The organism is Collinsella sp. AF33-16, assembly GCF_003475325.1.
In the GTDB taxonomy this organism is placed as follows: Bacteria; Actinomycetota; Coriobacteriia; order Coriobacteriales; family Coriobacteriaceae; genus Collinsella.
In genome coordinates, this window is sequence record NZ_QRQC01000014.1 from 1 (window position 1) to 57,143 (window position 57,143).

Below are 57,143 nucleotides of genomic sequence, written 5' to 3' on the forward strand. Positions count from 1 at the left end.
TCGCAATATTCAGCGGTGCTCATGCGGGCAAATACTCAGAAGTTTGATTCCATCAAATGCAACGAATATAGCCACGGTCACAATCATCCAGTTGAAGCTTGGGTCAGATCTTTCAAGTCCAAAATATGCGCTCACAATATCGATGATAAAGAATGAGATGCCTGCTGTTTTGATAAACCAAGCTTCTTGCCTATTCAATAACGGGTTAACACGCTTGACGAAATATCCCATGCAAAAGAATGTGAAATACGTTCCTCCGAGAAGCGATTGCGGAATAATGCGTTGAAGCATGCTTATGGCCGCCGCAAAAGTGACATGCTGAGAGTTGATGAGCAAAGAGTTTGCAGCGGATGACAGACCACCCCATGCATAGATTCCTAAGGTCACAAACAGGGCAATTTTGCAGGTACGATCATCGAGGGCGTCGAACATTTTGGACAGTACCGGTGCTACTAAAATGAACGGAATGAGTGCCGGGACAAACCACCAGCCGCCTTGAACAAGGCTGCTGGTGTATCGGATGTAGTTGGTATCTTGAAGCTGGCCAGTCGCCGCTTTGTAAGCGTACAAAAGCGTTGCATAGATAAAGATGGGAAGAAGTAGCGATAGGGCTTTCCCGAAGAGGTAATCCTTGTAACTCTTCTTTAATGGCTTCAGTGCGAAATAGCCCGACAGACAGAAGAATATCGGGTCACAGATAATCGCAGCCGTGCTAGCTATTGCGCTAGCGTTGATATTTCGAAAACTGCCAAGTTGCGGTGCGATGTGAACTACAACAACTAGAAACATTGAGAGGGCTCTTAGAAGATCCCAGTTTGTAAGACGCTTGCTTGTGCTCATTAGAGTTTACTCACCTTTTGAATTGCGCGTTTTGTATACCTGAAGCTCCCATTGTTTCTTTTCTACCTTGGCGACCGAGTCGAGGATGAAGCCCGTCGCCAGACTGAGGCCGCACAGGAACATGAAGCATGCGGCGAGCATGGCAGTAGGGAAGCGGGGAACCAACCCAGTGCGGAAGTACTCAACAATGATGGGGATGCCGAGCGCGAGGCCGATAACGGCGAAGAGCAGCGCGATGAGGCTGAAGAACTTGAGCGGGCGGTAGTCCTTGAAGAGCGTGCCGATCATGGCGATGACCTTGATGCCGTCGCCGACCGTGTCGAGCTTAGACTCCGATCCCGCGGGGCGGTCCCTGTACTCCACCGGGACGTCCTTGATGCGCCAGCGGTGGTCGACGGCGTGGATGGAGAGCTCGGTCTCGATCTGGAAGCCCTCGCTCAGAACGGGGAACGTCTTGACGAACGGCTGGCTCATGGCGCGGTAGCCCGTCATGACGTCCTCAAAGCTGTAGCCGTAGATCCACTTGATCATAGAGCGGACCAGGTCGTTGCCGAATCCGTGGAAGGCGCGCTTGTTCTCCTCGGCGTAGGTGCCGTTGGACAGGCGATCGCCCACGGTCATGTCCGCCTCGCCCGCGATGACAGGGTCGCAGAGCGCGCGGGCCGATTCGGCGGGGTAGGTGTCGTCGCCGTCGACCATGAGGTAGCAGGCAGCGTCGATGTCGCGGAACATCTGGCGGCAGACGTTGCCCTTGCCCTGGCGCGGCTCGAGGCGCACGGTGGCGCCATGCTCGCGCGCGATTCGGGACGTGCCGTCGGTCGAGTTGTTGTCGTAGACGTAGACCGTGGCCCCGGGGAGTTCGCGGTGGAAGTCGTCGATGACCTTGCCGATGGTGACGGCCTCGTTGTAGCAGGGAATGATGACCGCTGTGTCTGTATAGTCCAAGATGAATGCCCCCATAAGTTATTAGCAGGTTGCTAGTATACCTGTCGGCTGGTGCCTGTAATTACTATGGGGTACTTTTCCAGATTTGGATCGCTGAGTTAGTTGCCGCGTTTGAAGGCTATACTTTCCACTGTTATGTATTACGAGACAAGGAGTTGGTCCGTGACTGACAGCGTAGATAGTCAGAAAGCGGTGGCTAAGCCGGCCTCTCACACTAAAAATGATTTCGAAAAAGACAAATACATCCTGAGGCAGCTTGTCACTAAGGATTTTAAGATTAAGTATCGTCGCAGCGTTTTGGGTGTTGCGTGGTCGGTGCTCAATCCGCTTCTTATGATGGTCGTCATGTCCATTGTGTTTTCGACCATTTTTGGTCAGAGCCGCAATGGCTCCATTACGCCTGAGATGTATCCGCTGTACCTAATCGTCGGTAACATTACGTTCTCGGTTATGTCCGAGTCGACGAACCAGGCGCTCATGTCCATCATCGCGGCGTCGTCCTTGCTTAAAAAGGTTAAGGTGCACCGCTGGGTGTTCCCGGTTCAGAAGGTGCTATTCTCGCTCGTTAACTTTGCCTTCTCTCTGGTTGCCGTCGCGCTGGTTATGCTGTGGTTCCATGTTCTTCCTACCTGGCATTTAATCTTGCTGCCGGTTTGCCTGTTTTTGCTTATGTGCTTTTGCATGGGCTTGGGCATGATGCTCTCGGCGCTTGCCGTATTCTTCCGCGATGTTATGCACCTCTGGACCGTCGTTATCACCGCATGGATGTACCTGACGCCTATCTTCTGGACCACCGATTACATTAGCCAGATGGCCCATTGGATTCAGGTGCTGGTTGTTGTGAATCCCATGTACAACTACCTGCAGTTCATGCGCGATATCTTCCTGTTTAACACGACGCCCTCCATGCTTACGCTCGGACTTTGCGTTATCTGGTCAGTTATCGCTTTGGTTGTCGGTTACGCCGTGTTCCATAAGACCGAGCACAAGTTTATTCTCTACATTTAAGGAGCGCTGTAATGACTGAATCTGCTATTGATTACAGCAAGCAGCCCCTTGCTGTTGAGGTTAAAGACGTCACCATGATCTTCAATATGGCGTCTGAGTCTTTAACGAACCTTAAGGAATACTTTATTAAGCTTGCTAAGCACGAGCTCTTCTTTGAGGAGTTCCGCGCGCTTAAGCACATCTCTTTTGATGTTCACCGCGGCGAGGTTGTCGGTCTGGTTGGTACTAACGGTTCTGGCAAGTCTACGATGCTTAAGATCATCGCTGGCGTTCTGGAGCCCAGTGAGGGCGAGGTTAAGGTTCACGGCAACATCGCCCCGCTCATCGAGCTGGGCGCCGGCTTTGATCCCGAGCTTACAGCACGCGAGAATATCTACCTTAACGGCGCACTGCTCGGTTATACCAAGGAATTTATCGATGCGAGCTTTGACGATATTATCGAGTTCGCTGAGCTTAAAGACTTTGTCGACATGCCGCTTAAGAATTTCTCGTCGGGCATGGTCGCGCGCATCGCCTTTGCTATCGCCACCATTACCGAGCCCGATATCCTTATTGTTGATGAGACGCTTTCTGTTGGCGATGTGTTCTTCCAGCAGAAGTGTGAGCGTCGCATTCAGCATTTTATTGAGAGCGGCGACGTTACGGTACTGTTTGTTTCTCATTCCATGGAGCAGGTTGAACGCATTTGCCAGCGAGCGGTTTGGATCGAGAAGGGCGACCTGCGCATGGATGGTCCTGTCGATGAGGTATGTAAGGCGTACCACGACCAGTTTAAGTAGGGTATAATTTATGCGTTGTGCAAACACGCTTTTGGCGTATTTGCATGACTCTACGCTCCATTAGCTCAGTTGGATAGAGCAGGGGACTTCTAATCCCAAGGTCGACGGTTCGAATCCGCCATGGAGCACCTGTATTTATCGAGCCGTCAAATCGACGGCTCTTCTTTTATGGAGTAGCTGATGGGCACATTTTCGTCTGTTCGGATTGAGGCCAATTCCGATCTTCTGGAGAACGGTTTATCGGGTGCGGACGATCGCCATTCCTTAAAACGAGTACTTACGTACGGAACGTTTGATTTGCTTCATTATGGTCACATTCGCCTTCTTCAGCAGGCATCTAAGCTCGGCGACTATCTCATCGTTGGGCTCTCAACCGATGAATTCAATGCTCTAAAAGGGAAAAGGAGCTTCTATTCCTATGATGTGCGGCGTGAGATGCTTGAAGCGCTGCGTTATGTTGACTTGGTAATTCCGGAAGACAATTGGGATCAAAAGCCTCGAGACATAAAGATGTATCACGCTGATGTTGTGTGCATGGGAGGCGATTGGGCTGGCGACCCTCGCTTTGAATCATTGAAAGATATTTGCGATGTTGTCTACTTGAATCGAACTCCTGGTATTTCGACTACTGAGGTAAAGGGCAGGCTTGCTCAATAAAATTGCCCCGTGTATTGCATGGTAAGCACGGGGCAATTTTTAACCATTAATCAAGCAGGCGTTTCATGGCAAGATTTGAGGACCCACTTTCCAGCTCGTTATGATTGACGTGTTGGAAGTGACTGTTAATGTCATTTGGAAGCTCGTAGATATCCCCATAGCGGCTCCAGAGGAATAAATCGGGGTTATTCGGCTCCTCGAGTTGTGTGCCCTCAAACGCTATAGCTTTAGTGGGGAAGAGGTCTGCAATGGGGTAGACCCATTGTTTCTGTTTTCCATCATCAAGGTTGTCGATAGCCCACATGATGCCCTTGGCATGCTCCTTATCGCATATGATTCCGGCCGCTTTGGACTTTTCGAGGCATCGATCGTAATGCTTCTGAATCAGGCTATTGTTCTCGCCCGAGTAATAAGGCTCGTCATGCCAGAATGTCAGCGCTCTGTCTGACTCCATTTCTTCGACCATTTGAACACGGAGTTTTCGCTGCTCTTCGGCGAATTTGTTGTCAGTTGAAGGAGCCCAGTCATAAATGAACAAATCCAGAAAACAGGGTATGTTTTCGTCGTTGTAAAGAAATCTAACTTGTCGACAGTGGACAAAACGGTCGTAAACAATTGATATTTTATATCGGTTGTCGTCTTCAACGATGTCGCATAGCTTTTCTAGATCATCGCGCATGATTCCAAGGTCGGTATCATCGTCCCAGGGAATGAATCCTTGATGCCTAATGGCTCCGATAAGTGTTCCGAAGTTAATCCAATAATTGATGTCGTTCTCTTTGCAGAGAGTGTCGAATTCCCCCAACAGTTTTCCGCATCCAAGCTGCAAAAGCCTTAATCCGCCAGTTGCTTTTGGGAGCTCTTTAAAGAAACGCTCCTTTGCTTCCTGGATAGTTTCTTCTGGTCGCTTGTACTCTTCCCACGCAAACATTTTCATGTGCTCATCATGGGCATCGAGGTTCTGAGCAATCGACTCAATAATTGGAATTGCCATATTGTCGAACTTGTAGTTGATGTTCATGTTGATGCCGTTATCGGCGACTTCAATGCGATGATAAATTCTTTCTAGCTCTTCATGTAGCCTGTTTATATCGTCATGCATGGCGTGAAGCGACCTAGATGATGCTGGTAGAAGTTGTTTAATTTTGTTGAGCATTCAATACTTCTTTCTATTTATTTAGCATTACAAGCAATCAAATCCATTCTTTTGCAAATTCTAGTTGGTTAAGAATGAATGACTGGAATGATTGCTTTAAACATCATTTACATTTTATCAATTTGAGGCGAATGTACATTTTACCCTTGGAAATAGACCGGCGGAAGCGTAACCACTTCGCCGGCCTATTGATTCATTTAGTAGGGACTGTGAATCGCTCGTCTCTTACGCCTCCGTGGGCTCCACGCCCAGCTCGTTGCGGACGAGCTCGAAGGCGGCGGCGATGGCCTTGTCCATGTCGTAGTACTTGTAGCCGCCCAGGCGACCGGCGAAGATCACGTCGCCCTCCTGCGCCGCCAGCTCCTCGTACTGCTTGTAGAGGGCCTCGTTCTTGGCGTCGTTGATGGGGTAGTAGGGCTCGTCGCCGGGCTTCCAGTCGGCCGGGTACTCGCGCGTGATGACGGTCCTGTCCTGCGTGCCGAACTCGAAGTGCTTGTGCTCGATGACGCGCGTGTAGGGGACCTCGCGCTCGGTGTAGTTGACCACGGCCACGCCCTGGTGGTCGGCCTCGTCGAGGGTCTCGGTCTCGAAACGCAGGCTGCGGTACTCGAGCGTGCCCAGCTTGAAGTCGTAGAACGCGTCGATGGGGCCGCAGTAGATCGTCCTGGCGGCGATATCGGGCTCGGCGGCGGCCAGCTCCTTGTACTCCACGCCGCAGCGTACCTCGACGCCCTCGAGCATGTTGGCGACCATCTTGGTGTAGCCGCCCATGGGGATGCCCTGGTAGCGGTCGTTGAAGTAGTTGTTGTCGTAGGTGAAGCGGCAGGGGAGGCGCTTGATGATGCTTGCGGGCAGGTCCTTGCAGTCGCGGCCCCACTGCTTCTCGGTGTAGCCCTTCACGAGCGTCTCGAAGATGTCGCGGCCGACGAGCGACAGCGCCTGCTCCTCGAGGTTGGCCGGCTCTCCGATGTTCTCGGCGGCCACCTGCTCTGCGATCTTGGCCTTGGCGTCCGCCGGCGTGACGACGTCCGGCCACATCTTGGCGAAGGTGTTCATGTTGAAGGGCATGTTGTACATGTTGCCATGGAAGTTGGCTACCGGCGAGTTGACGTAGTTGTTGAACTCGGCGAAGCGGTTGACGTAGTCCCAGACGTCCCTCATGGAGGTGTGGAAGATGTGCGCGCCGTAGCGGTGGACCTGGATGCCCTCGACGTCCTCGGTGTAGACGTTGCCGGCGATGTGGTCGCGGCGATCGATGACCAGGACCGACTTGCCGGCGCGCCTGGCGGCATTGGCAAAGACGGCGCCCGAAAGGCCGGCACCGACGACGAGGTAATCGTACTGGGACATTGATGTGCTCCTTTGTATGTAATCAAACAGTTACTTAAGATTTGGGACAAATAAACCTGATAATTCTGTTCTAAGGATTAGTGTACCAGGCGTGTTGTAGGCTTTCTTTCAGCAGCTTCAGCTCATGTGCATAGCCCCGGTTTCTAGATGATTTAAAGAATCTGCTAATTCGTCTTCAAACACTCCGGTAAGACTTTCGATACGGCATTCATTGCCTGCGGCTTTAGGTACTGCTCGTTGAGTCGTGCCTTTTTGTAAGCGTAGCGAGTGTCTGCTGAGTATTTGACCAGCACATCGGTGAAGAACCGCTCCCAGCTTAAATAATCGCGACTTTCGATATAGCTTGAGGGGTCCTCGAGGATCTTGGGAATGTCGCTGCTGGGTATGAGCCCGGAGCGCAGAAGTGTCCACTCGAATGATTCCGGGAGGAACAAGCGAACGTTTTTGTAAACGCGCTGTCCCAGTACCTTTTCAATGTAGGGGCCAAACGCTGCGCCGTCTCCTATGGCAAGGATGTTTTTCTCGGGACATTCGTGAATCATTCGTTTTAGATTCGCTACGCCGGTAGCGGTATGGCAGGGGATTCCCAGTCGGTTGCAAAGGGCGCTGTAGAATTGATAGCCAGACTTGCTATCCTCGACAACTATGGCGTCGGGTACCTCGAATCCAACATTTAGATCCTGGTAAAGCATGTTTGCCGTGTGGCTGTATATCGGTTTTGTTACCGAGTAGAAGCGTTTATCGCTCTTTCGGCCATTGATTGTTTTACTCGTGGTGTTTACCAGCTTTAGGATTTCGTTGACACTGTAGGGGAGTTCGCTGGCGTCTCGACGAGATATCAGGACAAAATAGTTGGACGACCCGTTAACGGCTTTTGCGAAGTCTTTTGAGTAGATAAATTCGTTACCCTCATCTAAAAAGATTATTGAGTCCTCGATAATCGAAAGCTCGCGTTCCCAACGCCTGCCAGATAGCGTTTCACAGGGAACGTCACAACTGAGCGTGACGCCGCTCTCCGGTCCACGATCGTTGTAGTCGCGAATCATCGAGATGAGTGTCGTTTTGCCCGTGCCGCTGTTGCCGCGGATGAAGGAAATATTGCGTTTAAAGGTGAGCGTGTATTTGACTTTTGCGCGCTCCACGACAACGGTGTGTGTTCCCTTCATTATTCATCAACATCCAAAAAGTCATTCGTGGCGCCGACAAGCTCCTGCATGTTCCTGACGATGCGGCCATCGTTATTAATGCGAATCTCAAAATGCTTCCAGGGGAATTTCATGATGTGGTAAAGGGTTACCAGCACATCCTGCTCTTTGCCAATTTTGAGCAGCCAGCGGGCGCAGTTATCTCCGCAAGTGGATGCATTAAACACCATGTTTGGTAGATTGCGCACCAGCAGCAGCGTCTTAACGCCGCCGGAAAGCTCGAGGGGCGTAATCGAACCGAGCTGTTTGCTGATGATGTTGTGGGGGCCGATGAGCTCTGAACCGTCAATACTTTTAATCATCTGCGCTGCCATAGGGTCCTCGAACCAGGAATCCAGGTACGAGTTCCTAAAATAGGTTTCGGTATCGTAGATGGAACCGGGGTAATCCCCCAGGTGAATGCTCAGCATGTGGGTCTCCAGACGTTGTGTGACTGCAACGATTATATGCCAGTAATAAAATGCCGGCAGCAGCGAGGTGCTGCTGCCGGCGCTGGAGTTCTGTTCGTGTGAATCGTTGCTAATAAATGGATTCGCGAGGCTACTTTTCGAGACGCTCTTTCAGCAGCTCCAACGCGTGGGCGTAGCCCTGGAGGCCCTCGCCGGTGATGGTGGCGAAGCAGGCCAGGCGGGCGTAGCTTACTTGTCGGAATTCCTCGCGGGTCTCGACAGCGCTGATGTGGACCTCCACAGCCGGGATGGCGACGGCCTTGAGGGCATCGAGGATCGCCACGCTCGTATGCGTATAAGCGGCCGGGTTGATGACGATGCCGTCGACCTTGCCGTAGGCCTCCTGGATCTTGTCGACGATGCTGCCCTCGTGGTTGGACTGGAAGACCTCGATCTCGTCGAAGCCCTGTGCGGCACCTGCCTCCTGGCAGATCTGCACTAAGCGGTCGTAGTTGTCGCTGCCATAGATGCCCGGCTCGCGAATGCCGAGCATGTTGAGGTTGGGGCCGTTGATGACGAGTGCTTTCATGGTTGCTTCCTTTGCGATTGGAAAACCACCACAAAGGCGCCTGTCCCCTTTGTGGTGGTTTTGGTTAGAGGCGGGTGGGAGGGTGTCGAGGAGGGCTTGGGCGGTGTTGGCGGCGCAGTCGCGTGAGTCGATGATGTAGTCGGCCCAGGAGCGGTAGCGCGGCATGCGCTGCTCGGCGAGCTTGTCGATGCCATCGCGCGCCGTGATGGGGCGGCCCTTGTGGGCGAGCTCGTCGAGCTTGCGATTGAGCATCACAATCTGGCTGTTCTGGTGCAGCAGCGGGTAGTTCTCGTCGCGCGTGACCACGCCGCCGCCGGTGGAAAGCACCAGGCCGCTGCGCTTGGAGATGTCGGCCAGCGCCGCCGTCTCCTGTTCGCGGAACGCCGCCTCGCCGCGCTCGACGATAAAGTCGGCGCAGGGCATGCCCAGGCGCTCCTCGAGGGCGCGATCCAGATCGATGTGCTCTCGCCCCGTGAGCAGGGCAATCTGCTCGCCCACACGGGTCTTGCCCGAGCCCGGCATGCCGATCAGCGCGATGTTCTGTTCGCGGCGTGACAGGCGCTCCGTTACGTCCAGAATGCGCTCGCGCGGAGTGACCTGGCCGGTGTAGCGCTCAACGGCTTGCGCCGCCTGGGCCACGAGCATGAGCAGACCGCCGATGCAGGGGATGTCGCGGCGCTCGGCCTCGAGCATGAGTCCCGTGCGAGCGGGGTTGTAGACAATGTCGATAACGCCCTCGAGCGCATTGAGCCCCTCGAGTGTGCAGGGGGCGTCGGGACAGTGGGGGAACATGCCGGCGGGCGTGCAGTTGACGAGCAGGGCAGCGTCGGACTGCTGCGAGATATTGTCGTAGTTGACCTGGCTCGTGCGGCCCACGGGCACGACGGTGGCGCCCAGATCGCCGAGCACCATACTGGCCGTAGTACCCGCGCCGCCGGTGGCTCCGAGCACGAGGACCTTCTTGCCGGCAACCTCTACGCCCAACTCCTCGACCAGACACTGAAAACCAAAGTAGTCGGTGTTGTCGCCGCGCAAACAACCGTCAGGCAGGCGTGTGATGGTGTTGACGTTGCCCATGCGCTCGGCGAGCGGACTCAGCTCGTCCAGATACTCCATGACGGCGCGCTTGTAGGGGATGGTCACGTTGGTGCCCTCCCATTCGTCGCCCGTCATAAAGGCCTGGAGGTCCTCGGGCTCGCGCTCAAAACGCACGTATTCGAGCCCCGCGAGCTCCTTGTAGATGGTCGGCGTGTAGCTGTGGCCAAGCACGCGGCCCAGCACGCCGTAGGGGCGGGTTGCGGCGACATCGGTCATCTAGAGCACCTCCGTGTAGCTGCCAAAGTAGGTAAAGCTCTCGCACACGTCGTCGATGGAATCGAGCAGGTCGTCGAGGGCCCTGCTGCCAAAGGGGCAGTCCAGGTCAAAGTAGAACATAAACTCAAAGTCGCGGCCGGGGATGGGGCGGCTCTCGAGCTTGATGAGGTTGATGTTGAGGGCGTAGAAGCGCTCGAGCACCCGGTAGAGGGCGCCCGGCTCGTTGGTCGTGGTGATCATGAGCGAGGTGCGGTTGGCACCGGGGTAGACGCGCGGCTCGCGGCTGATGACGACAAAGCGCGTGTAGTTGTTGTCCGAGTCCTGGATGTTGGATTCCAGTATCTCCAGGCCATACAGTGCGGCACAGCTGCGCGAGGCGATGGCGGCAACGTCGGTGCGGTCGGAGTTAGCGACCATCTCGGCCGACATGGCCGTGTTGGGGTACTTGGTGGCGTGCAGGTCGTGGGCTTCGATAAAGCCGGCGCACTGGGCAATGGCTTGGCCGTGGCTGTAGACCTCACGCACGTCTGCGAGCTTGGTGCCGGGTTTGACGAGCAGGTTATGGTCGATCTTGAGGCGCAGCGAGCGCACGATATGGAAATCGAACTGTGCGAGCAGGTCGTAGACGGCGTTGACGGAACCCGCGGTGGAGTTTTCGATGGGCAGCACGCCAAACTCGCAGAAGCCGTCACGTACGGCGCGCATGACGCCCTCGAAGGTCTCGAAAAACGCGATGTCGGGCACGTCGAAGAGCTTGCACGCGGCGATTTGGCTGTAAGCGCCCTCGACGCCCTGGCAGGCGACGGTGGCCGTTTGAGGGAAGGGCGTGTCGGAGGCTGTAGCCGTGGCGTGGGCCTTTTGCGAGACGGTGATGCCCTTGAGCTCGTTGATGTAGCGCTGCTGCTCGGCCTTGCTCATGCTCATGAGCAAGCGGAACAGGGTGATGGTCTGTGCCTCATAGCGCTCGGGCGCGCGGCTGGCGAGGTTGTTGAGCTTGGAGCGCTCACGGGCGGGGTCGAAGACGGCCTTGCCCATCTCGATTTTTGACTTGGCGACCTCGGTGGCAATGTCCATGCGCTCGACAAAGCTGTTGAGGAGCGTGGCGTCGATGCCATCGATGGCCTGGCGGATGTCAGCAAGGTCCATGGAGACCCCTTTCACGTGTCGGGGGATGTTGAGGGGTGGGTAGTTAGCGCTGGGCGGCGTCTTCGAGGAGGGCGTCCCAGATGGCAAGGGCGGCGGCTGCCTCGGCTACGGGGACAGCTCGGGGGACGATGCAGGGATCGTGGCGGCCGTGGACCGAGAGCTCGGCATTTTCCATAGCGTCCATGTCCACCGTCTGCTGCTCGCGGCCAATGGAGGGCGTCGGCTTTACGGCCATGCGCCACATGACGGGCGCGCCGGTCGAAATACCGCCCAGGATGCCGCCGGCGTTGTTGGACTCGACCTCGATCTCGCCGGTCTCGGCATCGATGCGATACGGATCATTGTTCTCGCTGCCGCGCATGGCGGCCACGGCAAAGCCCATGCCAAACTCCACGCCCTTTACGGCGGGAATGCCAAACGCGATCTGCGCGATGCGGTTCTCGATGCCGTCGAACATGGGGTCGCCGATGCCTGCGGGAAGCCCGTAAATGCCGCACTCCACGATGCCGCCGATGCTGTCGAGTTCGTCACGCGTGGCTAGGATTTCCTCGCGCATGCGGCCGGCTGCGGCGGCGTCAATGCACGGCAGATCGTTCGTAAGGATCGCCTTGCGGTCGGCCTCGCGATAGACTATGTCGTCCATCGGCAGATCGGAGATGCCGCCGATCTGCGCCACATGCGCCATCACTTTAATGCCGCGGGCCTCGAGTGCCTGCAGCGCAATGCCGCCGGCGATGCACAGGGGTGCCGTTAGGCGGCCGGAGAAATGCCCGCCACCGGCGACATCGTGCATGTTGTGATACTTCACGCGCGCAGGGAAGTCCGCATGTCCGGGGCGGGGCTTGCGGCGCAGCTCGGAGTAATCCTTGGAGCGCGTGTTGGTGTTCTCGATAATCGCGGCAATGGGCGCGCCGGTGGTGTGCCCATCGACCACGCCGGCGATGATTTGGGCGGCGTCGGCCTCGCGGCGCTTGGTCGCGGTCTCGTCGCGACCGGGGGCGCGACGGTCGAGGAAGGCCTGCAGCTGCTCCTGGTCCACGGCGATACCTGCCGGAATGCCATCGAGGGAGCAGCCGATGGCGGGGGAGTGCGACTGGCCGAAGATGCTTAAGTGCAAGACGTTGCCAAAGGTCGAGGACATGCTATTCCTCCTCGAGTGTGACCTTGCCGCCCAGCAGGCGGTAGTGGTCGAAGAAATCGGGATAGGACTTGTTGACGGCCTCGGCGCCGTGGATCACGACCTCGCCGGTGGCGCGGCTCGCGGCGATAGCGGCCATCATGGCGATGCGATGGTCGTTGTGCGAATCGACCTCGCCGCCGGTGAAGGCATCGACACCCTTGATGATGAGGTCATCGCCGGCAATGCGCACCTGCGCGCCCAGCGCGGTGAGCTCGCGGGTGGTGGTGACCAGACGGTCGGATTCCTTGATGCGTAGACGGGCGCAATCGCGGATAAAGGTGCGGCCCTGTGCCAGCGAGGCCACGGCCGAGATGACGGGCACCAGGTCCGGAATGTCGTGGGCACTCATCTCAAAGCCGGCGAGCTTGTCGGACTGCACGGTGGCGGCGTTGGTGGAGCGCACGATGCGGGCGCCAAAGCGCGAAAGCGCGGCAAGCACGTTACGGTCGCCCTGTGCGGAGCTCAGTGACACGCCCTCGACGGTGATTGGGTCGGTGCCGATGGCACCGGCGCACAGCCAAAAGGCGGCGTTGGACCAGTCGCCCTCGACGGCTACGCTGCCGGGCGTGCGGTACGAGCCGCTGCTCACGCGGAAGTTCGTGACCTCGGGCTGGCCGTCCTTGGCCGGAATGCGCTCGACGTTGACCTCGACGCCAAAGGCCTTCATGGCCTGTATCGTCAGGTTGATGTAGGGGCGGCTCTCGATGAGGCCGGTTACCTGCACGCAGGAGGGCTGGGCCAGCAGCGGGGCTGCCAGCAGCAGGCCCGAGATGTACTGCGAGCTCACGTTGCCCGGAAGCACAAAGGTGCCCGGGCGCATGCGGCCGCTCGTCTTGAGCGGAAAACCGCCCAGACCCTGTAGGTCGCAGCCGGCGGCGATGATCTCGTCCGAGAGCGGGGAGAGCGGGCGGGCGCCCAGGCGGCCCTGGCCTACGAAGGTGGCATCCGCACCCAGCGCGCAGGCGACAGGCAGCATAAAGCGCAGCGTGGAGCCACTTTCACCGCAGTCAAGCGTGCCGCCGGCAAGGGCCTTGAGCAGGCCAAACTCAACACTCTTCATGGTGGGGTGGACCTGGAAGCCGTCCTCGACGGTCTCGATGCGAGCACCCAGTGCCGTAAGGCAGCGCACCGTGGCCTCGATGTCGGCGCAGGTGGTGTTGCAGGTGACGTGCGTCTCGCCGTTGGCAAGCGCAGCGCAGATGATGAGGCGATGCGCCATCGACTTGGACGCGATGGCGGGAACGGTGCCCTTGAGCGGGGACGGGGTGATGCGGGCTAGCATGCGGATGCGTCTCCCTTCTGGCCGAGGCCCTCGGCAATGAGTTCGTGGAAAGTGGAAAGCGGTGTGCGGTCGATGCTGCAGCGGCCAATGCCGTGCGGAATCACCAGGTCTATGGTGTCGCCCGCGCGCTTCTTGTCGTGGAGCGCCTCGGCAAAGACGGTATCGGCATCTAGGTCACAGCGGGTCGTGAGGCCATGACGGGCGCAGAGTTCCTCAATACGACCGGGCAGTGCGGCATCGCAGACGCCGTGCAGGGCCGCGGCGCGCGTGATGATGCCCATGCCGATCGACACGCAGTTGCCGTGTCCCAGCTCAAAGTGCTCGCAGGCCTCGACGGCGTGTCCGGCGCTGTGTCCAAAGTTGAGGAGCTTGCGCTGGTTGGTTTCGCGCTCGTCGGCGACGACCACGGCGCGCTTGATGTCGATATTGCGGGCGATGATGAGCGCTACGCGGGCCACATCGCGGTTGAGCAGCTCCAGCGTGAGCGGGGTCTTCTCCAGCTCGGCGAAAAGCTCCAGGTCGGCGATCACGGCGTGCTTGACGACCTCGCCGCAGCCGTCGGCGAACTGCTCGGGCGTGAGGGTGGCCAGGCACCCCACGTCGGCGATAACCACGCTCGGCTGCCAAAAGGCGCCGGCCAAGTTCTTGCCGGCAGCCAGGTCGATGGCGGTCTTTCCTCCCACCGATGAATCCACCATGGCGAGCAGGCTCGTCGGGATCTGCACAAACTTGCAGCCGCGCATGTAGGTGGCGGCCACAAAGCCCGCCACGTCGCCCACGACGCCGCCGCCGAGTGCCACGATCACGTCGGAGCGCGAAAGCTCGTGCTCGGCCACAAATTCCAAAATGGCAACGTAGGTCTCGGCGCGCTTATGGGCCTCGCCGGCCTCGAAGGTGCAGATGCTCACCTCGTAGCCTGACGCCTCCAGGCTCTGCTTAACGGGCATCTGGTAGAGCGGGCCCACGTTGGTGTCCGTCACGATGACGGCCTTGGTGCCGCCGGCGGTGGCGCGCACGAGCGGCCCCGCCTGCTCCAGCAAAAACGTGCCAACATGCACCTGGTAGGGGCGTGCAGTGTCGATATCGATGGTAATCGCCATAAGCTTCGGTCCTTTCGACCTGGCGTGATGGGTTGTCTAGTGGGAGGCCTCGTCGTCGAGCGCGCGCTTAATGCGGTCGCCCTCGGCAAGGAGGTTCTCCAGATAGCGCTGGTCGCGGTCTTTGAGCGCTCTGCTGTAGGCTCCGAGTGCCTCGATTAGATGGTCAATCTCGAAGGCGAGCGCGTCGGCGTCGTCGATCATGAGCTCGGACCACATCTGGGGGTTGAGGTGCGCCACGCGGGTGAGATCGCGGTAGCTACCGGCCGAAAAGCCGTGGTGGACCTGGGCAGTGGGGCTTTTGACGTAGGCGTTGGATACCACGTGCGCAAGCTGGCTCGTGAAGGCGATGACACGGTCGTGCTCGGCGGCGCTGGTCACGCTGAACTTGCCAAAGCCCAAGGGGCGCACCATCTCGCGCACCTGGCCCAAAAGCTCCAGCTTGAGCGCATCGTCCACCGCGGGCGGTACGAGCACCAGCGGGGCGCCCTGGAACAGGTCGGCGCGGGAGTGTGCATAGCCCGAGTACTGCGTGCCCGCCATGGGGTGCGCGCCCACAAAGTAAAAGCCGTGCTCGCGGGCAAGCTCAAAGGCGCGCTCGCACACGATACCCTTGACGCCCACCGTGTCAATTACCACGGGGCCCATGATGGCCTCGGTTTCGGTGGCGTCGGCGAGTGCCTGGGCGTGTGCCTCGAGCCACTCGATGCAGGCTTCGGGGTAGCAAGCCAGGACGATGATGTCGCATTCGCCGAGCGTCTTGTCGTTGAGCTCTCCGGCGACGGTGCCCATGCTGGCGGCCGTCATGACATCGTCATCGGGGTCCCAGGCCAGCACACGGACGCCCGCCTGCGCATAGCCGCGGGCAAAGCTGCCGCCGATCAGGCCAAGGCCGACGATGCCGGCGCACTTGGGGCCGCCCTGGTTAACGCGCGCGTTTCTCACTGTACCCATGGGCTACTCCATGGTCTCTTGGCAGACAACCTCGCGGATGGCTCGGATGCGGCGCATGGTGTCGTCGAACTGATCGGGGGTGAGGGCCTGGGCGCCGTCGGACCATGCGCGGCTGGGCTCGTCGTGGACCTCGATCTCCAGGCCGTTGGCACCGCAGGCGGTCGCGGCGAGCGCCATGGGCTCAACGTAGCGGGTGTAGCCGGTGGCGTGGCTGGGGTCGGCGACGACGGGCAGGTGCGACAGGTGGTGCAGCACCGGCACGGCGTTGAGGTCGAAGGTGTTGCGAGTACGGGTCTCGAAGGTGCGGATGCCGCGCTCGCACAGGATGACGTTGTCGTTGCCCTCGCTCATGATGTACTCGGCGGCCATGAGCAGCTCATCGATCGTGCCGGACATACCGCGCTTAAGCAAGATCGGAGTCTTGGTCTTGCCGACCTCTTTGAGCAGGGGGAAGTTCTGGGCGTTGCGGGCGCCGATCTGCATGACGTCGATCTTCTTGTCCAGGAAGACCTGCACGTCGCGCGGGTCCATGATCTCGGTGACGATCGGCATGTCGAGCTCGGCAGACGCCTCGCACAGCAGGTCCAGACCGGCGGGGCCCATGCCCTGGTAGGCGTACGGGGAAGTGCGGGGCTTGTAGGCGCCACCGCGCAGCATCGTGGCACCGGCGGCCTTCACGCGGCGGGCGATGCGGATGAGGTTCTCGCCCTCGACGGAGCACGGGCCGGCGATGACCTGGAACTGATCGCCGCCGATCTTGACGCCGTGGCCGCAGTCGATGACGGAGTCCTCGGGGTGGAACTTGCGGTTGGCGCGCTTGAACGGCTCGGAGACGCGCTGCACGCGCTCGACGACGTCCATGGACTCGAGCAGGAATGGGTCGATCTTGGTCGTATCGCCCACCAGGCCGATGATCGTCTCGTTCTCGCCGCGCGAGACGTCGGTCTTGAGTCCCTTTTTCTCGATCCAGCTGACGATGTGGCTGACGGCCTCGTCGCTGGCGCTCTGCTTTAAAATTGCAATCATGGTGTGCCTCTCACCTCGATGGATAGTCCTTGCAAAAACGGCCCGCATTGCGAGCCGTGTATATATGGTGCATGAGAGTTTATACTATCTGACTTGCTTTTGCCTTCTAAAGTGGGCCGTTGCACCGCGTCTTCCTCGGAATTGCAAAGCTTTTTCTTTTATTTTGATAGCCCGTGGTGCACTTGGGTATAATGCCAAACGTTGGCCCTATTAGCTCAGGGGATTAGAGCGTCTGCCTCCGGAGCAGAAGGCCGTTGGTTCGAATCCAACATGGGGCACCATCGAACGTAAGACCGTCCGAACCTCGCATGGTCCGGGCGGTTTTTCTTATACCGACGCGACGTGATGGGACGTGGTATGGCAGCAACGGATATCGAGCGCGGACTCTCGACCGCCGAGGTCGAGGAGCGCATCGCCGCCGGTAAGATCAACCGCAACATGGAGCTCAAGACCAAGTCGGTCAAAGAGCTCATCATCGAGAACCTCTGCACGCTGTTCAATTTGATCAACGTGATCTTGGCGTTCCTGGTCATTTTGACCGGTTCGTTTAAGAATCTGACGTTCCTGTTCGTGGTGTTCCTCAATACCGCTATTGGCGTCATTCAGTCCATGCGTTCCAAGAAGATGGTCGATAAGCTCACGCTGCTGACCTCCAAGAAGGCCATCGCGGTGCGCGACGGCTCCGAGGTGGAGCTCGACCTGGACCAGATCGTGCTCGACGACATCATCCGCCTGGGGCGTGGCGACCAGATTCCCGCTGACGCCGTGGTGGTTTCGGGCGAGGCGCTCGTGAACGAGAGCCTGCTGACGGGCGAGAGCGACCTTATTAAGAAACAGCCCGGTTCCGAGCTCATGAGCGGCAGCTTTATCGACTCGGGCCTGCTGCGCGCCCGCGTGATCCATGTCGGCGCCGACAACTACGTGGCCAAAATTAATAACGAGGCCAAGTACGTCAAAAAGGTCAATTCCGAGATCATGAACGCGCTTAACGCCATCGTGCGCTTTGCGAGCATCATCATGATCCCGCTCGGTTTGGCGTTGTTTGCCTCGAGTGTGAGCGAGCTGTGGGATGCCGCGGGAACCCCGGGCGATAGCGCGCTTTCGTGGTGCTTCTCCGAGCTGTTGGCTGGTCATGTGCCTTCGTCGGCGCTGCTGTCCACGGTGGGCGCCCTGCTGGGCATGATCCCGCAAGGCCTGGTGCTTCTGACCTCGTCGGTGCTCGCCATCGCCACGGTGCGCCTGGCCCGCCGCAAGGTGCTGGCGCAGCAGCTTTACTGCATCGAGACGCTCGCTCGCGTCGACGTGCTGTGCCTGGACAAGACGGGCACCATCACGTCGGGTCGCATGGAGGTCGAGGGTACGTATCCGCTGCCGGTCGAGGGTATGGGTGCGGGGGAGGGCGACGCCGCCGTTCCCGTCGATACCACGGTGCTCGATTTTGCTCTGGCTAACGTGGCGCGTGCGACTTCGGCCGATGCCAACGAGACCTGTCAGGCGCTGCTCAACTATTACGCCGACCGTCCGGTCGAGGTGTCCGAGCCGCTGTCGGTCATTCCGTTCTCGTCTTCCAAAAAGTGGAGCGGCGCGTCGTTTGCACAGGGCTCCTATGTGATGGGTGCGGCGCAGTTTGTGCTCTCTGATCGTGCGTTTGCCCAGGTCGAGAACCGTGTCGCCGAGCTTGCCGATACCTGCCGCGTGCTCGTGGTGGCGCGCGTGGACGGCTTTACGCCCGATGGCGATATGGTGGGCGAGGCCGAGCCCGTGGGCTTTGTGACCATCCGCGACGAGATTCGTACCTCGGCGGCCGAGACCATCGGCTACTTTAACGAGCAGGGCGTGACCCTCAACGTGATCAGTGGCGACGACCCGCGTACGGTGTCGTCGATCGCGCGCGTGGTGGGCGTGCCGGGGGCGGACGCTTATGTGGACGCCACGACGCTCGATACGCCGGCAAAGCTCGATGCCGCAGTGGACCGCTACCATGTCTTTGGGCGTGTGACCCCGCAGCAGAAGCGCGAGCTCGTGCAGGCGCTCAAGCGCCGCGAGCACACCGTGGCCATGACGGGCGACGGCGTCAACGACGTGCTGGCGCTCAAGGAGGCCGACTGCTCCGTCGCCATGGCGGCCGGTTCCGATGCCGCACGTAACGTGGCCGAGATCGTACTTGTCGACAACGACTTTGCCTCGATGCCCGCCGTGGTGGCCGAGGGCCGTCGCTCCATCAACAACCTGCAGCGTTCGGCTTCGCTGTTCTTGACCAAGACGCTGTTCTCGATGGGCCTGGCGGCGCTGTGCATCGCGCTGCCGCCGTACCCTTTCGAGCCGATTCAGATGACGCTCATCAACTTCTTCTGCATTGGCGCGCCGGGCTTTGTCTTGGGCCTGGAGCCCAACAATGCTCGCGTGAAGGGGTCGTTCCTGACGAACGTGCTCAAGCGGGCACTGCCGGCGTCGATTGCGGTCATTTTGGCCGCGGCGCTCGATATCTTTGTGGCGCGCGTGTTTGGCTTTAACCAGCTCACGCTGTCTACGATGTGCCTGCTTACGTCGTGCGCGGCGAGCGTCAGCCTGATCTGGCGCATCTCGCAGCCTCTCACGCCCTTGCGCGTGGTGCTCTTTGTGTTTGTAGTCGCCGGCATCCTGGTGGGCGTTATCGGATTCCCGGAGCTGCTGTCTATTGCCAACCTGACAATGGGCCAGATGGTTATCTTGGCTGTCATCGTGGTCTTTACCTGCTCGGTGTTTTTTAAGCTCGCCACGATGATGGATTCGCTCAAGCCGCGTCGTCGTCATGCCGCAACTGGTTTTGGCCGCGGTGTTCGCGTCCGCCTGGGTCGCGGTGGCGGCAAGGTGAGCTCGACGGGTTCGACGGCGGAGCGTTTTGCCAAGCGCGTCGCCGCCGACATGGCGCAGCGCCGCGAAGCTCGCACCGTTCGTGAGGCCGAGGCCCGCGCACTCGAGGGCGTGGCCCAGGCCCAGCCCAAGAAAAAGAAGCCCACGGGCGCCAAGCGCTCCCGCGTAACCAAGTCCGCCCAAGGCATCAAAGTTTCGATGCCAAGCAAAAAGAAGAAGTAGCTACGCGCCCTGGCGATGTTGAATTGGTGCCTTGCTCCTGTGGGGCCGTGGCGATGTTATGCTCTAACCTCGATTGTTTGAATTGCTTCGAAAAGAGGATGCCGTGATCTGCCCGCATTGCCTTAAGACTATCGAGGACGGCGCCTCGTTCTGCCCCTACTGCAACGCCTATGTGGGTCCGGGCGATGGTCCCGAGCACACCGAGTTTGTGTTCTGTGAGGGCTGCGGTGCCCGTCTTTCTCCGCATGATCGCACGTGCCCCAAATGCGGACGCCCCGCTCCGGGTATCCTCTCCGAGGACGCGGCCGCATCCGACCTGGCAGCGGGCCGCACGGCGGGCTTTCCGCGCCTAACGCAAGAGCAGATCGATACCGAGGTGCCGCATGCGCCAGCCTCTGCCGCTGCGGTGCTTTCGGACGCCGCTGACCCCAATGAGACCTGCGTGCTGCCGGCTTTCGATAAGGATTTCGGTATCCCCAAGGTCGATATTCCCACGCCCGTTTCCCTGCATGACGATGCTCAAAAACCCAAGCGCAAGGTGCACCCCGACGAGGACGCCTATCACAAGCATAAGCGTCATATCCCCAAGCCGCTCGTCGTCATCGCGGTCCTTGCCGTCGTTTGCGGCGGTGCCTATTGGTTCGTGACGACCGATCCCATGGGTGTCATGCCCGGCTTTTACGACCAGTTTGGCCAAGCTGCACAGACCACCTTCCCCACGCGCCAAAAGGGCGAGGCCACTGAGGACGATACCAAGCAGGACGATTCTGCCGAGGTGGTCCAGGAAGAAACCGTGCTCACCGATGATCAGCTCTATACCAGGCTCGACGGTCTGTATCAGACCATCGTGTCCTACGCTGACGAGGACCAGATCGGCGAGGTCATCGATTCCTTTAACAACGGTTATCTCCGAACGCCGCTGTCCACCCGTCAGGAGCTGTCGCAGAGTGCCTACGCCCTGCGCGACCAGATCAAAAAGACGCAAGATGAGCTTAACAACCTGAAAGTACAGGACGATACGGTCTATGCGGATGACATCGCCCACTTAATGCAGCTTGCCGAGTGGATGTATGAGCGCGTCGACGTGATCTGCCAGAGCTGGGATATCTCGCTGGCCATTCCCGATGGCGAGTCGATGAGTTCCCACCAAAGCGAGATCCTGGCGCCCATCGCGCAGGGCGGCAACAGCGCGCTGAACCAGTACGATGCCAATGTGGGTTCCTGGAAGCCGCAGCAGCGTTCCTAAAATTAGTTCGCCATAGTCGGCATAACCTACGTGCGCAATTGATGTAAGCCCATGCTTATTGCTACAATTCGTACAAATATGCTTTAAACGCACGAGGAGGGAACCACATGTTTGGTTTTAAGAAAGAGCTCTACACGCCCGAGTATCAGCTTGCCGGCGACGAGTGCGCCGTTATCGAGACGTCGAAGGGTGCCATCAAGGTCAAGTTTGACGGCGAGGGCGCTCCCATTCATGTCGCGAACTTCTGCGAGCTTTCCACGATGGGTTTCTATGATGGCCTTAAGTTCCATCGCTATGTGCCCGGTTTTGTCATCCAGGGCGGCGACCCCAATACCCGCGACATGTCCGGCGCCGACGTCGCTGCCGGTCTTGAGGGCCCCGACGGCATGCCCGGTACCGGTGGCCCCGGCTACTGCATCAAGGGCGAGTTTGCCACTAATCCGCGCAACAGCCATGTCGATGGCGCCCTTGCCATGGCACGCTCCATGGACCCCGATTCCGCGGGTTCGCAGTTCTACTTCTGCCTGGGCGCCCAGCATAACCTCGATTCCGGTTACACCGTCTTTGGTACCACGGTTGAGGGTCTCGATGTGATTTCGCAGCTGCGTGCCGGCGACGAGATCGTCCATGTCGAGATCGTTCACGAGTAAAGGGGACTTCCTTGAATAGCCAGCTGATCCAACAGGGCCGCGCCGCTTACCGCGCGGGTGATTTTTCCGCTGCAGCCCAGATGCTTGGGGCGGCAAAGACTCCCGATGAGATTATGGGCGAGGCCGATCACCTTCGTGGCAACGCCTTGATGCACCTGGGCATGTATGCCGAGGCCGCCGAGGCCTATGCCGCCGCCCTCAACGACGGCACCTACGGCAAGCGCGGCGCGCTGCTCACCAACCGCGGCAAGGCGCTCGCCGCCGTGGGCGACTACACGACGGCCGCCCAGGCGTTCTCTGCTGCTACGCAGGATGCTTCCTATGCCACGCCGTTTAAGGCCTATCTGGGCCTGGGTAACGCGCTGTTCCAGTCGGGCGACTATGCCAACGCGGGTACTGCCTTCCGTCAGGCCGCCATCGACGGCGCCAATCCGGCTCCTGCCGCCGCACTCGGCGAGCTCGGTCGTTGCTTCATTAAGCTCGGCCGTTCGGCGGATGCCGTGGAGACCTACCGCACGGCTATCGACTTTGCCGGCCCCCGCGACGACACGCGTGCGCTCAACGCCGGCATGGGTCAGGCGCTTTCTGCCGCCGGCCGTCCCTCCGACGCACTCGACGCCTTTAACGCCGCTACTGCCGATGGCATCTACCAGCTCACCTCCGAGCAGGCCGACGAGCTTGCCCGCGTGCACGATTCGCTTGCCGCGCTGTCTGCCCAGACGGCTATGGCCACGGCTCCGGCGCCCGCGATGGACGCTCCTGCCGTCGATCCGCTCGATCCTACGGGCGCGACCGGTCAGTTTATGCCTGATCCCTCGGACACCGGCTTCTTTACGCTGTCCGAGTCCGAGATGGTCCAGCAGGACCGTCAGGACCGCAAGCAGGCCAAGGTTCGTCGTCGCCATCGCCACACGGGTCTCAAAGTCTTCATCGTGCTGCTTCTGCTCATTTTGATCGCCGCGGGCGGTCTGGGCTTTGCCTATACGCGCGGCTTTGGCTTCCCCTCGCAGGAGTCGGTTATCACCGATCTGTTCCAGGCTGCTGGCGACGGTGACACCGCAAAGGCCGAGTCTTGTCTGGCCTCGAGCCTGTCCGAGGACGCTAAGTCGATGATCATCTCCTCGATTCCGCAGGGTGCCACCGTGTCCGTCGAGGGCATGGATCAGTCCATGACCGAGACGACCGCCAAGGTGAAGGCATCGCTGTCCAAGGGCGGCGAGCAGGAGTACACCGTCAAATTCGTGCGCTCCGACAACCATATCGGCTGGGCCGTCTCCTCGCTCGATATGGATTTCTCGGCTGCTGACAACCAGTAGTGACCTTATGGGATTTAGCTTTGCCCGGCGCTTCACCGCAAGTGAGGTGCCGGGCTTGCGCTAGTATGATGAGCTAGTAGTTTTCCAGCAATCATCCAACACATCAGGAGTTGCGTTGTTTTCTTTGATGGATATGTTCTTCGGTAGCTATGCGGGCGATCTTGCCATCGACCTCGGCACCGCCAATACGCTTGTCTCCGTGCGCGGCAAGGGCATCGTCATTCGCGAGCCCTCTGTTGTTGCCATCGACAAGAACGACGAGCGCATCCTGGCGGTCGGTATCGAGGCAAAGCGCATGCTCGGCCGTACGCCCGGCAACATCGTGGCCGTTCGTCCCCTGAAGGACGGCGTCATCGCCGACTTCGATGTTACCGAGGCCATGCTTCGCTATTTTATCGACAAGGCGTCCGAGAAGCGCTATCCGTGGACCCCGCGTCCACGTGTTGTCGTCTGCGTTCCCTCCGGCGTCACATCGGTCGAGAAGCGTGCTGTCTTTGAGGCCACGATCCAGGCTGGCGCTCGCCAGGCCTACCTGATCGAAGAGCCTATGGCTGCCGCTATCGGCGCCGACCTGCCTGTCGAGGAACCCACCGGCTCCATGGTCATCGACATCGGCGGAGGTACCACCGAGGTTGCCGTTATCGCCATGGGCGGCATCGTCGTTTCGCAGTCCATCCGTATTGCCGGTGACGAGTTCGACCAGGCCATCCTCACGCACGTTCGCGATGCCTACAACCTGGCCATCGGCGAGCGTACGGCAGAGGACATCAAGATCAAGGTCGGCTCCGCCGTGCCGCTCAAGGACGAGCTCGATGTCGAGGTCAACGGCCGCGACGTGATCACCGGTCTGCCCAAGACCGTGCGCATCGAGAGCGAGGAGATTCGTCGCGCACTCAACAAGCCGCTCGACGAGATGGCCAAGGCCGTCAAGGACGCACTCGACGCTACGCCTCCCGATCTTGCCTCGGACCTTATGTACTACGGCATTTTGCTGACCGGTGGCGGCGCGCTGCTGCGCGGTCTCGACGTGCGCCTACGCGATGAGACCGGCGTTTCGGTCAACGTTAGCCCCACGGCGCTCGATAACGTCGTTAACGGCTGTGCCCGTGTGCTCGAGGCCAATGCGTTTGATGGCGGCTTCGTCCAGACCAATGCTTAATTTCCAAAAGGTGGATTCCATTTGGCACGATCTTCGGGTTTCTCCACAAATCTGAATACCAAGCGACAATCAACGGGTATGCGCCCGTTGATTGTTTTCAGCCTGATTTCGGTGTTGCTGCTCACGTTTTACATCCGTGAGGGCGAGGCGGGGCCGATTCATGCCGTGCGCTCGGGTGTGACGACGATTACCTCGCCGATACGCTTTGTGGGCTCGGCTGTGGCGGCTCCCTTCAATGCGATTGGCAACGTGTTCTCTAACCTTACGGCGTCGCAGGACACGCTCGACGAGCTTAAGAAGCAAAACGAGGAGCTGACCTCTAAGGTCGCCGAGCTCTCCGAGGCCCAAAAGACTGCTGAGCGTCTGGAGGGGCTGGTCGGCCTGCAGTCTACCTACAACCTCAAATCGACCGCAGCTCGTATCGTTGGTGCTTCGGGCGATGCCTGGACTTCGACCGTAACCATCGACAAGGGTTCTGCCGACGGGCTTTCCATCAACATGCCTGTGACGAGTTCGGCCGGTGTTATCGGACAGATCATCGAAGTTTCGGCCAAGACATCGACCGTGCGCCTGATTGGCGACGAGAGCTCGGGCGTGTCCGCCATGGTGCAGGACACGCGCGCCCAGGGCATGCTGCAGGGTCAGGCTGACGGCACGCTGCGTCTTGAGTACGTGAGCGTCGACTCCGACGTTAAGGTTGGCGACATCATCGTGACCTCGGGCATTGGCGGTGTGTTCCCCAAGGGCCTTCCGCTCGGCACCGTCTCGTCGGTTGAGAAATCGGCAAACGACGTGTACTACACCATTGTGGTACGCGCTCAGACAACGGCCGAGAACAACGAGGAAGTGCTGGTCATCACCTCGCTGACCGACGAACAGTCGGCCTCGGATGAGGACGTGAGCACCGCTAATAGCACGCCGCAGGGAACGTCGCGCGATGCTGCGACCAAGACGAAGGACGAGAGCTCGGATGACGGTTCCGACACGTCCGAGACGACCGATTCCGGCTCGAGCGAATAGGGGGCATGTCCATGGATCTACACGAGCAGGGGATGAGCTCCCGCACGTTTGTAATCGCCGCCATCGTGTGCGTGCTGCTGCAGGCAGGCCTGGCACCGCAGATCTCCATTGCGGGCGGTCGCGTCAACTTCATGATTATCCTGGTGTGCCTAAGCGTGTTCTCGGGCGACCCGACCCGTGCCGTCGTGTGCGGTTTTTGCAGCGGCTTGTTTTATGACCTGTCCGCTGCCGTGCCGGTGGGAGTTATGTCGCTCCTGCTGACCGTGGGTTCTTTTGCCCTGGTGCACAGCGCTGCCGGTCAAACGAGCGGTACCCCGAGTGCGCGCGGCATCACTGTGGGCGCCTTTGCGCTCGTCATTAATGTGATCTACAGCATCATCTTGCTGTTTATGGGTATGGAGACGAGCTTTGTCGTGGCGATCTTCGGCCATGCGCTGCCGTCTTCGATCCTGACGGGTCTGGTTGCCATTCCGTTTTTGATGTCCGGCGTCGTGCCGCAGTCCGGTTATGGATTCTCCGCACGTGGCGGACGCCAGACGGGCATGCGCTTTAAGCCCAAGACCCGTAAGCTCAAATAGGGGAGGCCCGTAGATGTCTTCCCAGATGACGGTTATTATCGCCGGTATCGTGCTGGTTGTGGCCATCGTGGTCGCGCTGGTCATCATGCGTCGCGGCGATTCCCGTTTTACCTACGATACGCAGCATGGAACGGCCCCGCGCGCCACCGAGGGCGAGGGCAATACCGCGGCGACCGCCTTTAAGGGCCGCTTCTCCATCCTCACCACGGGTGTGGGCGCGATGTTCGCGGCGCTTGCCGTCAAGCTGTGGGGCATGCAGATGGTCTCGTCGGACTATTATGAAAAGCAGGCTAATAGTAATCAGACGCGCACCGTTACCACACCCGCTGTGCGCGGCCGCATCCTCGACCGCAATGGCGTGGCACTTGTCCAGAACCGTCCCTCACTTGCTGTCGTGGCCTACCGCGACCTTGCCGAGGATGAGGTTCTGGTTCGCCATCTTGCCAACGTGCTCGGTATGCCCTACGTGGCGGTTCTGCGCAATATTCAGGACAATTCCGAGGGCGCCCAGAGCCTGCATACCATCGCGACGGACGTCCGTCGCTCCACGGTTGCCTATATCAAGGAGCACGCCGGCGAGTTCCCGGGCGTCAAGATTGCCGAGCGTACCGAGCGCCAGTACCCGTACGGCGAGACGGCCTGTCACATTTTGGGCTATACCGGCACCATTACCTCCGAGCAGCTTGAGGCCCAGAATAAGAAAACCTCTGGCGACGATGATGCTTCTGCTGGCCGGATTACGTACCAGTCGGGCGATATCGTGGGCCAGGCGGGTGTTGAGAGCTACTACGAAAACCTGCTGCAGGGTATTCGTGGCGAGCAGACCGTCAAGGTCGATGCCTCGGGCAATGTGACCGGTCAGGCCGGCGCCGTGCCCGCCAAGGCCGGCTCCGACATTAAGCTCACGCTCGACCTCAAGATCCAACAGGCCTGTGAGACGGCGCTGGCGAGCGCCATCGAGCTTGCCAAGACCACTGGCTACAGCAATGCCGGCAACGGCGCTGTGGTGTGTCTCGATCCCAACAACGGCGAGATCCTGGGCATGGCGAGCGAGCCCAAGTTCGATCCGTCCGTCTTTATCGGCGGCGTCTCAAATGACGTGTGGACCGAGCTCAATGATGACAAGGGTTCGCACCCGCTGCTCAACCGCGCCATTAGCGGACAGTACATGTCGGCCTCGACCATCAAGCCGCTCTCGGCACTGGCCGGTCTTGAGTTTGGAACCTACACTTCAACGCAGACAACCAACTGCACGGGCTATTGGACGGGCCTGGGCAAGGCTTGGGGCAAGCGCTGCTGGCTGACGTCTGGACACGGCACCATGACGCTGCAGTCGGGTATCGCCAACTCGTGCGACCCCGTCTTCTACGACATGGGCAAGGCCTTCTTTTATGACGAGCAACATTCCGAGGGCCTGCAGGAGGTCTTTCGTCGCTGGGGCCTAGGCAAGACCTGCGGTATCGATCTGCCGAGTGAGGGCGCGGGCCGTATTCCCGATGCCGAGTGGAAAGAGTCGTACTTTACCGACGCCTCTGCCGAGGACCGCAAGTGGAATGCCGGCGATATGACCAACATTGCCATCGGCCAGGGCGACATCCTGGTGACGCCTCTGCAGATGGCATGCGCCTACATGGGCCTCGCCAACGGCGGTAAGCAGTACGTGCCTCACGTGTTTTTGTCTGCCGTGTCGCGCGATGGCGACGGCGATGCCTATAAGTACAACGGCAAAGGCAAGAAGAAGCGCCTGGAGGCCAAGATCAACAGCGATTCGGATTTGGCTCTTGTTCGCAACGGCATGCACGACGTGATTTACACGGCATCGACGTCCCTGGCGGCTCACTTTGGCACCCTGACGCCGCAGGTATACGGCAAGTCGGGCACGGGCGAGAAAAGCGGCGAGGACGAATACGCGTGGTTTTGCGCCTATGCGCCGGCCGATGATCCCAAGTATGTCATCGCTACTGTTCTGGAGCAGGGCGGCGGCGGCTCAGATACCGCGATGCATGTCGTGCGCGATGTGCTCGGCGTGATTTATGACGAGCCCGATACCTCTTCGGCCTCGGGCGATTCTTCGGTTCGATAGGAGGTTGCGATGGATTTTTCTCCGGCGGATCTGTTCCGTTCAACCAAGACCGGCTCTCGCAGCAGCCTGGACCGCGTCAACAAGCAACTTTCGGCCTCGCGCGGCACGTTTCGCCAAAAGGTGCATATCGGTGTGCTCGTGGCCACAGTGGCGCTCGTCGCCTACGGTGCCATCATTATCTGGTCGGCTTCGCAGTTTAAGGCCGATGCTTCGTTCTCACGCCATCTGCTGGGAATTGGTATCGGGGCGTTGCTGGCGGTGCTGGTCTGGCGTACCGACCTGCGCGGTATTTCCAATTTCTCGACGGCGTTGCTCGTCATCGACCTGATCGTGATCTTCTCGCCCAAGATTCCGGGTTTGTCCTATACGGGCGGTCTGGGCATGACGGGCTGGATCAAGATTCCCGGTATCGGCTTGACATTCCAGCCGGTCGAGCTTGCCAAGCTCATCACCATCTTCTTTATTGCCACGCTTGGCTCGCAGTATAACGGCCGCATCGATACCGTTCGCGACTACGTCAAGCTCTGCGGCATGCTGTCCATCCCGTTTTTGGCCGTCGTCGCCATGGGCGACCTGGGCTCGGGCCTGGTCGTGCTGGTCTCGGGCGCCATCGTCATCTGCATGAGCGGTGCGCGCCGCGAATGGGTGCTGTCGACCCTGGCCCTGCTCGTGGGCCTGGTGGCCCTCGTCCTGGCGCTCGATTCGGTCTTTGATTCGTTGCTCGGCCACGATGTGCTCATCAAGCAGTATCAGATGAACCGCCTGACGGTCTTTATCGACCCCGATAATGCCGATTCGGACGATGCCTACAACCTGCAGCAGTCGCTTATCGCCGTTGGCTCGGGTGGCTTCTTTGGTAAGGGTTTGGGCCATGCGACGCAGTCGGCCGGCGGCTTTCTGCCTGAGTTCCACACCGACTTCGTCTTCGCCTTCCTGTCCGAGACCTTTGGCTTTTGCGGTTCCTTTTTGCTCCTATGCCTCTACGTGCTGCTGATCTTTTCGACGATTCGCGTCGCCTTTAAGTGTGAGTCGCTGTTCTTGCGTCTTTCGTGTGTGGGCATCGTTGGCATGTGGGCGTTCCAGACCTTCGAAAACATCGGCATGTGCATCGGCATGATGCCGATTACCGGTATTCCGCTACCGTTTATTAGCTTCGGTTCGTCTTCGATGATGATTCAGCTGCTGACGGTGGGTATCGTACAATCCATATGGCGGCATCGTTCGGGCGCCGCGTAACCGCTGGAGGGGTTTGCTATGAAAATTCCCGTAGATAAGCTGACCCGCGCTTTTAAGATGGGCGCGTCCGTTAAGAAGGATTCCGATACGCCGGTGCGCGTCTCGGTCTATCTGGATTCGTCCGCCTCGCGCTTTCTGGCCGAGACGGTGCGTGACGCCTTTGTGCCGCAGACGACCTCGGGCATTGTGCGCGTCGAGCGTCTGGGGGAGGAGCGAATTGCTCCAAAGACCGATACCGATGTGGTACTGGTGCTCTCGTGCGGTTCCGACCGCTTGGAGAGTGCCGTGCAGGAGCTCGTGATCGCCGGCGCGCCCGTGTGCGTGCTTGCCGAGTCTGCTGTGGAGGTGCCGTTTATCGAGGAGTCCACGCCCATGCTCGGCGTGGTGGCGGCAACCGATAAGACGTATCTGCTCGAGACGCTTGCCCGCTGGATTCTCGATCGCACCGAAAAGGAAACGGCTTTTGCGGCGAACTTTGCCTTCATGCGCATCGCGGCGGCCAATCGTATCATTACCTCGTGCGCGCTCACCAATATGGCGACCGGTGCGCTGGTGTTTTTGCCGGGCGCCGATTATCCCGTTATGGCGCTGGCTCAGGTGGGCATGCTCTTTGAGCTCGCTGCCATCTTTGGACGCGGCATTAAGCCCGAGCGCGGCTACGAGGTCGCAGGCGTGCTCGCCGGCGGTCTGGTGATTCGCGCTGTTACCCGCGCATTGGTGAAGCGGACGCCGCACATCGGCTTTGCCGTTAAGGCGCTTACCGCCGCCGCGGGTACCTATGGCATGGGTCGCGCGCTCGTGTCGCTCTACGAGCGCGATGTCGACTACAGCCGCGCCAACGAGGTCGCTGCCGCCACGTTCTCGCGCGTTCGCGACCTGGTGACCACGGTCGCCGGTGCCACCCGTCCTATGGCGTCCTACCAAGACGCATCCGATCTCGCTGCTTAGGGGTTTTCCGTTGCGCGTTCCGTATCAAGACTGTTTTCATTTAATTGAGCCACTGCTCGCCAAGGTCGAGAAGCCGAGTCGCTATATCGACCACGAGTGGGGCACGCTCTCAAAGGCCGATGCCGACTATCGCTGCTGCATGATCTATCCGGACGTGTATGAGGTCGGTCTGCCCAACCAGGGCATCGCCATTCTCTACAACATCCTAAATCAGGCCGAGGGCATTTCCTGCGAGCGCGGCTACGTGCCGTGGCCCGATATGGGCGATGCGATGCGCGAGGCGGGGATTCCGCTGCTGTCGCTCGAGGGCGCAACGCCCGTGGCATCGTTCGACATCGTCGGCATGCACGTGCCGCACGAGATGGCTGTGACAAACTTCCTCGAAGCGCTCGATCTCGCTGGCATTCCGCTGTTAGCTGCCGACCGTACCGAGGACGATCCCATCATCGTCGCCGGTGGTCCCTCGGTGTATAACCCCGAGCCGTACGCGGCCTTTTTCGATGCCATCCTCATTGGCGAGGGCGAGGAGTCGCTGCTCGAGATCTGCCAGCTGCATCGCCGCCTGCGCGACGAGGGCATCTCGCGCGCCCAGATTGTCGAGCAGCTCGCGACGGTCGCCGGTACCTATGTGCCGTCCCTGTATGAGGTGCGCTATGACGAGCCCTGCTCCCCGCATGGCTACACCGTGCCGCGCGAGGGCAAGGATGCGCCGACCGTGGTCTACAAGCGCGTCGTCGAGGACTTTGGTGCCACCAATCCACTTTCTCAGTCGTGTGTGCCGTATGCGCAGCTCGTCCACGATCGCCTGTCTATCGAGATCTTGCGTGGCTGCGCCCGCGGCTGCCGTTTTTGCCAAGCAGGCATGACGTATCGTCCGGTACGCGAGCGCTCGGCCGACCAGATCGTGTCATCGGTGATCCAGGGCTTGGAAAAGACTGGCTATGACGAGGTGTCGCTTACGTCGCTCTCCACGACCGACCACTCCTGCATTCGTGACGTGCTCGGCAGGCTCAACCGTCGCCTGGAGGATACGGGTATTCGCGTGTCTATTCCGTCGCAGCGCCTGGATTCGTTTGGCGTGGATATGGCCGAGTCGGTCGCCGGCGAAAAGAAGGGCGGCCTGACGTTCGCGCCCGAGGCCGGCAGCCAGCGCATGCGCGACATCATTAACAAGAACGTGACCGAGGAGGACCTGGATCGTGCGGCTAAGGCGGCCTTCGAGGCCGGCTGGAACCGCATGAAGCTCTACTTTATGATGGGCCTTCCCGGCGAGCGCGACGAGGACATCGTGGCCATCGCCAATCTGGCCGATCACGTGCTGGAGCTCGGTCGTTCCGTGGTGCCCAAGGCTCGTCGCGGCTCGATCTCGGTGTCCATCTCGGTTTCGGTCTTTATCCCCAAGGCTGCCACGCCGTTCCAGTGGTGCCCGCAGCTCGACTACGACGACGTCAAGCGTCGTCAGAAGCTGCTCATCACGAGCGTTCGCAACCGTGCCGTCCGCGTGCATTACCACGATGCCGAGACCTCGCTCATCGAGGCCGCGCTCTCCCGCGCCGGTCGTGACATGACGCCCGTCATCATCGATGCTTGGCGCTCGGGGTCTCGCTTTGACGCCTGGGTAGAGCATTTCTCGCTCGATAACTGGAAGGAGGCTGCCGCCAAAAACGGCATCGACCTCAATGAGCTCGTGCACCTGCCCTACGAGTTGGACTGGCGTCTGCCGTGGGAGCATGTGAGCCCCGGCTGCACGCGCGGCTTCCTCGAGCGCGAGTACCGTCGCTCGCTCGAGGGTTTCACGACTCCCGACTGCACCCGCACGTCGTGCACCGGCTGCGGAATCTGCCCCACGCTCCACGTCAAGAATGTATTGATGGGTGATCGCGCATGAGTGAGCGCCTGACTGACAACCCCACGCTCTTTAGGCTTCGTGTTCGCTATGGCAAGCGCGATCGCCTTAAGTACCTGGGCCATCTCGAAGTAATCCATACCATTGAGCGCATCGTGCGCCGTGCGGGACTTCCCTATGCCGTCACGCAGGGCTTCTCTCCGCACATGCGCGTGGGCTTCTCTTCGGCACTACCGGTGGGTACGTCGTCGACCTGCGAGTGGTATGACCTGTTTATGACCGAGTTCGTGGCGCTCGACGAGGCGTTTGGGCGTCTGGCTGCGGCGTCTCCGGCCGATCTGGCACCCATTGAGGCAGCGTACATCGACGTGCGCACGCCGGCGTTGACGGCGCAGCTTACGCGCCTGTCGTATCGCATCGATCTACACTTGGATCTCGAGGCGCCCGTAAGCGCCGACGAGGTGCGTCGTGCGATCGACACGTTGCGCGCGGACCATGGCATCGACTACGCGCGCGGCAAAAAGAGCAAGCGCTTGGATTTGGATCACACGCTCGTGGGCTATGAGCTCACGGCGGGGGAGCGCCCTGACCATTTGGTGCTCATGCTCGACACCCATGCCGATAACGAGGGCTCCATGCGTCCGGAAATTTTGCTTTCCGCTGCTGATGTTTTGTTGCAGGGCTTGACCCCGGGCGTGGATGCACCTATTGTTTCCACCGGTATGCAAGACCTCGTGACCATCTGCTCCTACGATGTCGAGCGTCAGAATCAAGCATGCGAGGACGACGAGGGCCGACTCGTCAGCCCCATACCTGTGCGAACTTGTGGATTTGCTCCACATACTCGTTGACGGGGGTATTTTCGCCTGCTACTATATTCGGCTGTTGCACTAACTGATGCATGAAGGGCAAGTAAACATGTACGCAATCGTTAACACGGGCGGCAAGCAGTACAAGGTCGCCACCGACGATGTCATCACCGTCGAGAAGATCGAGGGCAATGAGGGCGACAAGGTCACCCTGCCGGTCATCTTCCTCAACGATGGTAAGAAGATCGTCACCGATCCCGACAAGCTGGCCAAGGCCAAGGTTACCGCTCAGATCGTTGAGCAGTTCAAGGGCGAGAAGCAGCTGGTCTTCAAGTTCCACAAGCGTAAGCGCTATCGTCGTCTGAAGGGTCACCGTCAGCAGCTCACCAAGCTGAAGATCGTGAAGGTCCAGGCTACGTCCCGCGCCAAGAAGGCTGTCAAGGCAGAGGCCGAGGCTGTTGCCGAGGCTCCCGTCGCCGAGTAGATTACACTCGTAACGAAAGAGTAGGTATACACAATGGCACACAAAAAAGGACTCGGTTCCTCCCGTAATGGCCGTGACTCCCGCGGTCAGCGCCTTGGCACGAAGCGCTATGCCGGCCAGACGGTAACCACGGGCACGATTCTCGTCCGTCAGCACGGCACTCACATCCACCCGGGTGAGAACGTTGGCCGTGGCAAGGACGACACGCTGTTCGCGCTGGTCGACGGTACCGTTGAGTTCCACAAGGGTATCAAGCACAGGGTCAGCGTACGCCCGCTCGCGAACGCGTAATTCACCCTTCATAGAGCACATATGTGGGAGGCACTTGAGTTTTAGGATTCAAGGGTCTCCCTCTTTTTGTAGGAGGCGATTCTGTTGTCACAGTTCACCGATATCAGCCGCATTAACGTGTGCGGCGGCGACGGCGGAGCCGGATGCATGTCGTTTAGGCGCGAGGCATTTGTTCCCAAGGGCGGCCCCGATGGCGGCGACGGCGGTCGTGGCGGCAATGTCGTCATCCAGGCCGATGCTCAGCTGTCTTCGCTGATCGATTACCGCTTTAAGCATCATTTTCGTGCCGAGCGCGGAACGCACGGTCAGGGCGCCCGCCGCAACGGAAAGAGCGGCGAGGACCTGATCCTCAAGGTTCCCATGGGCACCGTGGTGCGCGAGCTCGACCCCGAGACGCAGACCCCGATGTTCGAGATTGCCGACCTGGTGCACGACGGTGAGCGCGTTGTCGTGGCCCCCGGTGGTGCCGGCGGTCTGGGCAATACTCACTTTGTGACGTCGGTGCGTCGCGCGCCCGCGTTTGCCCAGCTCGGCGAGCCGGCTGAGGAGCACTGGATTGAGCTCGAGATGAAGCTCATGGCCGATGCCGCACTCGTGGGCTTCCCCTCGGTGGGCAAATCCTCGCTTATCGCGCGCATGAGTGCCGCCCGACCCAAGATCGCCGACTATCCGTTTACCACGCTCGTGCCCAACCTGGGTATGGTGCGTGCCGGCGAGTACTCCTATGTCGTTGCCGACGTCCCCGGCCTCATTGAGGGTGCGAGCGAAGGCAAGGGTCTGGGCCATCAGTTCCTGCGCCACATCGAGCGCACGGCACTCATCATGCATGTCGTCGATATGACGGGCGGTTTTGAGGATCGCGATCCGGTCGAGGACTATCGCATCATCAACCGCGAGCTCGAGCAGTATGGCGCCGAGCTTTCGGAGCGCCCGCAGATCGTTGTCGCCAACAAGTGCGACGCGCCGGGCACGGCTGACAAGATTGCCGACCTCAAACGCGCTGCGCTCGACGATGGGCATATGTTCTTTGCTGTGTCCGCCGTGACGGGCGCTGGCCTCAACACGCTGATGCTTGCCGTGGGCGAGCAGGTGGCTAAGCTGCGTGCCGAGTTGGCTGTCTCCGATGAGCCGGTCGACCTACGCGACGATGAGTGGGAGCGCCGCCGCCTGCAGCGTGAGAAGCGTTTCCGCATTGTTCAAGAAGAGCCCCACGCCTTCCGCGTGGTCGGTCGCGCCATCGAGCGCATGGTCATCCAGACCGACTGGGAAAACGAGGAGGCCGTCATCTACCTGCAGCATAAGTTTGCGCGCATGGGTATTGACGACGCGCTCGAGAAGGCCGGCTGCCGTGCGGGCGACGAGGTCCGCATTTGCCAACGCGCCTTTGACTTTGAGGGCGCCGAGGACTTCTCGGAGTACGAGGAGGAGCTTGGGGACGAAGGCGTTGAGGTCTTTGACGTAGCCGATGCTGCGAACGAGGGCGTCGAGGTTGTCGATGCGGCGGACGTCGCGGATGATGTCGAGACCCCGGAGGGCGAGTAAGTCATGTCGCTGCGCGGTGGAATTGGTCTGCCTGAGCTGCCTATCAAGGATGGGCAGGAGTTTCGGCTTGGCATTATGGGTGGCACCTTCGACCCGATTCATTACGGGCACTTGGTTACCGCCGAGCAGGCGCGCGAGTCGCTCGACTTGGACGCCGTGCTCTTTATGCCGGCCGGCTCTCCCGCCTTTAAGCTCGACAAACCGGTGACGCCTGCTGAGGACCGTTATGCCATGACGGTCCTCGCCACCGCTGCGAATCCGGCTTTTTTGGCGAGCCGATTCGAGATCGACCGTCCGGGCGTGACCTATACGGCCGATACGCTTCATGCCCTTCGCGACTTTTACCCGCCGCAGGTAAAGCTCTACTTTATTACGGGCGCCGACGCGATTATCGATATTGTGACCTGGCATGATGCCGACCGAATCGCCGAGCTTGCCACGTTTATTGCGGCGACGCGACCGGGCTTTGATATCGATACTGCTCGCGCGCGAATCAAAGAGTCAGGCCTGCCGTTTGACGTGCGGTATATCCAGATTCCGGCGCTGGCGATTAGCTCGACCAACATTCGCAAGCGGGTTGCCCGTGGCATGAGCGTGCGCTATCTTACGAGCGAGTCCGTGCTCGGCTATATTCGCAAACGCGGGTTGTATACCGATCTGGGTCAAGAAGATTTTGAGTGATGGGGGTCTACGTTGTCGGTAGAGGATCAGTTTGAGGGCGATGAGCGCGCGCTGCTCAAGCGCATTCAAGAGCTACTCGATGTGCGTATGAAGGATAAGCGCAAGCGCTACATGCATTCGCTGGGTGTTGCTGAGACCGCGCTTCATCTGGCTGAGGTCTACCGCGTTGACGGCTTTGATGCCGCTGCCGCTGGCCTGATTCATGACTGGGATAAGGTACTCTCCGATGACGAGCTCGTGGCCCGCGCGTTGCACTACGGCATTAAGGTTGCCGGCTCTCCTTCGGCCGCGACGCCGCTGCTGCATGGCCCGGTTGCCGCCTATGAGCTTCCGCAGCTATTTCCCGAGCTATCGCCAGCCGTTTTCCAGGCTGTCGACCGTCACACGGTGGGCGCCTGCGACATGACGCCGCTCGATATGGTGGTCTTTGTGGCCGATGCCATCGAGCCTAACCGCCATGGTGATTATGCCCACGCGCTGCGCAAGATGGTGGGGGAGTCGACGCTTGACGAGTTGTTCTTCTCCTGTTTTGCGCAGGGTCTGGTCTACGTGATCCAGTCCGGGCGCTATCTTTATCCCACGGCTATTACGATTTACAACCATTACGCCCAGCTGCGCTAGCTCGGGTGTGTCTAGAAAGAGGTATTCCATGGCCGATGAGACCATGACTGACGATCAGATTCTTGAAGGTGTGGAGCACAAGAGCTTCGTTGCCACGTCCGACCGCACCGCTGCCTCGCTGTCCGCGAGCGGTGTCGCCGCCGAGGATGTCGCCCGCGCCGCCGCGCAGGCCGCCTACGACAAGAAGGGCGAGGACGTGCAGGTGCTCGATCTGACCGAGCTCTCCGACGTGTGCGATTACTTTGTGATCGCCACCGGTACCAACAACCGTCAGGTCGATTCTATCGTCGACGAGATCGAGGAGAAGGTTGCCGAGGCCTGCGGTGAGCACCCGTTCTCCATCGAGGGCCGCGAGCAGAAGACCTGGATGCTCATGGATTACGGCTCGGTTGTCGTCCACGTCTTCACCCCCGAGGCCCGCGACTTCTACCGCCTCGAGAAGCTCTGGGGCGACGCTCCCCAGCTCCCCCTCAATCTCCTCTAGGACCTTATTTGGGCGGGGCTTCTCTAGAGCCACCCTCTACCGTTCGCCGGGCAGTTGCACTACCTGCAGCTGCCCGGCTTTCTTTTTGCCCAAAACGCAAATCATTGGGAGGAGAAGCGGGATTGGCGGCCGAAGGATAGGGCGGTGTCGCCGAATTTGTCTCGGACGGCGTCGATGGCGACGGAGAGGTCGCGGCGGTCGCTGGATTGGGCTCCGCGGTCATCGATCTCGCAGAACAGGTCGGTCTGGATACCGCCTTGGTGGTTGAAGTCGCTCATGCCGATACCCGCTAGACGTACGTGCATGCCTTCTTGCCAGATATTGTCGAGCAGCTCGAGCGCTACGGCCACAAAGATATTCTCGTCGTCGGTGGGGTGGGGCAAGCGGCGCTGTGCCGTGCGTCCGCTGCCGTAAGAGTATTTGAGCTTGAGCGTCACCGTGGCGCCCGTCAGCCCCTGGCGGCGCAGGCGGCGCCCAACCGACTCGCCGAGCAGCGCGATCGCCGCCTCGATATCCCCACGCTCAGTCAAATCCTTCGCAAAGGTGCGCTCATTGCTCACCGATTTAACTTCACGTTCCTCTTCCAGGCTAGTGACCTCGGATACTTCGAGCCCCAAAGCACGTTGACGCATTCGCTCGCCATTCACGCCAAAGATTGCAGCCAGGGTGGACTCTGGCGCGCGTGAAAGCTCGCCGAGCGTATAGATGCGCATGCGACGCAGTCGCTCCTCGGCCGAACGCCCGATTCCGCTCATGGCAGATACCGGCAGCGCGGCCAAAAACCGCTGTTCCGTACCGGGGCGCACAATGGTCAGACCAAACGGCTTGTCCCGCTCGCTTGCGATTTTGGCCACGGTCTTGTTGCACCCAACGCCAATAGAGCAGGTCACTCCCAGCGCTGCCACGCGGTCGCTTATGCGCCGCGCAACCAGCAGCGGGTCTTCGGGCGCAAAGCGGCCCGGCGTGATATCGATAAAAGCTTCGTCGATGGATACGCGCTCCACGCGCGGGGTCTCATCGGCAAGAATCGCCATGACCTGCGCGCTGACCTCGTGGTAGCGATCAAAGTGTCCGTGCGTCCAAATGGCCTGCGGGCACAGACGCCGCGCCTCGGCCGAGGCCATGGCAGAATGCACACCAAAGCGACGTGCCTCGTACGAGCACGTGGACACGACGCCGCGTGATTCGGCGTCTCCGCCCACGATGAGCGGTTTGCCGCGCCATTCGGGATGATCGAGCATCTCCACGCTCGCAAAAAATGCATCGAGGTCCATCAGGCCCACCGCCGGACCCGTCCAGGGCGGCGGCGTGACGCCCGCAGCATCCTCATAACCGTATGTATGTTCGCGTCTTTCCATGTCATGAGTATACCGCGCAGCTCATGTGGGGTGCGTGTATGTGCTTGCAAATCGCGAATTCTTGTCTAAGATATGGATTTGCCCTCGACTACACCGAAGAAGTTGGTCTCACGGACTTCACCTGCCCGCGTCGATGGCGTATTATGTTCAACTGTTTGTTTGTAGTTGCAGCCTAAAGCTGCTTGGTTGGAGGAGTTTCCTTTGGCAGTCAAGATTCGCCTTGCTCGTCACGGCGCTAAGAAGCGTCCGTACTACCGTGTCGTCGTCGCCGATTCCCGCGCCCCGCGTGACGGTCGTATCATCGAGGAGGTTGGCCGCTACAATCCGATGACCGCCCCCAAGACCATCAACCTCGACCTCGAGAAGATTGCTGACTGGCAGTCCAAGGGCGCTCAGCTTACCGACGCCGTCGCCGCTCTGGTCAAGGCCGCCAACGAGGGCGAGAAGACCGAGGCCGTCGTCAAGAAGTCCAAGAAGCAGCTCGCCAAAGAGGCCGAGGCCGCTAAGGCTGCCGCTGAGGCCGCTGAGGGCGCCGAGGAGTAAATCGTGCCTGAGGTTGACGCTGCACAGCTCGAGGGTGAGGCAATGCTCTCAGATCGCATCGCCGATCTCGTCGAATATCTCGTTGTTCAGATCGTCGACGACCCGGATTCCGTGAGCCTCGAGGTCATCGATGGTGACGACGCCTCCACGATTGAGGTTTCGGTTGCCGAGGATGACGTCGCTAAGGTCATCGGCCGTCGTGGCCGTACCATCAAGGCCATTCGCACGCTCGCCCGTGCGCTGGCCGCTCGCCTCGACACCGCTGTCGAGGTAGAGGTTCTGGGCTAGGACCTTGAGGTCCCAGTACAAAAACATCGCCCGTGTGGTCAAACCGCACGGAAGGAAGGGGGAGGTCCTCGCGCAGCCGCTGCGGGGGCTTCCTTCTGTATTGGAGCCGGGTATGCGCGTCGCCTTGACGCCGCCGGCACTCAAGCGCGACCGTTTTTGCACGGTTGTGTCCGTCACCGATACGGGCGATGGCGATCTGGTCTCGTTTGAGGGCATTGATGACTTGACGGCCGCTGAGGGCATCACGGGATGCTATGTGCTGGCAAATCGTGACGATTTTGAGCTCGATTCACTCGACGCCGCCTATACCGACCTGATGGGTCGCGAGGTGATCGATGAGCGCTTCGGTTCGCTCGGCACGATTGTCGAGATCATGTCGACGCCCGCCAACGATGTTTGGGTTGTCGAGGGTGATCGGTACGGCGAGGTGCTGATTCCCGTGATCGAGCAGGTTGTGCTCGATCTTCCCGACACAGGAACAATTTCCGTCCACGTTATGGACGGCTTGATCGATATGGACAAGTAGGGAGGACAGCATGCTGATCGAGACCCTTTCGGTCTTTCCCGAGATGTTTGAGCCCGTCATGTCCACGTCGATTTTGGGCCGCGCCCGCAAGGCCGGCCTTTTTGATTTTAAGGCGTATAACCTGCGCGACTGGACGCACGACCGCCATCGCACCGTCGATGACGAGCCGTATGGCGGCGGGCAGGGCATGCTCATGAAGGTCGAGCCCATCGCCGAGGCCATCGAGGCTATTAGCTCCGAGGGTCCCAAGCCCACCGTGGTGTTCTTTACGCCCTGCGGCGAGCCCTTTACGCAGCATGTGGCCGAGCGTCTGCTTAAAAGCGAGCGCCTGCTGTTTGTGTGCAGCCGTTACGAGGGCGTCGACGAGCGCGCATATGCGTATGCCGATGAGCGCCTGTCGATCGGCGACTACGTGCTCACGGGCGGTGAGTTGCCCGCTATGGTCGTTGCCGATGCCGTCGTACGACTCATTCCCGGAGCCTTGGGCGACGAGATGAGCAACGTGGACGAGTCCTTCTCGACCGCCGAGGACGGTGGCCTGCTCGAGTACGCGCAGTACACCCGCCCCGCCGAGTTCAATGGCGAGGGCGTGCCTCCGGTACTCGTAAGCGGCGACCACGCCAAGGTCGATGCCTGGCGTCGCAAAAACGCCATCGAGCGTACCTGTCGTTGGCGTCCCGATCTTATCGAGACGGCACGCCTTACGCCCGAGGAGCGCGCCTACGCGCAGGAGATCCTTGACGCTTCGTATTCGCAGAGCGAGGAGTGAGAATGGTTCCATCGCAGCATTCTGCCCTGAGGGGTGCCTTTGAGTGGATCGTGGTCGTCGCGATCGCACTGGTCGCCACCTTCTTGATTCGCTCATTTGTGGTCGAACCCTTTGTGGTGCCCACCGGCTCCATGGAGTCCACGATTGAGATCGGCGATCAGATTCTGGCGCAGAAGGTGACGCTCGAACTCGGGCAGCCCGTCAAGCAGGGCGATATCGTGGTGTTTCACAACCCCGATGCCACGTCCGAGCATGACGTGCTGGTAAAGCGCGTTATTGCCACGGCCGGTCAGACGGTCGACCTGCAGGACGGCAAGGTTGTCGTCGACGGCCAGGCGCTCGACGAAGACTATACGACCGGCATGAGCTGGCCGCTTTCGGTCCAAGCCCCTGGCGCTCAGGTGAGCTATCCCTACACCGTCCCTGACGACTGTGTGTGGGTGATGGGCGACAACCGCGAGAACTCTGCTGACTCCCGCTACTTTGGCCCGGTCGACCGCTCCGACTTGATCGCCGTGGCGCTTGTACGCTACTGGCCGCTCAACCGTATCGGCGCTATCGACTAAAAACCGCTATAGTACAGTACCTAACCGTGTAATCGTTTCGACGAGGGGATATTAGAGGCATGAACGCTTCATCGCTTTCCTTCCAAGACATCATCCTGCGCCTCCAGCAGTACTGGGGCGAGCAGGGCTGCGTCATTATGCAGCCCTATGACTCCGAGGTCGGTGCCGGTACCTTCCATACCGCGACCACGCTGCGCTCGCTCGGTCCCGCCGAGTGGCGCACCTGCTATGCGCAGCCCTGCCGCCGTCCCGCCGACGGCCGCTACGGCGAGAATCCCAACCGCATGCAGCACTACTATCAGTTCCAGGTGCTCATCAAGCCCTCGCCGGTCAACGCCCAGGAGCTCTACCTGGGTTCGCTGGCCGCCATTGGCCTGGACCCCAACGACCATGACGTCCGCTTTGTCGAGGACGACTGGGAGAGTCCGACGCTCGGCGCCTGGGGCCTTGGCTGGGAGGTCTGGCTCAATGGCATGGAGGTCACGCAGTTTACGTACTTCCAGCAGGTGGGCGGCATCGAGGTCGACCCCGTGCCCGTCGAGATCACCTATGGCCTGGAGCGTATCGCCATGTACGCCCAGGGCGTCAACTCGGTCTACGACCTGGTGTGGAGCTACCTGCCCGACGGCACGCCCATGACCTACGGCGACGTGTTCCTGGAGAACGAGCGCGAGTTCAGCGCTTACAACTTTGAGGTCGCCAACGTCGAGATGATGCGTCAGAAGTTTGACGACTACGAGGCCGAGTGCCACTCCTGCCTGGAGCGCAAGCTGCCGCTGCCGGCATATGACTGCGTCATGAAGTGCAGCCATGCCTTCAACCTGCTCGATGCCCGCGGTGCACTGTCCGCAGTCGAGCGTGCCAACTACATCCTGCGCGTCCGCGCCGTCGCCAAGGCGTGCTGCGAGGCCTATATGGCCGAGGTCGCCGGAATCAACGAGAATGCCGATCAGGAAGGCGAGGTGGCGTAAGCCATGGCAGACGCTAAGGATTTCCTGTTTGAGATCGGTACGGAGGAAATGCCCTCCGCACCGCTGAACAATGCCGTCAAGCAGCTTGGCACCATGATCGCCAAGGGTCTCGACGAGGCCGGTCTGGACCACGGCGAGGTCCGCGTGATCTCGAGCCCGCGTCGCCTGGCTGCGCTCGTTGCCGACGTCGCCACCGCGACCGATGAGGTTCACGAGGTCAAGCGTGGCCCCGCGGCCAACATCGCCTTCGACGCTGACGGTAACGCTACCAAGGCCGCCCAGGGCTTCGCCCGCAAGTGCGGTGTGGCTGCCGAGGACCTGGTCCGTCGCGAGGACACCGACGGTCGCGAGTACGTCTTTGCGGAGAAGAACATTCCTTCCGCCCCGGCCACCCCGATCCTGACGGCCCTGTGCGAGAAGACCATCGCCGGCCTGCAGTGGCCCAACTACCGCAGCCAGCGCTGGGGCCACGAGCACGCCACGTTCGTGCGTCCGGTCCGCTGGATCTGCTGCCTTCTGGGCGAGGGCGTCGTGCCCGTGTCGTTTGCCGACGTGACGAGCGGCAACACCACGCGTGGCCATCGCGTGCTTGGCCCCGGTGACCACGTTGTTGCCAGCCCCGCCGTCTACGAGCAGGTGCTCGAGGACGCCGGCGTGCTTTCTGCCGAGCGTCGTCGTGAGGCCATCCTTGCCGGTATCGCCGAGGTCGAGGCCGCTCGCCCCGGCTGCCATGTCGACACGCCCAAGAAGGTCTTTGAGGAGGTCATTAACCTCTGCGAGTGGCCGACGGTGCTCGTCGGTACCTTCGACGAGGAGTTCCTCAAGGTCCCGCACGAGATCATCTGCGAGTCCATGCTCACCAACCAGCGCTACTTCCCGATCTATGACGGCGAGGGCAAGCTTACGCGTGAGTTCGTGGTCGTCTCCAACAGCAAGCCCGAGAATGCCGAGCGCGTGATCGACGGCAACGAGCGCGTCGTGCGCGCACGCCTGGATGACGCCAAGTTCTTCTACGAGGAGGATCTGAAGATCTCTCTCGACGAGTTTCGTGAGCGCCTGGCCAAGGTCGCTTTCCAGGAGAAGCTCGGCAGCGTGCTCGCCAAGTCCGAGCGTATTGAGCAGCTCGCGCTCGCTATTGCCCGCGAGGCTCACCTGGGTGCCCACCTTGCCGCCGATGCCGGCCGTGCCGCGCATCTGTGCAAGGCCGACCTGGTGTCCAACGCCGTCGTCGAGTTCACGAGCCAGCAGGGCGTGATGGGCGGTTACTACGCCATCGCGATGGGGGAGAACGACGAGGTCGCTCATGCTATCCGCGATCACTATCGTCCCCGCTTTGCCGGCGACGAGCTGCCCGAGGGCACCGCTGGCTGCATCGTGGCCTGCGCCGATAAGCTCGATACCATTGCCGGCATCTTTGCCATCGGCGAGCCCCCGACCGGCTCTTCCGACCCGTACGCGCTGCGTCGTGCCGCCATCGGCATCATCAACATCCTGCGCGACCGCCTGCCGATCGACCCCACGTCGCTCATCGACTTTGCCCTCCAGCTCTATAGCGAGCAGGGTATTGAGTTCGACGCCGCCGAGGTCACCCAGCAGGTACGCGACTTCTTCCACGGTCGTTTGGTGAGTATGGCCCGCGACGAGAAGATCCCGGCCGACACCGTTGCCGCCGTTTCCGCGGTGCACATCATTGCCCCGTCGGTCTTCTTCGCCCGCTGCGCTGCCCTCGACGAGGCTCGCAAGAACGACGCCGAGACCTTCGACAACCTGGCGACTGCCTACGCCCGCGCCGCGCATATCTCCAAGCCCGAGCTGGGTGCGGAGTACGATCGTGCCCTGATGGGCGAGGTCGAGCTTGCGCTTGCCGACGCCTCCGAGGCCGCTCAGACCGCCGTCGATGGCGCTCTTGCCGCCGAGGATTATCCTGCCGCGTTTGCCGCGCTCGCCGCCCTGCGCGCGCCCATCGACCGCTTCTTCGACGAGGTTATGGTCATGGACAAGGACGAGCAGCTCCGCGATAATCGCCTTAAGCTGCTCAATCGCTTCGAGGCCGTTTTCTCCGGCATCGCTAACATTGGTGAGCTTGCCCGCAAAAAGTAAGCTAGCCTGCGCATAAGCGCAAAAGGAGCCCCGCATGGATTGCCCGGTCACCGCTCGTTCCACCGTTATCGTTATCTCCGACTCGCTCGGTGATACCGCTTGTGAGGTGGTGCTTGCGGCGTCCGGGCAATTTGATGAAGGGGCTTTTCGTGTTTTACGTCTGCCTAAGGTGACCTCGGTGGAGCAGGTCAAATCGTTTGTGGGCCCGCGCGTCGATGCCGACCATCGTGATATCGCCGTGTTCCATACCATCGTCGACCCGGCGCTTCGTGCTCGCGTGCTCGACTACTTGGGTATGCTGCACATTCGATCGGTCGACCTGATCGGCCCGACGCTTGCAGTCCTGTCGTCGCTTATTGGCGTGCCACCAAAAGGAGTGGCGGGTGTGATCCATAAGACCGATGACCGGTATTTCCACCGCATCGAGGCCATGGAGTACTTCGTCGAGCACGATGACGGGCGCGGCTGCGATGATCTGTCGGGTGCCGATATCGTGCTGTTGGGCGTGTCGCGCACATCCAAGACGCCGCTTTCGATGTATTTGGCCTATCAGGGCTACAAGGTTGCCAACGTTCCGCTGGCGCACGGTATGGAGCCGCCCAAGTCGATTTACGAGGTCGATCCGATGCGTCTCTTCGGTCTGATTTCGACCGTCGATGTGATTTCCGAGATTCGCGATAGCCGCCTGGGCGACGACTACGCCCGTGCCGTTGCCGGCTCCTATGCCGAGCCCGAGAGTGTACGCAGTGAGCTCGAGGAGGCTCGTGCCCTCATGAAACGTCTGGGTTGCTTTGTGGTGCGTACCGACGGCAAGGCGATCGAGGAGAGTGCCTCCGAGATCATTGCCCACCTCGAAGAGATCAAGGAAGCCAGGGTCCGTCGTGCCGCCCGTCGCGCCCAACAAAGTTAGCTCATTGGGCCAGCTAAATATGCTTGATATTGATAAAGCGATTTAGCAAGAAACCTGCATTTAACCTGCCAATTTATTCTATTGGTATCTTCATAAGGTAACCACCTTTACCTACCGTTTACCGCAAGTTTTAGCACGTTTACCAAACCGCGTATCCTCTGCTCAAGCCCGTTCAAATCCCGCCGTATAGTTCCCTCACGGCCCGCATCCGGCGGGTCGATTCGTTACCACGGTCGTGCGCGAGATCGCATGGAAGGGGAAGTATCGTGAGCGATTGCAAGAGGGTTTACCATTTTGGAACCGATGCCCAGGGCACTTGTGTCACCGAGGGCGACAAGTCCATGAACTTCGTGCTTGGCGGCAAAGGCGCTAACCTTGCCGAGATGAGTCGTATCGGCCTGCCGGTTCCCGGTGGCTTTACCATTACCTGCCAGACCTGCGTCGAGTACTCTGGTGCCGGCAACGTGTGGCCGGAGGGCGCGCTCGACGAAATCGTTGCCGCCGAGGCCGATCTCGAGGCTCGTTGCGGCAAGAAGCTCGGCGATGCCTCCGATCCGCTGCTCGTCTCGGTGCGCTCGGGTGCTCCGCTTTCCATGCCCGGCATGATGGACACGGTCCTCAACCTGGGCCTCAACGACGACTCCGTCCAGGGCCTTATCGCCCAGACGCAGAACCCGCGCTTTGCCTGGGATAGCTACCGCCGCTTTATCCAGATGTTCTCCAATGTCGTCATGGGTGTCGATGCCGACCTGTTCGAGAACGCCCTGACCCAGGCACGCCTGGTCGCCGGCGTTCGCGTCGATTCCGATCTTTCGGCCGAGGACCTGCAGGAGCTCGTCGAGACTTTTAAGGGCATTTTCTCCGATAACGTCGAGGCCGCCCTGTACCCCGAGCTCGAGGTCGCGGACGGCAAGCCCATCTTCCCGCACGATCCGGAGCTTCAGCTGCGCCTTGCTATCCAGGCCGTCTTTGGCAGCTGGATGAACGAGCGCGCCTGCATCTACCGCAAGCAGCATGGCATTTCCGATGACCTTGGAACCGCCGTCAACGTCCAGGCTATGGCGTTTGGCAATAAGGGCGAGACCTCGGCGACTGGCGTCGCCTTTACGCGCAACCCGGCCGACGGAACCAAGGAGTTCTACGGTGACTTTCTGGTCAACGCCCAAGGCGAGGACGTCGTCGCCGGCATCCGCAACACCGAGCCCATCGCCGATCTCAAGACCACCCCGGGCCTCGAGTCAGCAGGTGAGGAGCTTGAGCGTGTCTTCCTGACGCTTGAGGACCACTACCGCGATATGTGCGATATCGAATTCACCATCGAGCAGGGTAAACTTTGGATGCTTCAGACCCGCGTGGGCAAGCGCACCGCTACCGCCGCGCTGCGCATCGCTATCGAGATGGTCGAGGAGGGCCTGATCACCCGCGAGGAGGCCGTGAGCCGCATCGATCCCGCGCAGCTCGATCAGCTCCTGCACCCGCAGTTCGACTCCTCCAAGAAGTACGAGGCCCTGGCCAGCGGCCTTAACGCCAGCCCCGGTGCCGCCGTGGGCGAGGTCGTGTTCTCGAGTGATGACGCCGTCGCGCGCGCCAACGAGGGCCACAAGGTCATTCTGGTTCGTTGGGAGACCAACCCCGACGACCTGAAGGGCATGGTCGCCGCCGAGGGCATCCTGACCAGCCACGGTGGCAAGACGAGCCATGCCGCCGTTATCGCCCGCGGCATGGGTACGCCCTGCGTTTGCGGCGTTGAGCGCTTCCACATTGACGCGGCAGAGAAGGTCGTGCGCATCGAGGGCAGCGACCGCGTGCTGCGCGAGGGCGATGTCATCTCCATCGACGGCACCCAGGGTATCGTCGTCGACGGCGCGGTCGACCTGGTCTCTGCAGAGCTCACCGGCGACCTGGACACCATCCTGTCTTGGGCCGATGAGATCCGTTTGGACGAGACCGACGGTCACGCCAACCACGTGCGCGTCAACGCCGACAATCCCGAGGATGCCGAGCTCGCGCTCGAGTTTGGCGCCGAGGCCATCGGTCTGTGCCGCACCGAGCACATGTTCCTGGGCGATCGCAAGAACATCATCCAGAGCTTTATCCTGTCTGACGATGAGGCCGTGAAGCAGCAGGCCCTGGCCGACCTGCTCAAGGTTCAGACCGAGGACTTCCTGGCGATGTTCAAGACCATGTCCGGTCGCGATGTGGTCGTCCGCCTGCTCGATCCGCCGCTTCATGAGTTCCTGGATAATCCTCGCGAGCTCGAGGTCGCCATCACCAAGAAGGAGGCCGCCGGCGCTCCCGAGGAGGAGCTCACTGCCCTGCGCGCCCGCCTGCGTCGCATTGACGGCATGGTCGAGTCCAACCCCATGCTGGGCTTGCGCGGCGTGCGCCTGTCCGTCGTCTTTGGCGATCTGCCGCTCATGCAGGTTCGCGCCGTCGCCACGGCTGCTGCCCGCCTTATCAAGGAGGGTGTCGACCCGCGCCCCGAGATCATGGTTCCGCTCGTTTCCATTACGGCAGAGCATGTCCAGACCCGCGAGGTTATCGAGCGCGTGATCGCCGAGGTTTCCGCCGAGGAAGGCGTCGAGCTCAATATTCCCGTGGGCACGATGCTCGAGCTGCCGCGTGCCTGCATGGTCGCTGACGAGATCGCCCATCATGCCGACTTCTTCTGCTTTGGCACCAACGACCTCACCCAGACGACCTTCGGTTTCTCCCGCGACGATGCCGAGGCCAAGTTCATTCCGCTGTACCTGCACAAGAAGATCCTGAAGGACAATCCCTTCGAGACCATCGACACGGCGGTGCTGGAACTCGTGCGCTTGGCCGTCGAGAAGGGCCGCGCCACCAATCCCGATATGCACTTTGGCGTGTGCGGCGAGCACGGCGGCGACCCCAAGTCCATCAAGGGCCTGTTTAACGTGGCCGACGTGGACTACGTGTCCTGCTCGCCCTATCGCGTGCCCCTCGCGCGCCTGGCTGCCGCCCAGGCCAAGCTCGAGGCCAAGCGTTCCGCCTAACGTTTTGGGTTTAGACGCCTAGCGTAGCCCCCTTCATGCCGCCCGTCTCATTGTGAGACGGGCGGTTATCATGTGCGGGTTTTGTCTTTTTGTCTGCGTAAAAAAATGTTCTTGCAGCAGAAACCCGCGCGTGTATACTCGAATACGTTTGTTCAACTACGTGCCGGCCAAGGTGGTACGGCACCTCTAGAAGAGTAAGGAATTGCACATGGATTACATCCGCGCAATCGAGCGTCAGCAGATCCGCGAGGACATTCCTCAGGTTCGCGTCGCCGACAACGTCAAGGTTCACTACCGCATTAAGGAAGGCGACCGCGAGCGCATCCAGGTCTTCCAGGGCGACGTCATCCGCATGGCCGGCGCCGGTGCCCGCGAGACCTTCACCGTCCGCAAGATGTCCTTCGGTGTCGGTGTTGAGCGTACCTTCCCGCTTCACAGCCCCAAGATCGCCAAGCTCGAGGTCGTTCGTCATGGTCGCGTCCGTCGCGCCAAGCTGTACTACCTCCGCGACAAGGTGGGCAAGGCTGCTCGCATCCCCGAGAAGCGCTAAGAAGATCGCAGCGTCTGTCCACTCGTTTGGACACAAGGGTCACCTTCGGGTGGCCCTTCTTTTTATCTGATTTGCATGCAAGGAGGGCCTGGTATGGCCAACATGACGAGCTCGGTTTCGGCATCGCAGGTTGCTGGTGAGTTGGCGAGCGCTACGTTTGAGGAGATTCCCGCCCTCGTGGAGCATTATCGCGAGGACCCGCGCCAGCAGGTGATCAAGGCTTGTGAACGCGCCCTCAAACGCCATGACAAAGAGCTTGCCGAGCGCGAGCGCGTCAATGACATGTACGAGCTTATGCATGAGCTCGGCGGTGATGGTATGGTCGTTGGTGTCGACGAGGTGGGCCGCGGATCGGTGGCCGGTCCTTTGACGGTATGCGCCGTCTGTCTTCCTATGGAGCCGCGCGTCTGGGGTATCAACGATTCCAAAAAGCTCACGCCCGCGCGCCGCGAGTTGCTCTCGGTGAAGATAGCCGAGGTGGCGACTGCCATCGGCTTTTGCCATATCGCGCCGAAGGATATCGATGAAATGGGCATGGCCCGTGCTATCCGTACTGCCGTTGCGGGCGCCGTGGCCGATACGGGACTTGAACCCGACTGCGTCCTCATGGATGGCAACCCCTTGGGCGCCGTTCCTAACGAGCGCGATGTGGTGAAGGGCGATGCCAAAATCGCCTGCATCGCCGCGGCGTCCATCATGGCCAAGGTCACGCGTGACGAGATGATGGTCGAGTACGACGCCGAGTATCCCGAGTACCATCTGGCCGAGTCGAAGGGCTATGCAAGCCCCGAGCATATCGAGGCCATTCGCAAACATGGGCTTTGTCCACTGCACCGCGTGAGCTTTTGCGGAAACTTTCTGCAGACTGAGCGCCTTTTCTAGGTCAATTGTGGAGACAGGGACCTCAGGGGTTTTATAAACCTGCTGGAAGCGGGCCGTATGCAACACCATTGCTGCGTACGGCCCGTTTTTTGACGGCATTTGGTCAGCTTTTGGTTTGCTTCCGGTACTTACCCGCATGAAAGGTGCCCTCATCATCGGGGCAATGCAGTGTGCGGGAAAGGAGACCCCATGAGTGCCGCAAGCAAAAAGAGCAAGACGCAGCAACTCAAGGAGCGTTGGGAAAACGGCGAGCTCGACTGTGGGGCGATGACGCCCGAGTTTATCAAGGGACTCAGTCCCCGCGAGCTGGGCATGCTGGGCGAGCTGATCACCATCGACTACTTTAACGAACGCGGCTACACCTTGCTGGAGCAGGGTTATCGTTGCACCGAGGGCGAGGCCGATCTGGTGCTGCTCGATGAGCTCGACGATGTCGTGGTGATGGCCGAGGTCAAGACCAGACGCGTCGCACTGGATTGCAACACGCGGGTCTTTCCCGAGGAGGCCGTGGACGCTCAAAAGCAACGCCGCTACCGCCGCATCGCAAGCTGCTATCTTATGGAGCATTATCCGCTCAAGGCGATTCGCTTCGATGCCGTGGGTGTCACCATTCGCGGCGGGCATATCGCCGAGATCGAGCATCAGTACAACGCGTTCGATTGGCGGGTGTCGTGATGGCGTTCGAGACGTTTGCCGTTCACGCGGCCTGCATCCGTGGCGTCGAGGCGATTCACGTCACGGTCGAGGTCTCGCTTGCCGGTGGCGTTCCGGGCATCCAGATGCTCGGCATCCCGAGTATGGAGGTGATGGAGTCACGCGGTCGTATTCGCTGTGCGATGCGCTCCGCCGGGTTCGAGATTCCGCGCTCGGGCATTACGGTCAATCTGGCGCCCGGCGATATTCGCAAGACCGGTAGCGGCTTTGATCTGCCCATCGCCATCGCGGTATTGGCGGCCGATGGTCAGATTCCCCGCGACAACCTCGATCGTTGTCTTATTGCTGGTGAGCTTGGCTTGGACGGTACGGTGCTTCCTGTCAAGGGCGAGGTGGCGTTTCAGCTATTGGCGCGTGATATGGGGCTGTCCTTTATCGCCGGCAGGTCCGATCAGCATGTGCCGCTTGCGGGCGTGGATTGTGGATTCATCGATCATTTGTCTCAGCTTGCCCATGGCATGGGCGATGCCGCGCGGCACTACTTGGATTCCGAGGGTGTTGAGGCGACCTTTGAGCCCGAACTCGACTATGCCGACGTGCTAGGGCAGGAGGTTGCCAAACGCGGCATGGCGCTGGCGGCAGCGGGTGAGCTCGGTTTGCTTATGATCGGGTCCCCGGGATCGGGCAAGACGATGCTCGCGCGTCGTATGACCGGCATCCTGCCCGAGCTTTCCGTTGAGGATCAACAGGAGGCGCTGTGCATCCATTCGGTTTTGGGTGAGAACATTGATGGCTTGTTGGCGGGGCACCGGCCCTTCCGCAGTCCCCATCACAGTATTTCGACCGCAGGTCTTATCGGCGGTGGGCGCCCGGTGCACCCGGGTGAGATCAGCCTTGCTCATGGCGGCGTGCTATTTTTGGACGAGCTTGCCGAGTTTCCCACGGGTGTGCTGCAGACGCTGCGTCAGCCCATCGAGCGCGGCTATGTGAGGATCGTGCGCGTCGACGGGGCCTTTACCTTCCCGTCGCGCTTTCAGCTGCTGGCTGCGAGCAATCCCTGCCCCTGCGGCTTTTTGGGCGATCGTGAGGTACCGTGTCGCTGCTCGGCGGCGATGGTCGAGCGCTATCGGTCTAAACTGCGCGGTCCTTTGGCCGACCGTATCGACATGATGATCGATGTGACCCGTCCCGACCCTCAGGTGATTATCGAGGGCGCGGAGGGTATGTCGTCAGCTGAGTTACGTGACTACGTTGTGCGCGGTCGCGCTTTTCGCGCTTGGCGCGAATCCCGTATGGACGATGCGGATGCCGAGGCCGAGGATGACGAGACACGGTCCATTGATGGCGTCGTTTCGACCTTTGAGCTCGATGATGCGGCGGAGAAGTGTGTGCTCGGCCTGTCCAAACGCACGCATCTCACGGGCCGCGGCATCGTGCGCCTGGTGCGTATCGCGCGTACAATCGCTGACGTCGCCGAGAGCGAGCAGGTGACGCAGGACCATGTGCTCGAGGCGGCGATGTACCAGGGAAGGAGGGACCAATGATAGCCGAGGGGACCTTTGAGCTGCATCCAGGTGATGCGTTGTATCCCGAGACCGTTTTGGAGCTTTCTGATGTACCCCAGACGCTTTATGTGCGTGGCAATCCCGAGGTGCTTTCGACGCCCGCGCTCTCCATCATCGGCGCGCGCAAGGCCTCTCCGTATGGTCTTGCCGTGGCAGAGCTTGCGGCAAAGGTTGCGGTCGAGGCGGGCGTGACGGTAGTTTCGGGCGGCGCGGTCGGTTGTGACCAGGCCTCGGGTTGGGCTGCGGTCAATGCCGGCGGCAAACACGTCGTGGTGCTGGGGACGGGCGCCGACGTGGTCTACCCGCGTTCGAGCGCGGGGCTTATTATGCGCACGCTCGATACGGGTGGCGCGGTCGTGTCGATCTCTCCGTGGGGCATGGGTCCGCGCAAGTTTGCCTTTCCGCGCCGCAATCGCGTGATCGCGGCCCTGTCGCAAGCCCTCTTTGTTTCCGAGGCGGGTATGCCTTCCGGGACGTTTTCTACAGCCGAGGCTGCTATGGATTTGGGGCGAGAACTTCTTGCCGTGCCGGGGTCGATCCTATCGCCCGAGTCGCGTGGCACGAATTACCTCATTGCGAACGGTGCCTGCTGCATCATCGACGAGGAATCTATCGAGATGGCTATCTCACGCATCTACGGCACCCTGCGCTACTCGCGCCCCGATGCTCCCGGCATTGCCGACCTGGATCCAACACAGCAGACCGTGATGCATGCGCTCATCGCCTCTCCGCTCAAGGTCGACGACATCGCGGCGCTCGTCTCGCTCGATGCTGTCGGCGTACTCAAACTCTTGGGTTCGCTTGAACTCGAGGGCCTTATCGAGCGCATGATGGATGGAAGGTATGCGCCCTCCAAGTTTGCCCTTCACGCCCAGACGCCCTTCGGTCACAATGGAAAACGTGTCAATTAGAAAGGTGTTTGCAGATGCAGTTCGATCAGGTGACGGTTATCGGTGGCGGTCTGGCGGGTTCGGAATGCGCGATCCAGCTGGCAGACCGCGGTTTTGCCGTTAGGCTGTGCGAGATGCGCCCCCAGGTTAGCTCCCCGGCTCACCATACCGATCACTTGGCAGAGCTCGTCTGCTCCAATTCGTTTAAGTCGACCCGTCCGGATTCCGCGGCTGGTTTGCTGAAGGCCGAGCTTGAGCGCATGGGTTCAGTCCTGCTCGATTGCGCCCATCGCGCGGCTGTTCCCGCCGGCGGTGCCCTGGCGGTCGACCGCGTCAAGTTTTCCGAGCTTGTCGAGGCCGAGGTTGCCGCCCGTCCCAATATCGAGGTCGTGCACGGCGAGGTCACGCAGATTCCCGAGGGCCACGTGGTCATTGCCGCGGGCCCGCTGTGTTCACCGGCGCTGAGCGAAGAGGTCATGAAGCTCGTCGGCGGCGACGCCCTTGCGTTCTTCGATGCCGCGGCGCCGATCGTCGATGCCTCCACGCTCGATATGGACGTGCTGTTCTCGCAGTCGCGCTACGAGGAGCAGGGGAGCGGCGACTATCTCAACGCTCCGCTCAACAAGGAGGAGTACGAGGCCTTTATCGAGGCACTTACCACGGCCGACCGCGTGGTGCTCAAAGACTTTGAGGGCGGCGATCTGTTCCAGGCCTGCCAACCTGCCGAGGAAGTTGCGCGCACCGGCAAGGACGCCATTCGCTTTGGCGCCATGAAGCCCGTCGGCCTCACCGACCCGCGTACCGGACGTCGCCCCTGGGCGGCGATTCAGCTGCGTGCCGAGAACAAGGAGAAGACCGCCTATAACCTGGTGGGCTTCCAGACAAACCTGACCTTTGGCGAGCAGAAGCGCGTCTTCCATATGGTGCCGGGCCTGGGGAACGCTGAGTTCTTCCGCTACGGTGTCATGCATCGCAATACCTTTGTCGACGCCCCGCACGTGCTCGATGGCACCTTTGCCGTGCCCGGTACCGGCGTGCGCCTGGCCGGTCAGATCACCGGCACCGAGGGGTACATGGAAGCCGTGGCGACCGGTCTGCTCGCGGCGCTCAACACCTATGCCGAGGCTATCGGTGTCGCGGGCGTCGAGTTGCCGCGCGTGGGCGCCCTGGGTGCGCTCGTGGGCTATGCGACCGATCCTGCCACCGTGGGCTATCAGCCTATGCATGTCAACTTTGGCCTGGTGCCGCCACTCGAGGATGGTAAGCGCCGCAGCAAGCGCGACCGCTACCAGGCCTATGCGGACCGTGCGCTCGAGGCCCTTGATGCCTATCTGGCCACTCGTCCTGATCTGTTTGGAGGCGACCGGTCATAGCCTTTGACCTGTACGACACCGTCGACTCGTTTATCGCCTATATCTCACGTGTCGAGGGACTTTCTCCCAACACGGTGACGGCCTACGGCTCGAGGCTGGAGCGCTTTGCTGCCTGGTGCGAGCGCGAGGATATCGATGCTTTCGCTGCCGACGTGCGCACCATTCGTCGCTATCTTGCCGAGCTTTCGCGTGAGCAGGTGGCTCCCCGAACGCTTGCGGCGCATCTGTCGGCTATCCGATCGCTCTATCGATGGATGGCTGCCGAGGGGGTCGTGGAGGGCGATGCAGTCTCGGCGATCGCATCGCCCAAGCTGCCGCGTGACCTGCCGGGCGTCCTTACGACCAAGCAGGTCGAGGCGCTGCTCAAGACGCCTGATACCTCAACACCCGCGGGACTGCGCGATGCGACGATGCTCGAGCTGCTCTATGCCTCGGGCGCCCGTATCTCAGAGCTCGCAGCACTCAATGTGGAGTCCATTGCGTGGTCCGAACGCACGCTGCGCCTGTGGGGCAAGGGGAGCAAAGAACGTATCGTCCCTCTGTATCGTCGTGCGCTCGAGGCGACGCGTCTCTATATTGAGGAGGGGAGGCCGGAGTTGCTCGCTCAGGCAAAGCGTCGTGACCCCGCTACCGGGCCGCATCCGCTGCTTATATCGGCGCGCGGTAATCGCATGAGTGCCGCCATGCTCAGGCGGCGGTTTCATATGCTGGCGACGCTCGCCGGCATTCCGGCCGACATCGCCCCGCATGCGATGCGCCATACCTTTGCGACCGACTTGCTCGAGGGCGGCGCGGACCTGCGCTCGGTTCAAGAGCTGCTAGGTCATGCGAGCCTGTCCACGACGCAGATCTACACGCATCTCACACCCGATCGGCTTAAGCGGGCTGTGGCTCAAGCCCATCCCCGCGGCGAATAGTGGCTGGGACGTCCCGCGCCGCGCTCAGGTGTGTGGTTTTGATTGCGGGTTGGCAGGAAGATGCATTCCTGCTATCATTCATCGGGTTGCTTCACGGCAACAGGTTTTTATCACGCACGCGCGGCTACTTCATACCGTGGTGCCCGGGCTTTGGTAGCACATGTCCGGGTTGGTTTTGGAGGATGACCCCGCGCGGAGGCAAACCACAGGAGGTTTAACATGGCTACCAAGATTAATATCCGCACCCTGCTCGAGGCCGGCTGCCACTTCGGTCACCAGACCCGTCGCTGGAACCCCAAGATGAAGCCGTTCATCTTCGGTGAGCGCAACGGCATCTACATCCTCGACCTCAAGCAGACTATCCTCGACGCCGACCAGGCCTACACCTTCGTCAAGAACGTCGCCAAGGGCGGCAATGTGCTGTTCGTCGGCACCAAGAAGCAGGCTCAGGAGGCCGTCAAGAACGCTGCTGAGCGCGCCAACATGCCTTACATCAACCAGCGTTGGCTCGGCGGCATGCTGACCAACTTCGTCACCATCCGCTCCCGCATCAACCGCATGGAGGAGCTCGAGGCCATGGTCGAGGACGGCCGCATGGCAGTGCTCCCCAAGAAGGAGCAGGCTGTTCTCGGCAAGGAGCTCACCAAGCTCCAGACCAACCTCGGTGGCGCCCGCGACATGAAGGGTCTGCCCCAGGCTCTCTTTGTCATCGACACCAAGCGCGAGGAGAACGCCATCAAGGAGGCTCAGCGCCTGAACATCCCCGTCGTCGCTCTGATCGACACCAACTCCGATCCCGACGAGGTCGAGTACGGCATCCCCTGCAACGATGACGCTATCTCTGCTGTCACCCTTATGTGCGAGCTCATGGCTGACGCCTGCCTCGCTGGCTCCGGCAAGGAGCAGGTCTCCGAGGCCGAGATGGCCGCTGAGCCCAAGGCCGAGTAAATCAGTCTTAGTTAATTCTTTTTCATCTCTTTGAAAGGAACCACAATGGCCCAGATTACCGCCGCTATGGTCAAGCAGCTCCGCGAGATGACCGACTCCCCGATGATGGAGTGCAAGAAGGCTCTCGTCGAGGCTGACGGCGACATGGACGCCGCTGTCGACGTTCTTCGTAAGAACGGCCTCGCCAAGGCTGCCAAGAAGGCTGGCCGCGAGACCAACGAGGGCGCTGTAGCCGCGTTCGTCTCCGAGGATGGCAAGACCGGCGCTCTGCTCGAGCTCTCCTGCGAGACCGACTTCGTTGGCTCCAACGCCAAGTTCACCGGCTTTGCTTCCAAGGTCGCTGAGGTTGTCGCTACCACCGAGCCTGCCGATGTCGACGCTCTGCTCGAGAAGCCGATGGGCGAGGAGACCGTTTCCTCCGAGCTCACCGAGATGATTCACATCATGGGCGAGAACATGAAGATCTCCCGCTTCGCTGCCCGCAAGGCCGAGAACGGCGCGCTCGCTTCTTACATCCACATGGGTGGTAAGATCGGCGTCCTCGTCGAGTTCGCCTTCGAGAAGGCCGAGACCGCTCAGGCTGAGTCCTTCAAGACTTTCGCTCACGACGTTGCCCTTCAGGTTGCCGCCGTCGCCCCGATCTGCGCTACCCGCGATCAGGTTCCGACCGAGACCGTCGAGCACGAGAAGCAGATCTACATGGCTCAGGCTGCCGAGTCCGGCAAGCCCGAGGCTATCCAGGAGAAGATGGCTGTCGGCCGTCTGGAGAAGTTCTACAAGCAGTCCGTGCTCACCGAGCAGGAGTTCATCAAGGACAGCTCCCTCACCATCAAGAAGTACGCTGAGCAGGTCTCCAAGGAGCTCGGCGACACCATTACCGTCGTTGCCTTTGACCGTCTGGTCCGTGGCGAGTAAATAAGCTCTTGTAGCTGGTAATGAGCAGGCTGTGGGTTTTACTCACAGCCTGCTTTTTCATGGCTCTTATCAGAGCCTTTGATATCATATTGAGAGTCTAATTAAAGGAGGATCGCTTTGTCCGACATCCGATATAAACGCGTGCTTCTTAAGCTTTCCGGCGAAGCACTGATGGGCGACGGCCAATATGGCATTGACCCCAAGGTTACCGACCATCTTGCCAAGCAGGTCAAGGAGCTGCTCGCCGTTGGCCATGAGGTCGGCGTCGTTGTCGGCGGCGGCAATATTTTCCGTGGCATGGCCGGCGCTGCCGGTGGCATGGAGCGTGCTCAGGCCGACTACATGGGCATGCTCGCGACCGTTATGAACGCGCTCGCCCTGCAGGATGCTTTCGAGCATAACGACGTTCCCTGCC

54 protein-coding genes and 2 tRNA genes (1 of these 56 running past the window's edge) are annotated in these 57,143 nt (G+C 60.3%); 42 read left to right on the plus strand and 14 right to left on the minus strand.

Features of this window, described 5'->3' with window-relative positions; all coding sequences use genetic code 11:
- Positions 1-9 precede the first annotated feature (9 nt).
- Entirely contained in the window at positions 10-840 is an 831-nt protein-coding gene (locus tag DWZ52_RS06480) for an acyltransferase (protein WP_118385160.1), read from the minus strand.
- 6 nt (positions 841-846) lie between these two features.
- Positions 847-1,785 carry a glycosyltransferase family 2 protein gene (locus DWZ52_RS06485; protein WP_233524913.1) on the minus strand — a complete coding sequence of 313 codons (939 nt, stop codon included), beginning with the start codon at positions 1,783-1,785 and terminating at the stop codon, positions 847-849.
- Between the two features lie 162 nt (positions 1,786-1,947).
- On the opposite strand from DWZ52_RS06485, the gene DWZ52_RS06490 reads away from it, so the two are divergent.
- The 4 genes from DWZ52_RS06490 to tagD all read left to right on the plus strand — a co-directional run bounded on the left by DWZ52_RS06490 (position 1,948) and on the right by tagD (position 4,229).
- Positions 1,948-2,793: an ABC transporter permease gene (locus DWZ52_RS06490; RefSeq protein WP_233547279.1), complete on the plus strand. Its 846-nt coding sequence runs from the start codon at positions 1,948-1,950 to the stop codon at positions 2,791-2,793.
- Positions 2,794-2,804: 11 nt separating this feature from the next.
- A complete protein-coding gene (locus DWZ52_RS06495) occupies positions 2,805-3,572 on the plus strand; it encodes an ABC transporter ATP-binding protein (protein ID WP_117639984.1) in 768 nt (255 codons plus the stop codon).
- A 54-nt stretch (positions 3,573-3,626) separates the two neighbouring features.
- Positions 3,627-3,700, plus strand: a tRNA-Arg gene (locus tag DWZ52_RS06500).
- A gap of 52 nt (positions 3,701-3,752) precedes the next feature.
- On the plus strand, positions 3,753-4,229 hold the full coding sequence (gene tagD, locus DWZ52_RS06505) for a glycerol-3-phosphate cytidylyltransferase (RefSeq protein ID WP_118385162.1): 477 nt from the start codon (positions 3,753-3,755) through the stop codon (positions 4,227-4,229).
- Between the two features lie 46 nt (positions 4,230-4,275).
- Here the strand turns inward: tagD and DWZ52_RS06510 are convergent, their stop codons facing one another.
- From DWZ52_RS06510 to aroF, 11 genes are all read right to left on the minus strand, one after another.
- Positions 4,276-5,385 (minus strand): phosphorylcholine transferase LicD, encoded by a 1,110-nt coding sequence (locus DWZ52_RS06510; RefSeq protein WP_117639980.1) that lies wholly within the window; start codon positions 5,383-5,385, stop codon positions 4,276-4,278.
- Between the two features lie 225 nt (positions 5,386-5,610).
- Positions 5,611-6,735, minus strand: a complete 1,125-nt coding sequence (gene glf / locus DWZ52_RS06515; RefSeq protein WP_117639979.1) for a UDP-galactopyranose mutase — start codon at positions 6,733-6,735, stop codon at positions 5,611-5,613.
- Positions 6,736-6,899: 164 nt separating this feature from the next.
- Positions 6,900-7,901 carry a translation initiation factor 2 gene (locus tag DWZ52_RS06520; RefSeq protein WP_117639977.1) on the minus strand — a complete coding sequence of 334 codons (1,002 nt, stop codon included), beginning with the start codon at positions 7,899-7,901 and terminating at the stop codon, positions 6,900-6,902.
- Entirely contained in the window at positions 7,901-8,350 is a 450-nt protein-coding gene (locus tag DWZ52_RS06525) for a DUF4869 domain-containing protein (RefSeq protein WP_117639975.1), read from the minus strand. The genes DWZ52_RS06520 and DWZ52_RS06525 overlap by 1 nt, the downstream gene beginning before the upstream one ends.
- 130 nt (positions 8,351-8,480) lie before the next feature.
- Positions 8,481-10,232, minus strand: coding sequence for a type II 3-dehydroquinate dehydratase (gene aroQ / locus DWZ52_RS06535; RefSeq protein ID WP_233547281.1), 1,752 nt, complete (start codon positions 10,230-10,232; stop codon positions 8,481-8,483).
- Positions 10,233-11,378, minus strand: a complete 1,146-nt coding sequence (pheA, locus tag DWZ52_RS06540) for a prephenate dehydratase (protein WP_118385163.1) — start codon at positions 11,376-11,378, stop codon at positions 10,233-10,235.
- Between the two features lie 43 nt (positions 11,379-11,421).
- Positions 11,422-12,519 (minus strand): chorismate synthase, encoded by a 1,098-nt coding sequence (aroC, locus tag DWZ52_RS06545; RefSeq protein WP_118226978.1) that lies wholly within the window; start codon positions 12,517-12,519, stop codon positions 11,422-11,424.
- 1 nt (position 12,520) lies between these two features.
- The gene (aroA, locus tag DWZ52_RS06550; protein WP_117757150.1) at positions 12,521-13,840 is read right to left on the minus strand and encodes a 3-phosphoshikimate 1-carboxyvinyltransferase; all 1,320 of its coding nucleotides are present in this window, start codon (positions 13,838-13,840) and stop codon (positions 12,521-12,523) included.
- Entirely contained in the window at positions 13,834-14,940 is a 1,107-nt protein-coding gene (aroB, locus tag DWZ52_RS06555) for a 3-dehydroquinate synthase (RefSeq protein ID WP_117629149.1), read from the minus strand. The genes aroA and aroB overlap by 7 nt, the downstream gene beginning before the upstream one ends.
- Positions 14,941-14,976: 36 nt before the next feature.
- Positions 14,977-15,891, minus strand: a complete 915-nt coding sequence (locus DWZ52_RS06560; protein ID WP_118385164.1) for a prephenate dehydrogenase/arogenate dehydrogenase family protein — start codon at positions 15,889-15,891, stop codon at positions 14,977-14,979.
- Positions 15,892-15,894: 3 nt separating this feature from the next.
- Positions 15,895-16,917, minus strand: a complete 1,023-nt coding sequence (aroF, locus tag DWZ52_RS06565; RefSeq protein ID WP_117629151.1) for a 3-deoxy-7-phosphoheptulonate synthase — start codon at positions 16,915-16,917, stop codon at positions 15,895-15,897.
- 204 nt (positions 16,918-17,121) lie between these two features.
- Here aroF and DWZ52_RS06570 point away from each other — a divergent pair.
- From DWZ52_RS06570 to rsfS, 19 genes are all read left to right on the plus strand, one after another.
- Positions 17,122-17,198: transfer RNA gene (locus DWZ52_RS06570), tRNA-Arg, on the plus strand.
- A gap of 76 nt (positions 17,199-17,274) precedes the next feature.
- Positions 17,275-19,992, plus strand: coding sequence for an HAD-IC family P-type ATPase (locus DWZ52_RS06575; protein WP_118385165.1), 2,718 nt, complete (start codon positions 17,275-17,277; stop codon positions 19,990-19,992).
- Between the two features lie 103 nt (positions 19,993-20,095).
- The gene (locus DWZ52_RS06580; RefSeq protein ID WP_158572423.1) at positions 20,096-21,238 is read left to right on the plus strand and encodes a zinc ribbon domain-containing protein; all 1,143 of its coding nucleotides are present in this window, start codon (positions 20,096-20,098) and stop codon (positions 21,236-21,238) included.
- A 107-nt stretch (positions 21,239-21,345) separates the two neighbouring features.
- Positions 21,346-21,888, plus strand: coding sequence for a peptidylprolyl isomerase (locus DWZ52_RS06585; RefSeq protein WP_118385167.1), 543 nt, complete (start codon positions 21,346-21,348; stop codon positions 21,886-21,888).
- A gap of 11 nt (positions 21,889-21,899) precedes the next feature.
- A complete protein-coding gene (locus DWZ52_RS06590; protein ID WP_233547282.1) occupies positions 21,900-23,204 on the plus strand; it encodes a tetratricopeptide repeat protein in 1,305 nt (434 codons plus the stop codon).
- A 127-nt stretch (positions 23,205-23,331) separates the two neighbouring features.
- On the plus strand, positions 23,332-24,363 hold the full coding sequence (locus DWZ52_RS06595; protein WP_006236061.1) for a rod shape-determining protein: 1,032 nt from the start codon (positions 23,332-23,334) through the stop codon (positions 24,361-24,363).
- Positions 24,364-24,441: 78 nt separating this feature from the next.
- A complete protein-coding gene (mreC, locus tag DWZ52_RS06600; protein ID WP_118385168.1) occupies positions 24,442-25,383 on the plus strand; it encodes a rod shape-determining protein MreC in 942 nt (313 codons plus the stop codon).
- Between the two features lie 11 nt (positions 25,384-25,394).
- Complete coding sequence (locus tag DWZ52_RS06605; protein ID WP_117840309.1) at positions 25,395-25,961, plus strand: hypothetical protein; 567 nt, start codon at positions 25,395-25,397, stop codon at positions 25,959-25,961.
- 13 nt (positions 25,962-25,974) lie between these two features.
- A complete protein-coding gene (mrdA, locus tag DWZ52_RS06610; RefSeq protein WP_118385170.1) occupies positions 25,975-28,044 on the plus strand; it encodes a penicillin-binding protein 2 in 2,070 nt (689 codons plus the stop codon).
- Between the two features lie 9 nt (positions 28,045-28,053).
- On the plus strand, positions 28,054-29,280 hold the full coding sequence (locus tag DWZ52_RS06615; protein ID WP_099431830.1) for an FtsW/RodA/SpoVE family cell cycle protein: 1,227 nt from the start codon (positions 28,054-28,056) through the stop codon (positions 29,278-29,280).
- 18 nt (positions 29,281-29,298) lie between these two features.
- Positions 29,299-30,228 (plus strand): YcjF family protein, encoded by a 930-nt coding sequence (locus DWZ52_RS06620; protein WP_118385171.1) that lies wholly within the window; start codon positions 29,299-29,301, stop codon positions 30,226-30,228.
- Positions 30,229-30,238: 10 nt separating this feature from the next.
- Positions 30,239-32,116, plus strand: a complete 1,878-nt coding sequence (locus tag DWZ52_RS06625) for a TIGR03960 family B12-binding radical SAM protein (RefSeq protein WP_118385172.1) — start codon at positions 30,239-30,241, stop codon at positions 32,114-32,116.
- Positions 32,113-32,925 (plus strand): TIGR03936 family radical SAM-associated protein, encoded by an 813-nt coding sequence (locus DWZ52_RS06630; protein WP_118385173.1) that lies wholly within the window; start codon positions 32,113-32,115, stop codon positions 32,923-32,925. The genes DWZ52_RS06625 and DWZ52_RS06630 overlap by 4 nt, the downstream gene beginning before the upstream one ends.
- A 67-nt stretch (positions 32,926-32,992) precedes the next feature.
- Entirely contained in the window at positions 32,993-33,367 is a 375-nt protein-coding gene (rplU, locus tag DWZ52_RS06635; protein ID WP_035138585.1) for a 50S ribosomal protein L21, read from the plus strand.
- Positions 33,368-33,400: 33 nt separating this feature from the next.
- Positions 33,401-33,658: a 50S ribosomal protein L27 gene (gene rpmA, locus DWZ52_RS06640; protein ID WP_006236075.1), complete on the plus strand. Its 258-nt coding sequence runs from the start codon at positions 33,401-33,403 to the stop codon at positions 33,656-33,658.
- Positions 33,659-33,742: 84 nt separating this feature from the next.
- Positions 33,743-35,200: a GTPase ObgE gene (obgE, locus tag DWZ52_RS06645; protein ID WP_199579167.1), complete on the plus strand. Its 1,458-nt coding sequence runs from the start codon at positions 33,743-33,745 to the stop codon at positions 35,198-35,200.
- A gap of 3 nt (positions 35,201-35,203) precedes the next feature.
- Entirely contained in the window at positions 35,204-35,881 is a 678-nt protein-coding gene (gene nadD / locus DWZ52_RS06650) for a nicotinate-nucleotide adenylyltransferase (RefSeq protein WP_117583242.1), read from the plus strand.
- A gap of 87 nt (positions 35,882-35,968) precedes the next feature.
- Positions 35,969-36,502: a bis(5'-nucleosyl)-tetraphosphatase (symmetrical) YqeK gene (gene yqeK, locus DWZ52_RS06655; RefSeq protein WP_199579177.1), complete on the plus strand. Its 534-nt coding sequence runs from the start codon at positions 35,969-35,971 to the stop codon at positions 36,500-36,502.
- Positions 36,503-36,530: 28 nt separating this feature from the next.
- Positions 36,531-36,986 (plus strand): ribosome silencing factor, encoded by a 456-nt coding sequence (rsfS, locus tag DWZ52_RS06660; RefSeq protein WP_118385176.1) that lies wholly within the window; start codon positions 36,531-36,533, stop codon positions 36,984-36,986.
- A 101-nt stretch (positions 36,987-37,087) separates the two neighbouring features.
- Here the strand turns inward: rsfS and dinB are convergent, their stop codons facing one another.
- Entirely contained in the window at positions 37,088-38,344 is a 1,257-nt protein-coding gene (dinB, locus tag DWZ52_RS06665; protein WP_118385177.1) for a DNA polymerase IV, read from the minus strand.
- Between the two features lie 201 nt (positions 38,345-38,545).
- Between dinB and rpsP the strand changes: the two genes are divergently transcribed.
- From rpsP to pyrH, 19 genes are all read left to right on the plus strand, one after another.
- Entirely contained in the window at positions 38,546-38,887 is a 342-nt protein-coding gene (gene rpsP, locus DWZ52_RS06670) for a 30S ribosomal protein S16 (protein WP_118385178.1), read from the plus strand.
- 42 nt (positions 38,888-38,929) lie between these two features.
- On the plus strand, positions 38,930-39,175 hold the full coding sequence (locus DWZ52_RS06675; RefSeq protein WP_171021534.1) for a KH domain-containing protein: 246 nt from the start codon (positions 38,930-38,932) through the stop codon (positions 39,173-39,175).
- A 34-nt stretch (positions 39,176-39,209) separates the two neighbouring features.
- Positions 39,210-39,701 (plus strand): ribosome maturation factor RimM, encoded by a 492-nt coding sequence (gene rimM, locus DWZ52_RS06680; RefSeq protein ID WP_233547283.1) that lies wholly within the window; start codon positions 39,210-39,212, stop codon positions 39,699-39,701.
- Positions 39,702-39,711: 10 nt separating this feature from the next.
- Positions 39,712-40,470, plus strand: coding sequence for a tRNA (guanosine(37)-N1)-methyltransferase TrmD (trmD, locus tag DWZ52_RS06685; RefSeq protein WP_118385180.1), 759 nt, complete (start codon positions 39,712-39,714; stop codon positions 40,468-40,470).
- 2 nt (positions 40,471-40,472) lie between these two features.
- Positions 40,473-41,036, plus strand: coding sequence for a signal peptidase I (gene lepB, locus DWZ52_RS06690; protein WP_118385181.1), 564 nt, complete (start codon positions 40,473-40,475; stop codon positions 41,034-41,036).
- Between the two features lie 59 nt (positions 41,037-41,095).
- A complete protein-coding gene (locus DWZ52_RS06695) occupies positions 41,096-42,007 on the plus strand; it encodes a glycine--tRNA ligase subunit alpha (RefSeq protein WP_117820562.1) in 912 nt (303 codons plus the stop codon).
- A gap of 3 nt (positions 42,008-42,010) precedes the next feature.
- A complete protein-coding gene (gene glyS, locus DWZ52_RS06700) occupies positions 42,011-44,107 on the plus strand; it encodes a glycine--tRNA ligase subunit beta (RefSeq protein ID WP_118385182.1) in 2,097 nt (698 codons plus the stop codon).
- A 34-nt stretch (positions 44,108-44,141) separates the two neighbouring features.
- Positions 44,142-45,017, plus strand: coding sequence for a pyruvate, water dikinase regulatory protein (locus DWZ52_RS06705; RefSeq protein ID WP_117716651.1), 876 nt, complete (start codon positions 44,142-44,144; stop codon positions 45,015-45,017).
- 266 nt (positions 45,018-45,283) lie between these two features.
- Positions 45,284-48,034, plus strand: coding sequence for a pyruvate, phosphate dikinase (ppdK, locus tag DWZ52_RS06710; protein WP_118385183.1), 2,751 nt, complete (start codon positions 45,284-45,286; stop codon positions 48,032-48,034).
- Between the two features lie 208 nt (positions 48,035-48,242).
- Positions 48,243-48,584 (plus strand): 50S ribosomal protein L19, encoded by a 342-nt coding sequence (gene rplS, locus DWZ52_RS06715; RefSeq protein ID WP_006236098.1) that lies wholly within the window; start codon positions 48,243-48,245, stop codon positions 48,582-48,584.
- Between the two features lie 93 nt (positions 48,585-48,677).
- Positions 48,678-49,466, plus strand: a complete 789-nt coding sequence (locus tag DWZ52_RS06720) for a ribonuclease HII (RefSeq protein ID WP_118270385.1) — start codon at positions 48,678-48,680, stop codon at positions 49,464-49,466.
- A 189-nt stretch (positions 49,467-49,655) separates the two neighbouring features.
- Entirely contained in the window at positions 49,656-50,141 is a 486-nt protein-coding gene (locus DWZ52_RS06725) for a YraN family protein (RefSeq protein WP_118385184.1), read from the plus strand.
- Positions 50,141-51,664 carry a YifB family Mg chelatase-like AAA ATPase gene (locus DWZ52_RS06730; protein ID WP_035138568.1) on the plus strand — a complete coding sequence of 508 codons (1,524 nt, stop codon included), beginning with the start codon at positions 50,141-50,143 and terminating at the stop codon, positions 51,662-51,664. The genes DWZ52_RS06725 and DWZ52_RS06730 overlap by 1 nt, the downstream gene beginning before the upstream one ends.
- Positions 51,661-52,596 (plus strand): DNA-processing protein DprA, encoded by a 936-nt coding sequence (locus DWZ52_RS06735; RefSeq protein ID WP_118385185.1) that lies wholly within the window; start codon positions 51,661-51,663, stop codon positions 52,594-52,596. Before DWZ52_RS06730 ends, DWZ52_RS06735 begins: the two co-directional genes overlap by 4 nt.
- 14 nt (positions 52,597-52,610) lie before the next feature.
- Entirely contained in the window at positions 52,611-53,948 is a 1,338-nt protein-coding gene (gene trmFO, locus DWZ52_RS06740) for a methylenetetrahydrofolate--tRNA-(uracil(54)-C(5))-methyltransferase (FADH(2)-oxidizing) TrmFO (RefSeq protein WP_118385186.1), read from the plus strand.
- A gap of 8 nt (positions 53,949-53,956) precedes the next feature.
- Positions 53,957-54,865 carry a tyrosine recombinase gene (locus DWZ52_RS06745; protein ID WP_370448275.1) on the plus strand — a complete coding sequence of 303 codons (909 nt, stop codon included), beginning with the start codon at positions 53,957-53,959 and terminating at the stop codon, positions 54,863-54,865.
- Positions 54,866-55,084: 219 nt separating this feature from the next.
- On the plus strand, positions 55,085-55,813 hold the full coding sequence (gene rpsB, locus DWZ52_RS06750; protein ID WP_006236109.1) for a 30S ribosomal protein S2: 729 nt from the start codon (positions 55,085-55,087) through the stop codon (positions 55,811-55,813).
- A gap of 45 nt (positions 55,814-55,858) precedes the next feature.
- Entirely contained in the window at positions 55,859-56,728 is an 870-nt protein-coding gene (gene tsf, locus DWZ52_RS06755; RefSeq protein ID WP_118385188.1) for a translation elongation factor Ts, read from the plus strand.
- Positions 56,729-56,845: 117 nt separating this feature from the next.
- Positions 56,846-57,143, plus strand: the 5' end (the start) of a protein-coding gene (gene pyrH, locus DWZ52_RS06760) for a UMP kinase (protein ID WP_035138557.1). It continues 425 nt past the right edge of the window; 298 of the gene's 723 nt are visible here — the first part of the coding sequence; it begins with the start codon at positions 56,846-56,848; its stop codon lies off the right edge, out of view.

Excerpts from the sequence above, each read along its gene's own strand:
- DWZ52_RS06705 (WP_117716651.1), top strand. The coding sequence starts at position 44,142 with ATGGATTGCCCGGTCACCGCTCGTTCCACCGTTATCGTTATCTCCGAC.
- tagD (WP_118385162.1), top strand. The coding sequence starts at position 3,753 with ATGGGCACATTTTCGTCTGTTCGGATTGAGGCCAATTCCGATCTTCTG.
- DWZ52_RS06605 (WP_117840309.1), top strand. The coding sequence starts at position 25,395 with ATGGATCTACACGAGCAGGGGATGAGCTCCCGCACGTTTGTAATCGCC.
- DWZ52_RS06730 (WP_035138568.1), top strand. The coding sequence starts at position 50,141 with ATGGCGTTCGAGACGTTTGCCGTTCACGCGGCCTGCATCCGTGGCGTC.
- aroB (WP_117629149.1), bottom strand. The coding sequence starts at position 14,940 with ATGGCGATTACCATCGATATCGACACTGCACGCCCCTACCAGGTGCAT.
- DWZ52_RS06735 (WP_118385185.1), top strand. The coding sequence starts at position 51,661 with ATGATAGCCGAGGGGACCTTTGAGCTGCATCCAGGTGATGCGTTGTAT.
- DWZ52_RS06615 (WP_099431830.1), top strand. The coding sequence starts at position 28,054 with ATGGATTTTTCTCCGGCGGATCTGTTCCGTTCAACCAAGACCGGCTCT.
- aroC (WP_118226978.1), bottom strand. The coding sequence starts at position 12,519 with ATGTCCTCGACCTTTGGCAACGTCTTGCACTTAAGCATCTTCGGCCAG.
- DWZ52_RS06575 (WP_118385165.1), top strand. The coding sequence starts at position 17,275 with ATGGCAGCAACGGATATCGAGCGCGGACTCTCGACCGCCGAGGTCGAG.
- dinB (WP_118385177.1), bottom strand. The coding sequence starts at position 38,344 with ATGGAAAGACGCGAACATACATACGGTTATGAGGATGCTGCGGGCGTC.
- DWZ52_RS06725 (WP_118385184.1), top strand. The coding sequence starts at position 49,656 with ATGAGTGCCGCAAGCAAAAAGAGCAAGACGCAGCAACTCAAGGAGCGT.
- DWZ52_RS06620 (WP_118385171.1), top strand. The coding sequence starts at position 29,299 with ATGAAAATTCCCGTAGATAAGCTGACCCGCGCTTTTAAGATGGGCGCG.
- rpsB (WP_006236109.1), top strand. The coding sequence starts at position 55,085 with ATGGCTACCAAGATTAATATCCGCACCCTGCTCGAGGCCGGCTGCCAC.
- mreC (WP_118385168.1), top strand. The coding sequence starts at position 24,442 with ATGCGCCCGTTGATTGTTTTCAGCCTGATTTCGGTGTTGCTGCTCACG.
- glyS (WP_118385182.1), top strand. The coding sequence starts at position 42,011 with ATGGCAGACGCTAAGGATTTCCTGTTTGAGATCGGTACGGAGGAAATG.
- aroQ (WP_233547281.1), bottom strand. The coding sequence starts at position 10,232 with ATGACCGATGTCGCCGCAACCCGCCCCTACGGCGTGCTGGGCCGCGTG.
- pheA (WP_118385163.1), bottom strand. The coding sequence starts at position 11,378 with ATGGACCTTGCTGACATCCGCCAGGCCATCGATGGCATCGACGCCACG.
- DWZ52_RS06480 (WP_118385160.1), bottom strand. The coding sequence starts at position 840 with ATGAGCACAAGCAAGCGTCTTACAAACTGGGATCTTCTAAGAGCCCTC.
- DWZ52_RS06675 (WP_171021534.1), top strand. The coding sequence starts at position 38,930 with ATGCTCTCAGATCGCATCGCCGATCTCGTCGAATATCTCGTTGTTCAG.
- DWZ52_RS06630 (WP_118385173.1), top strand. The coding sequence starts at position 32,113 with ATGAGTGAGCGCCTGACTGACAACCCCACGCTCTTTAGGCTTCGTGTT.
- mrdA (WP_118385170.1), top strand. The coding sequence starts at position 25,975 with ATGTCTTCCCAGATGACGGTTATTATCGCCGGTATCGTGCTGGTTGTG.
- trmFO (WP_118385186.1), top strand. The coding sequence starts at position 52,611 with ATGCAGTTCGATCAGGTGACGGTTATCGGTGGCGGTCTGGCGGGTTCG.
- nadD (WP_117583242.1), top strand. The coding sequence starts at position 35,204 with ATGTCGCTGCGCGGTGGAATTGGTCTGCCTGAGCTGCCTATCAAGGAT.
- DWZ52_RS06520 (WP_117639977.1), bottom strand. The coding sequence starts at position 7,901 with ATGAAGGGAACACACACCGTTGTCGTGGAGCGCGCAAAAGTCAAATAC.
- tsf (WP_118385188.1), top strand. The coding sequence starts at position 55,859 with ATGGCCCAGATTACCGCCGCTATGGTCAAGCAGCTCCGCGAGATGACC.
- rplU (WP_035138585.1), top strand. The coding sequence starts at position 32,993 with ATGTACGCAATCGTTAACACGGGCGGCAAGCAGTACAAGGTCGCCACC.
- DWZ52_RS06720 (WP_118270385.1), top strand. The coding sequence starts at position 48,678 with ATGGCCAACATGACGAGCTCGGTTTCGGCATCGCAGGTTGCTGGTGAG.
- rsfS (WP_118385176.1), top strand. The coding sequence starts at position 36,531 with ATGGCCGATGAGACCATGACTGACGATCAGATTCTTGAAGGTGTGGAG.
- DWZ52_RS06695 (WP_117820562.1), top strand. The coding sequence starts at position 41,096 with ATGAACGCTTCATCGCTTTCCTTCCAAGACATCATCCTGCGCCTCCAG.
- DWZ52_RS06585 (WP_118385167.1), top strand. The coding sequence starts at position 21,346 with ATGTTTGGTTTTAAGAAAGAGCTCTACACGCCCGAGTATCAGCTTGCC.
- lepB (WP_118385181.1), top strand. The coding sequence starts at position 40,473 with ATGGTTCCATCGCAGCATTCTGCCCTGAGGGGTGCCTTTGAGTGGATC.
- DWZ52_RS06525 (WP_117639975.1), bottom strand. The coding sequence starts at position 8,350 with ATGCTGAGCATTCACCTGGGGGATTACCCCGGTTCCATCTACGATACC.
- aroA (WP_117757150.1), bottom strand. The coding sequence starts at position 13,840 with ATGCTAGCCCGCATCACCCCGTCCCCGCTCAAGGGCACCGTTCCCGCC.
- rplS (WP_006236098.1), top strand. The coding sequence starts at position 48,243 with ATGGATTACATCCGCGCAATCGAGCGTCAGCAGATCCGCGAGGACATT.
- yqeK (WP_199579177.1), top strand. The coding sequence starts at position 35,969 with ATGAAGGATAAGCGCAAGCGCTACATGCATTCGCTGGGTGTTGCTGAG.
- aroF (WP_117629151.1), bottom strand. The coding sequence starts at position 16,917 with ATGATTGCAATTTTAAAGCAGAGCGCCAGCGACGAGGCCGTCAGCCAC.
- glf (WP_117639979.1), bottom strand. The coding sequence starts at position 6,735 with ATGTCCCAGTACGATTACCTCGTCGTCGGTGCCGGCCTTTCGGGCGCC.
- rpmA (WP_006236075.1), top strand. The coding sequence starts at position 33,401 with ATGGCACACAAAAAAGGACTCGGTTCCTCCCGTAATGGCCGTGACTCC.
- DWZ52_RS06510 (WP_117639980.1), bottom strand. The coding sequence starts at position 5,385 with ATGCTCAACAAAATTAAACAACTTCTACCAGCATCATCTAGGTCGCTT.
- DWZ52_RS06560 (WP_118385164.1), bottom strand. The coding sequence starts at position 15,891 with ATGGGTACAGTGAGAAACGCGCGCGTTAACCAGGGCGGCCCCAAGTGC.
- trmD (WP_118385180.1), top strand. The coding sequence starts at position 39,712 with ATGCTGATCGAGACCCTTTCGGTCTTTCCCGAGATGTTTGAGCCCGTC.
- DWZ52_RS06595 (WP_006236061.1), top strand. The coding sequence starts at position 23,332 with ATGGATATGTTCTTCGGTAGCTATGCGGGCGATCTTGCCATCGACCTC.
- DWZ52_RS06495 (WP_117639984.1), top strand. The coding sequence starts at position 2,805 with ATGACTGAATCTGCTATTGATTACAGCAAGCAGCCCCTTGCTGTTGAG.